Annotated in this window: 55 protein-coding genes, 4 tRNA genes and 1 pseudogene (1 of these 60 only partly in view); 31 read left to right on the plus strand and 29 right to left on the minus strand. The window is 41.5% G+C overall.

Annotated features, from left to right (window positions below; translation table 11 throughout):
- Positions 1 to 535: 535 nt before the first annotated feature.
- From FTV37_RS01510 to glyQ, 8 genes are all read right to left on the minus strand, one after another.
- Positions 536 to 1,045, minus strand: coding sequence for a hypothetical protein (locus FTV37_RS01510; protein WP_180002917.1), 510 nt, complete (start codon positions 1,043 to 1,045; stop codon positions 536 to 538).
- 111 nt (positions 1,046 to 1,156) lie between these two features.
- Positions 1,157 to 1,699 carry a hypothetical protein gene (locus FTV37_RS01515; RefSeq protein WP_180062893.1) on the minus strand — a complete coding sequence of 181 codons (543 nt, stop codon included), beginning with the start codon at positions 1,697 to 1,699 and terminating at the stop codon, positions 1,157 to 1,159.
- Positions 1,700 to 1,910: 211 nt separating this feature from the next.
- Positions 1,911 to 2,558, minus strand: coding sequence for a hypothetical protein (locus FTV37_RS01520; RefSeq protein ID WP_180002919.1), 648 nt, complete (start codon positions 2,556 to 2,558; stop codon positions 1,911 to 1,913).
- A gap of 352 nt (positions 2,559 to 2,910) precedes the next feature.
- Positions 2,911 to 3,300, minus strand: coding sequence for a hypothetical protein (locus FTV37_RS01525; RefSeq protein ID WP_078189759.1), 390 nt, complete (start codon positions 3,298 to 3,300; stop codon positions 2,911 to 2,913).
- Positions 3,301 to 3,406: 106 nt separating this feature from the next.
- On the minus strand, positions 3,407 to 3,763 hold the full coding sequence (locus FTV37_RS01530; RefSeq protein ID WP_180062894.1) for a DUF3060 domain-containing protein: 357 nt from the start codon (positions 3,761 to 3,763) through the stop codon (positions 3,407 to 3,409).
- 234 nt (positions 3,764 to 3,997) lie between these two features.
- Positions 3,998 to 4,471, minus strand: a complete 474-nt coding sequence (locus FTV37_RS01535) for a hypothetical protein (protein ID WP_180062895.1) — start codon at positions 4,469 to 4,471, stop codon at positions 3,998 to 4,000.
- A gap of 107 nt (positions 4,472 to 4,578) precedes the next feature.
- Entirely contained in the window at positions 4,579 to 6,648 is a 2,070-nt protein-coding gene (gene glyS, locus FTV37_RS01540; protein ID WP_180062896.1) for a glycine--tRNA ligase subunit beta, read from the minus strand.
- The gene (glyQ, locus tag FTV37_RS01545) at positions 6,648 to 7,631 is read right to left on the minus strand and encodes a glycine--tRNA ligase subunit alpha (RefSeq protein ID WP_067666981.1); all 984 of its coding nucleotides are present in this window, start codon (positions 7,629 to 7,631) and stop codon (positions 6,648 to 6,650) included. The genes glyS and glyQ overlap by 1 nt, the downstream gene beginning before the upstream one ends.
- 267 nt (positions 7,632 to 7,898) lie before the next feature.
- On the opposite strand from glyQ, the gene FTV37_RS01550 reads away from it, so the two are divergent.
- Positions 7,899 to 8,231: a 2OG-Fe(II) oxygenase gene (locus tag FTV37_RS01550; protein WP_180054314.1), complete on the plus strand. Its 333-nt coding sequence runs from the start codon at positions 7,899 to 7,901 to the stop codon at positions 8,229 to 8,231.
- A gap of 291 nt (positions 8,232 to 8,522) precedes the next feature.
- Here the strand turns inward: FTV37_RS01550 and FTV37_RS01555 are convergent, their stop codons facing one another.
- Complete coding sequence (locus tag FTV37_RS01555) at positions 8,523 to 9,125, minus strand: OmpA family protein (RefSeq protein ID WP_168377937.1); 603 nt, start codon at positions 9,123 to 9,125, stop codon at positions 8,523 to 8,525.
- Entirely contained in the window at positions 9,125 to 9,706 is a 582-nt protein-coding gene (locus FTV37_RS01560) for a hypothetical protein (RefSeq protein WP_168377936.1), read from the minus strand. The genes FTV37_RS01555 and FTV37_RS01560 overlap by 1 nt, the downstream gene beginning before the upstream one ends.
- Before the next feature lie 275 nt (positions 9,707 to 9,981).
- Here FTV37_RS01560 and FTV37_RS01565 point away from each other — a divergent pair, with 275 nt between their 5' ends.
- The gene (locus tag FTV37_RS01565; protein WP_168377935.1) at positions 9,982 to 11,088 is read left to right on the plus strand and encodes an HPP family protein; all 1,107 of its coding nucleotides are present in this window, start codon (positions 9,982 to 9,984) and stop codon (positions 11,086 to 11,088) included.
- A gap of 118 nt (positions 11,089 to 11,206) precedes the next feature.
- Here the strand turns inward: FTV37_RS01565 and FTV37_RS01570 are convergent, their stop codons facing one another.
- Positions 11,207 to 11,464, minus strand: a complete 258-nt coding sequence (locus FTV37_RS01570) for a PspC domain-containing protein (RefSeq protein WP_078189754.1) — start codon at positions 11,462 to 11,464, stop codon at positions 11,207 to 11,209.
- A 299-nt stretch (positions 11,465 to 11,763) separates the two neighbouring features.
- Here FTV37_RS01570 and FTV37_RS01575 point away from each other — a divergent pair, with 299 nt between their 5' ends.
- Complete coding sequence (locus FTV37_RS01575) at positions 11,764 to 12,417, plus strand: hypothetical protein (RefSeq protein ID WP_180010263.1); 654 nt, start codon at positions 11,764 to 11,766, stop codon at positions 12,415 to 12,417.
- Between the two features lie 122 nt (positions 12,418 to 12,539).
- Here the strand turns inward: FTV37_RS01575 and FTV37_RS01580 are convergent.
- From FTV37_RS01580 to FTV37_RS01605, 6 genes are all read right to left on the minus strand, one after another.
- Positions 12,540 to 12,615: transfer RNA gene (locus tag FTV37_RS01580), tRNA-Lys, on the minus strand.
- A 262-nt stretch (positions 12,616 to 12,877) separates the two neighbouring features.
- Positions 12,878 to 12,953 (minus strand) — tRNA-Lys (locus tag FTV37_RS01585).
- A gap of 49 nt (positions 12,954 to 13,002) precedes the next feature.
- Positions 13,003 to 13,078: transfer RNA gene (locus FTV37_RS01590), tRNA-Lys, on the minus strand.
- Between the two features lie 21 nt (positions 13,079 to 13,099).
- Positions 13,100 to 13,175: transfer RNA gene (locus FTV37_RS01595), tRNA-Lys, on the minus strand.
- A gap of 140 nt (positions 13,176 to 13,315) precedes the next feature.
- On the minus strand, positions 13,316 to 15,157 hold the full coding sequence (locus tag FTV37_RS01600) for a long-chain-acyl-CoA synthetase (protein ID WP_180062897.1): 1,842 nt from the start codon (positions 15,155 to 15,157) through the stop codon (positions 13,316 to 13,318).
- Between the two features lie 185 nt (positions 15,158 to 15,342).
- Positions 15,343 to 18,771 (minus strand): Rne/Rng family ribonuclease, encoded by a 3,429-nt coding sequence (locus FTV37_RS01605; RefSeq protein WP_180062898.1) that lies wholly within the window; start codon positions 18,769 to 18,771, stop codon positions 15,343 to 15,345.
- A 394-nt stretch (positions 18,772 to 19,165) separates the two neighbouring features.
- Here FTV37_RS01605 and FTV37_RS18130 point away from each other — a divergent pair.
- The 8 genes and pseudogenes from FTV37_RS18130 to FTV37_RS01640 all read left to right on the plus strand — a co-directional run bounded on the left by FTV37_RS18130 (position 19,166) and on the right by FTV37_RS01640 (position 27,733).
- Positions 19,166 to 19,474: pseudogene (locus FTV37_RS18130) on the plus strand (hypothetical protein).
- A gap of 55 nt (positions 19,475 to 19,529) precedes the next feature.
- Positions 19,530 to 20,501 carry an RluA family pseudouridine synthase gene (locus tag FTV37_RS01610; RefSeq protein ID WP_078189751.1) on the plus strand — a complete coding sequence of 324 codons (972 nt, stop codon included), beginning with the start codon at positions 19,530 to 19,532 and terminating at the stop codon, positions 20,499 to 20,501.
- A gap of 152 nt (positions 20,502 to 20,653) precedes the next feature.
- Positions 20,654 to 21,322, plus strand: a complete 669-nt coding sequence (locus FTV37_RS01615; RefSeq protein WP_180062899.1) for an HAD-IA family hydrolase — start codon at positions 20,654 to 20,656, stop codon at positions 21,320 to 21,322.
- Between the two features lie 682 nt (positions 21,323 to 22,004).
- Complete coding sequence (mhpD, locus tag FTV37_RS01620) at positions 22,005 to 22,802, plus strand: 2-keto-4-pentenoate hydratase (protein ID WP_078189749.1); 798 nt, start codon at positions 22,005 to 22,007, stop codon at positions 22,800 to 22,802.
- Between the two features lie 36 nt (positions 22,803 to 22,838).
- The gene (locus FTV37_RS01625) at positions 22,839 to 23,735 is read left to right on the plus strand and encodes an acetaldehyde dehydrogenase (acetylating) (protein WP_180062900.1); all 897 of its coding nucleotides are present in this window, start codon (positions 22,839 to 22,841) and stop codon (positions 23,733 to 23,735) included.
- 11 nt (positions 23,736 to 23,746) lie between these two features.
- Positions 23,747 to 24,766 carry a 4-hydroxy-2-oxovalerate aldolase gene (gene dmpG / locus FTV37_RS01630; protein WP_180062901.1) on the plus strand — a complete coding sequence of 340 codons (1,020 nt, stop codon included), beginning with the start codon at positions 23,747 to 23,749 and terminating at the stop codon, positions 24,764 to 24,766.
- A gap of 547 nt (positions 24,767 to 25,313) precedes the next feature.
- Positions 25,314 to 26,582 (plus strand): OprD family outer membrane porin, encoded by a 1,269-nt coding sequence (locus tag FTV37_RS01635; RefSeq protein ID WP_180062902.1) that lies wholly within the window; start codon positions 25,314 to 25,316, stop codon positions 26,580 to 26,582.
- 293 nt (positions 26,583 to 26,875) lie between these two features.
- A complete protein-coding gene (locus tag FTV37_RS01640; protein ID WP_168377928.1) occupies positions 26,876 to 27,733 on the plus strand; it encodes an alpha/beta fold hydrolase in 858 nt (285 codons plus the stop codon).
- A gap of 406 nt (positions 27,734 to 28,139) precedes the next feature.
- On the opposite strand, the gene hcaR is transcribed toward FTV37_RS01640, so the two are convergent.
- Positions 28,140 to 29,045, minus strand: coding sequence for a DNA-binding transcriptional regulator HcaR (gene hcaR / locus FTV37_RS01645; RefSeq protein WP_180002937.1), 906 nt, complete (start codon positions 29,043 to 29,045; stop codon positions 28,140 to 28,142).
- A gap of 278 nt (positions 29,046 to 29,323) precedes the next feature.
- Here hcaR and hcaE point away from each other — a divergent pair, with 278 nt between their 5' ends.
- The 9 genes from hcaE to FTV37_RS01690 all read left to right on the plus strand — a co-directional run bounded on the left by hcaE (position 29,324) and on the right by FTV37_RS01690 (position 38,253).
- Positions 29,324 to 30,691, plus strand: coding sequence for a 3-phenylpropionate/cinnamic acid dioxygenase subunit alpha (gene hcaE, locus FTV37_RS01650; protein WP_067763943.1), 1,368 nt, complete (start codon positions 29,324 to 29,326; stop codon positions 30,689 to 30,691).
- On the plus strand, positions 30,688 to 31,206 hold the full coding sequence (hcaF, locus tag FTV37_RS01655; protein WP_180062903.1) for a 3-phenylpropionate/cinnamic acid dioxygenase subunit beta: 519 nt from the start codon (positions 30,688 to 30,690) through the stop codon (positions 31,204 to 31,206). The genes hcaE and hcaF overlap by 4 nt, the downstream gene beginning before the upstream one ends.
- The gene (hcaC, locus tag FTV37_RS01660; protein ID WP_067763933.1) at positions 31,206 to 31,532 is read left to right on the plus strand and encodes a 3-phenylpropionate/cinnamic acid dioxygenase ferredoxin subunit; all 327 of its coding nucleotides are present in this window, start codon (positions 31,206 to 31,208) and stop codon (positions 31,530 to 31,532) included. Before hcaF ends, hcaC begins: the two co-directional genes overlap by 1 nt.
- Before the next feature lie 2 nt (positions 31,533 to 31,534).
- On the plus strand, positions 31,535 to 32,353 hold the full coding sequence (gene hcaB / locus FTV37_RS01665) for a 3-phenylpropionate-dihydrodiol/cinnamic acid-dihydrodiol dehydrogenase (RefSeq protein WP_067763930.1): 819 nt from the start codon (positions 31,535 to 31,537) through the stop codon (positions 32,351 to 32,353).
- A 65-nt stretch (positions 32,354 to 32,418) separates the two neighbouring features.
- A complete protein-coding gene (locus FTV37_RS01670) occupies positions 32,419 to 33,381 on the plus strand; it encodes a 3-carboxyethylcatechol 2,3-dioxygenase (protein ID WP_180007135.1) in 963 nt (320 codons plus the stop codon).
- A gap of 11 nt (positions 33,382 to 33,392) precedes the next feature.
- Positions 33,393 to 34,628 carry a 3-phenylpropionate/cinnamic acid dioxygenase ferredoxin--NAD(+) reductase subunit gene (hcaD, locus tag FTV37_RS01675; RefSeq protein WP_180062904.1) on the plus strand — a complete coding sequence of 412 codons (1,236 nt, stop codon included), beginning with the start codon at positions 33,393 to 33,395 and terminating at the stop codon, positions 34,626 to 34,628.
- Between the two features lie 434 nt (positions 34,629 to 35,062).
- Complete coding sequence (locus tag FTV37_RS01680; protein ID WP_180062905.1) at positions 35,063 to 35,965, plus strand: DMT family transporter; 903 nt, start codon at positions 35,063 to 35,065, stop codon at positions 35,963 to 35,965.
- 230 nt (positions 35,966 to 36,195) lie between these two features.
- Positions 36,196 to 37,137 carry a cation diffusion facilitator family transporter gene (locus FTV37_RS01685; RefSeq protein WP_180062906.1) on the plus strand — a complete coding sequence of 314 codons (942 nt, stop codon included), beginning with the start codon at positions 36,196 to 36,198 and terminating at the stop codon, positions 37,135 to 37,137.
- A 60-nt stretch (positions 37,138 to 37,197) separates the two neighbouring features.
- Entirely contained in the window at positions 37,198 to 38,253 is a 1,056-nt protein-coding gene (locus FTV37_RS01690) for an MBL fold metallo-hydrolase (protein ID WP_180062907.1), read from the plus strand.
- Between the two features lie 82 nt (positions 38,254 to 38,335).
- Here FTV37_RS01690 and FTV37_RS01695 read toward each other — a convergent pair whose 3' ends face one another.
- A complete protein-coding gene (locus tag FTV37_RS01695) occupies positions 38,336 to 39,856 on the minus strand; it encodes a catalase (protein WP_111884100.1) in 1,521 nt (506 codons plus the stop codon).
- Positions 39,857 to 40,898: 1,042 nt separating this feature from the next.
- Between FTV37_RS01695 and FTV37_RS01700 the strand changes: the two genes are divergently transcribed.
- On the plus strand, positions 40,899 to 41,147 hold the full coding sequence (locus FTV37_RS01700) for a hypothetical protein (protein WP_180062908.1): 249 nt from the start codon (positions 40,899 to 40,901) through the stop codon (positions 41,145 to 41,147).
- 624 nt (positions 41,148 to 41,771) lie between these two features.
- Here FTV37_RS01700 and FTV37_RS01705 read toward each other — a convergent pair.
- Positions 41,772 to 42,380 (minus strand): TetR/AcrR family transcriptional regulator, encoded by a 609-nt coding sequence (locus FTV37_RS01705; RefSeq protein ID WP_180062909.1) that lies wholly within the window; start codon positions 42,378 to 42,380, stop codon positions 41,772 to 41,774.
- A 91-nt stretch (positions 42,381 to 42,471) separates the two neighbouring features.
- On the opposite strand from FTV37_RS01705, the gene FTV37_RS01710 reads away from it, so the two are divergent.
- Together FTV37_RS01710 and FTV37_RS01715 are read left to right on the plus strand one after the other, a co-directional pair.
- Positions 42,472 to 44,133 carry an acyl-CoA dehydrogenase family protein gene (locus FTV37_RS01710; protein WP_180062910.1) on the plus strand — a complete coding sequence of 554 codons (1,662 nt, stop codon included), beginning with the start codon at positions 42,472 to 42,474 and terminating at the stop codon, positions 44,131 to 44,133.
- Between the two features lie 195 nt (positions 44,134 to 44,328).
- Complete coding sequence (locus tag FTV37_RS01715; protein WP_067764150.1) at positions 44,329 to 44,529, plus strand: hypothetical protein; 201 nt, start codon at positions 44,329 to 44,331, stop codon at positions 44,527 to 44,529.
- A gap of 22 nt (positions 44,530 to 44,551) precedes the next feature.
- Here FTV37_RS01715 and FTV37_RS01720 read toward each other — a convergent pair whose 3' ends face one another.
- The 4 genes from FTV37_RS01720 to FTV37_RS01735 form a co-directional block, all read right to left on the minus strand.
- Positions 44,552 to 44,713, minus strand: coding sequence for a hypothetical protein (locus FTV37_RS01720; protein WP_180010167.1), 162 nt, complete (start codon positions 44,711 to 44,713; stop codon positions 44,552 to 44,554).
- Between the two features lie 67 nt (positions 44,714 to 44,780).
- A complete protein-coding gene (locus FTV37_RS01725; RefSeq protein ID WP_180062892.1) occupies positions 44,781 to 45,254 on the minus strand; it encodes a hypothetical protein in 474 nt (157 codons plus the stop codon).
- 34 nt (positions 45,255 to 45,288) lie between these two features.
- Positions 45,289 to 47,586, minus strand: coding sequence for a phosphoenolpyruvate--protein phosphotransferase (gene ptsP / locus FTV37_RS01730; protein WP_180005299.1), 2,298 nt, complete (start codon positions 47,584 to 47,586; stop codon positions 45,289 to 45,291).
- 77 nt (positions 47,587 to 47,663) lie between these two features.
- Entirely contained in the window at positions 47,664 to 48,143 is a 480-nt protein-coding gene (locus FTV37_RS01735; protein ID WP_078189729.1) for an RNA pyrophosphohydrolase, read from the minus strand.
- A 181-nt stretch (positions 48,144 to 48,324) separates the two neighbouring features.
- On the opposite strand from FTV37_RS01735, the gene FTV37_RS01740 reads away from it, so the two are divergent.
- From FTV37_RS01740 to FTV37_RS01750, 3 genes are all read left to right on the plus strand, one after another.
- Entirely contained in the window at positions 48,325 to 48,981 is a 657-nt protein-coding gene (locus FTV37_RS01740) for an HAD family phosphatase (protein ID WP_180034967.1), read from the plus strand.
- A 92-nt stretch (positions 48,982 to 49,073) separates the two neighbouring features.
- A complete protein-coding gene (locus FTV37_RS01745; protein ID WP_180062911.1) occupies positions 49,074 to 49,547 on the plus strand; it encodes a DUF2628 domain-containing protein in 474 nt (157 codons plus the stop codon).
- 94 nt (positions 49,548 to 49,641) lie between these two features.
- Positions 49,642 to 49,884 (plus strand): DUF2789 family protein, encoded by a 243-nt coding sequence (locus tag FTV37_RS01750; RefSeq protein ID WP_078189726.1) that lies wholly within the window; start codon positions 49,642 to 49,644, stop codon positions 49,882 to 49,884.
- A gap of 198 nt (positions 49,885 to 50,082) precedes the next feature.
- Here the strand turns inward: FTV37_RS01750 and FTV37_RS01755 are convergent, their stop codons facing one another.
- Entirely contained in the window at positions 50,083 to 50,946 is an 864-nt protein-coding gene (locus FTV37_RS01755; RefSeq protein ID WP_078189725.1) for a LysR family transcriptional regulator, read from the minus strand.
- A 470-nt stretch (positions 50,947 to 51,416) separates the two neighbouring features.
- Between FTV37_RS01755 and FTV37_RS01760 the strand changes: the two genes are divergently transcribed.
- Positions 51,417 to 51,626, plus strand: coding sequence for a hypothetical protein (locus FTV37_RS01760; RefSeq protein ID WP_180062912.1), 210 nt, complete (start codon positions 51,417 to 51,419; stop codon positions 51,624 to 51,626).
- Positions 51,627 to 51,755: 129 nt separating this feature from the next.
- On the opposite strand, the gene FTV37_RS01765 is transcribed toward FTV37_RS01760, so the two are convergent.
- Entirely contained in the window at positions 51,756 to 51,992 is a 237-nt protein-coding gene (locus FTV37_RS01765; RefSeq protein ID WP_111884090.1) for a DUF2061 domain-containing protein, read from the minus strand.
- A gap of 358 nt (positions 51,993 to 52,350) precedes the next feature.
- On the opposite strand from FTV37_RS01765, the gene leuC reads away from it, so the two are divergent.
- From leuC to leuB, 4 genes are all read left to right on the plus strand, one after another.
- Complete coding sequence (gene leuC / locus FTV37_RS01770; protein ID WP_180055611.1) at positions 52,351 to 53,799, plus strand: 3-isopropylmalate dehydratase large subunit; 1,449 nt, start codon at positions 52,351 to 52,353, stop codon at positions 53,797 to 53,799.
- A gap of 99 nt (positions 53,800 to 53,898) precedes the next feature.
- Positions 53,899 to 54,549, plus strand: coding sequence for a 3-isopropylmalate dehydratase small subunit (gene leuD / locus FTV37_RS01775; RefSeq protein ID WP_180062913.1), 651 nt, complete (start codon positions 53,899 to 53,901; stop codon positions 54,547 to 54,549).
- 109 nt (positions 54,550 to 54,658) lie between these two features.
- Positions 54,659 to 55,222 carry a hypothetical protein gene (locus tag FTV37_RS01780; protein ID WP_078189720.1) on the plus strand — a complete coding sequence of 188 codons (564 nt, stop codon included), beginning with the start codon at positions 54,659 to 54,661 and terminating at the stop codon, positions 55,220 to 55,222.
- Positions 55,223 to 55,263: 41 nt separating this feature from the next.
- On the plus strand, positions 55,264 to 56,343 hold the full coding sequence (gene leuB / locus FTV37_RS01785; RefSeq protein ID WP_078189719.1) for a 3-isopropylmalate dehydrogenase: 1,080 nt from the start codon (positions 55,264 to 55,266) through the stop codon (positions 56,341 to 56,343).
- A gap of 74 nt (positions 56,344 to 56,417) precedes the next feature.
- On the opposite strand, the gene FTV37_RS01790 is transcribed toward leuB, so the two are convergent.
- The 3 genes from FTV37_RS01790 to infA all read right to left on the minus strand — a co-directional run.
- Positions 56,418 to 56,864: a hypothetical protein gene (locus FTV37_RS01790; RefSeq protein WP_373683552.1), complete on the minus strand. Its 447-nt coding sequence runs from the start codon at positions 56,862 to 56,864 to the stop codon at positions 56,418 to 56,420.
- Between the two features lie 114 nt (positions 56,865 to 56,978).
- Positions 56,979 to 57,353 (minus strand): hypothetical protein, encoded by a 375-nt coding sequence (locus tag FTV37_RS01795; protein ID WP_180062914.1) that lies wholly within the window; start codon positions 57,351 to 57,353, stop codon positions 56,979 to 56,981.
- 153 nt (positions 57,354 to 57,506) lie between these two features.
- Positions 57,507 to 57,540, minus strand: partial view of a translation initiation factor IF-1 gene (gene infA, locus FTV37_RS01800; protein WP_001284370.1) — the final stretch only. Its footprint extends 188 nt past the window's final position; only the last 34 of its 222 coding nucleotides appear in the window; the start codon falls outside the window, past its right edge; it ends in the stop codon at positions 57,507 to 57,509.

A 57,540-nucleotide genomic window follows, 5' to 3' on the forward strand; every position in this document is an offset into this window, starting at 1 on the left:
TTAGAGGAATTGCCACAAGATACGATAAGCTAAAACGTAACTATCAAAGCGCTGTTGCTTTAGCTTGTATATTTATATGGTTGCCTCTTTAGCTCAATTTATCGGCTGTAAATGTCAACACACCCTAAATATCAGTGAAAATTATTTATTCCAGAACCCTGATTTTGAAGTTCATAAATTCATGCCGACCTTACAAGTTGTGTTGGTTTCGGTATTTTTTATTGCGCATTGCGTCTTAGCGCTTATTGATTTTTTAAATCGCTATTGGTATTGGGACTATGGCTTGTTGTGGTGCCAATTATTGTGGGACAGGTCTATTTTTCTGTCTTTGGAGAGGTTGCTCATATTGATCATTTATCAGTCTGGGTTGACTATCCATTTTGCCTGTTGATGCTTATTCAAATCTGTACGGCATTGTTTGTACGTAGGCGATATCTTAAGCCAGCTGCTTAATGCTTTATTAAATAGCTAAATTTGAGTTGCTGAAATTCACGTATTCGCTAGGTAGGTCTTATCGAATACGTGAAGGTAGTTTCTAACAATTTTTCAACCATTTAGCATTGAAATGATTTTTGATCCGCTCAAATTCAAGTTCAGTCTTGATATTGTTTGGCATCATGATTTGTAAATAACTTTTTTCAAGTTTAAAAGGCTCTTTGGTATTGGGTTCAGCGTAAAAGCCACCGTTTGGATAGGTCAGATATGTTTCATAGGCACGTATAATCTGACCTTTGTGAAAATAATAACTTGTTAGGCTTTGATAGGATTCACCAAAAACATAGAGGTTTATTTTGCATTGATCATCGAGTTGATACAGTGTCGCTTCATTGCCTTCAGTCGATTTGTATTCTTCGTCATCTAACATCTCTAAGGTTTGTAATAATTTACCTTCGGCATCATGATTATATTGGTATGAATCGTACAATTGGGGAAAAATAGTTTGCAACTGTGGATAACTTTTCAACAATTGTGGAAAACGTTGTAAGCCAATCATAGAGCCAACACAGAGCAGAATGCCAAGCAAGATACCAAATAAAATTCGCATTTTTTTCTCATTAATTCATTGTTTTTATAGGCATAGGCCAAAGACCAAAAGTATTTAATTTTGGTTTTAAAAAAGCCCAACCAAAGTTGAGCTTTTAAATGTGGTGCTAAATTATAAATCAGTCACTGGATAGGTCGTAGACGTTGAACTCGATGGATAGCTACTTTGTGGATATTGATTGTTATTTTGCCCCGCATTGTTGCTCGGAGCCGTATTGATTGTATTGCCTGAAGACGGTTCACTCAACGACTGTTGGCTAATGGGCGCAGGTTGGCTGGTTTTGCCTGTGATATTTTCACGGGTTTGCTTCAATTTTTCATTGACGTTTTGAGTGGCTTGTTGTGCGCCCTGATCAACCTGTTGTACTGTATTTTGAGTAGCAGTTTTCGTATTGTCCCAAGCTTGGTCAACCGAAGGCTTAATTTTAGAAATCCCACGTTCAGTCATTTCACCAATATTTTTAGCTGCGCCAACCACACCTTCTTGGGCTTTATAAGCCCATACATGTAATAGGTTTGGGTTGTCACCATAAGGTGTGACCAATTTTTTAGTGTCGCTTTGCGTACCTTGTTGTGTATTTGCATCTACCTGAGCCCATAAACTGGGTGCAGCCAACGCTAGGCTAAGGCATAAAGTCGTTTTCAATAAATCCATTATGGCTTCACCTCTGAATTTTATAGATTTTCTATCTGATGAACGGTTTTAACGCATTATAGGAAAAATTGCAGCGAAAAAAACCTGCCGTAGCAAAATCAATACAGCAAATGACAGCTTTGTACACGTTTGTATTTTGCCTAGGGTAAAAAAAAGGCCCACTGAAGGGTGAGCCTACTCTCTGGAGGAGAGGGTATGAAAGCCAGTTTATTTATTTGTGAGCACCTAAGCTGGCTTCATGTGAGCTATGGACTTCAGCTTGTGCGACAGGCGTTTGCAACTGTACATTGCTACTGCCACTCACATTAGCTTCTTGACCTTTTTGGAAATTCGCTTTGGTTTGTTGCCATTTTTCACTGGCAAATTGGCGACCTTCCTGAGCTTTTTCACCTAAATAGCTCTTGGTTTGATCAACTTTGTTGTCGACATTGCTTTTACGTTCATCGAGTTTTGCTTTGTCTTTTGCAGCTTTTTCATCGAGCTGTGCTTTGCGCTCATCAAGCTTAGCTTTATTTTGCTCAGCCTTGGCATCGATCTTGGCTTTCGCTGCATCTGACTTTTCATCTTTAGACTGTTTTAGGTCAGCCCATTTATTTTTTGCATCTTGCTTTTTGTCAGCACTGAATTCTTTGGTGTCTTGCCACTTTTCTTGGGTGAATGTTTTGGTCTTATCGACGCCTTTTTCAATTTTGTCACCGGCTGTATGCGCAGACTGATTAATGTCTTGTTTTAGATTTTGCAGTACAGACGGTTGCTGTGTTTCAACTTTCGCATTGGCTTCTACTGCGGTGTTCGCAAATAGTGGGGTGCTTGCGAATAATGCTGCGGTGATCAGTGTTGTTTTAAATAAAGGTTTCATCTTTGCAATTGTCCTCTTTTATTGAACGCTGCTGTTGCACTCAGCATTTGCGCTTTTGGAGCAGAGGACATCTTAAGAGTAAAAAAAAGCAAAAAGTGGTTTTGTGCGATAAGTCACACAATGCAATAACAGCTCAGATACGCGGAAGTTTGAAGTGTGGAAACATGGTTAAGTTAATGCATTATTGTAATTTTATGAAAATACAGTGGCTTATATGTGTTTTGAGCGTTGCTGTGGTGTGGTTCTAGTTACGATTTTCATGATTAAAAATTATGGGTTTGAACTGATTATGATTCAAGATTAAACGAAAAATGAAACCATACCTCCATTTTGGAGATATGGTTTTTATTATTTATTCACATTGTGTAAGCGCATCTTTTGCAAAATGACCGCGTAATGCAAGGAAGTTTTTCTGTACATCCGCCGCATTTAAATCAAAATTGTGCGCTGAACTTGTACCATCTTTGGCAAAGGTTGCTGTACCACCTGAAATTAGGGTTAAGCCTTTAAATGACCATTGTTCAACAGATTTTGCTTCTTCTAAATTGCCTGTAAATTCAATCACGCATTTATCTACAAATTTAGTCAGTTTTGCTTTGTTATCTGTGGTATCTGGGTAGACATCAATGTTTTGAACCTCTTGTAATACACCTGTTTCAAGTTGTGGAATCGTTGGTGCAGATGTACATGCAGAAAGTGTTAGACCCGCAAGACCAGTCAAAAGGAATGCTTTCAATTTCATAAGTTTCATTCTTGTTGAGTGTTGTTGGATTGAGTATAGGGAATTGGTGAATTATTGGCTATAGATTTAAGTCTTAAGCCTAAATTCAACTTCATTCACTTAATATTTAACGTTTATAGGCTGCACTTCCTGGACCAACGGCATTGATGCTGACTTGGCGTGATGGATGGGTGCTTTTTTGATAATACACTTTCGAATTTGGTCCATAAATATTGATTTTATTGACTGATTCTACATAGACCGTTGTATTTGGACCTGCAACAGTAATCATCGGGCAACTGCCTTTTAGAGTAATACGGCTATCTGGAGCAGGAATATTCACTGAGCGTCCTGCGCAATCATAACTTGCAACGGTATCGGGTGAAGAAATGATGATTTGGGAATGAGTCATTTCCGTTCCAGCATTTGCAGAAGAAATAGATAGAATCAATAGTCCAAAGCTAACTAATTTTTTATTCATCATAGGTATTTCATTTTATTCAGGTTGAGTTATTTTTAGCATGCCGAGATTTATTTGCTCAAGTTTTATTCATCTTTATTTAAAACGAGATATTGAGTGCAATGCCAGATCTTTTTCACATTGATGTATTAAGAAGTGATTTCGCTTGGTGATTTAACTAATATTTCAAACGGTCTCATTGAGTATCAGCACGTTATCCTAAATATACAATGAAGCCTTAGCTGGTTTATTTAGCGATTAAAGTTTTGGCAAAAAGAACAACAGCATCAGTCCCCCCAATACTCCACCGATAATGAGCCAGTCTTTCTTACGCATATCAGCAACACGAATTATTGAAAAATACAGACTGCTAAAAAATAGAAAAACAAAGACAAATAGCACAAGGGGGTTATTGAATATAAATTTAGTACTGCCAAATAAAACGAAAATGGTTGTGCTCGACAACCAATACACCAAACTTAAAACAAATTTTGAAAGCGTTAAGTAACGCACAGTGCGGTCTAATCTGGGCAAAGTCACCGCAAGGATGATGATTCCAATAAATCCACCCAAAACAGAAATAATCAAAAAGAATAAAGCCCCCATATCTGGCTTGTTTTGAATATATGGATAAACCTTCCAAAGGTAAAAGCTGCATGCCATCAGTACTGCATGTAAGATAAAAAGATAGAGATCTGGGCGGTAAGGATGATTGACTGTAATACTTTTCATATATTGTTCTTATCAAAAAATCCCGCTATTTCTAACAGGATTCTACCTAGATTTCAAATGGCATAAAAAAACCCGCTTTAAAGCGGGTTTTTAATTAATGCTCAAACTTAGTGCTGTAACACCGAAATATCAGCCACTTTTGTGAACAAGTCACGAAGCTGTGCAAGCATACGTAAACGGTTCGCTTTTAGGTCAGCATCATCTGCCATCACCATTACACCGTCAAAGAACGCATCGACTGGCGCACGAAGTGCAGCAAGCGCAGAAAGGGCAGCAGTGTAGTCCTTCGCAGCAAATAACGGCTCAACCACAGGTGTGATTTTCGCAAGTTCAGCGAACAATGCTTTTTCAGCATCTTCAACCAAGTTGGCTTCAACCACAGCGCCTTCAGGTGCAGCTTCTTTCGCAAGAATGTTTGCAACACGTTTGTTTGCAGCAGCAAGCGCAGCAGCTTCAGGTAAGTCACGGAAATGATTTACCGCATTTACACGTTTGTCAAAATCAAGTGGTGATTTTGGAGAAAGTGCTTGAACCGCTTGAATCACATCTACAGCCACGCCTTGGTCTTCATATTTCGCACGGTAACGACCTTCAAGGAATGCAACAGCATCCGCTAAAGTCTTATCGTGATCTTTCAATACATCGCCATAGGCAGCAAGTGCAAGTTTGATTAGATCTTCAATCGAAACGTCTAAATCATTTTCAGTCACAAGACGCAAGATACCAATTGCAGAACGACGTAATGCAAACGGGTCTTTAGAACCTGTCGGCGCCTGACCAATACCAAAAATACCTGTCAATGTATCTAAACGGTCAGCAAGCGCAAGCGTAGTACCTGTTTTGGTTTTTGGTAAAACGTCACCTGCAAATTTAGGTAAGTATTGTTCACCTAAAGATTCAGCAACTTCATCATTTTCGCCTTCAATACGTGCGTAGTAAGTACCCGCAATACCTTGAAGCTCAGGGAATTCACCCACAAGTTCAGAGGTTAAGTCGCATTTTGCAAGGAGTGCAGCTTTTTCAGCATCTGCTGGGTTTGCACCAGTGATTGCAGAAAGTGCAACAGCCAAAGTCGCGATACGTTCAGACTTGTTCCAAAGGGTACCCAATTCAGCTTGGAATACCATATTTGCAAGTTTCTCTTTACGAGATGCAAGCGGTTGCTTTTGGTCTTGTAAGAAGAAGAATTCAGCATCTGACAAACGTGGACGAACAACTTTTTCGTTACCTTCAATAATTTGAGACGGATCTTTCGACTCAATGTTTGACACGGTAATGAAGTACGGTTGAAGTTTATTGTCGCTATTCACTAAGCAGAAGTACTTTTGGTTGTCCTGCATGGTGGTGATGAGTGCTTCTTGAGGCACTGCAAGGAAGCGTTCTTCAAAGCTAGCACGAAGCGCAACTGGCCATTCAACCAATGCTGTTACTTCGTCACGTAAGTCCGCAGGGACAATCGCAATGGCATTTACTTCATCAGCCAAAGTTTTGACTTGTTGGTCGATGATGGCTTGGCGCTCTTCAAAGTTTGCAATCACTTTTGCAGTACGAAGGGCATCAAGATAAGCATCAGCATTTGCAAGTGTAATTGCTTCAGGAGCATGGAAACGGTGACCATAAGTCACGTTACCTGCTTGGTGATCCTGAATGGTTGCTTCAATTACATCACTGTCTTTCAACAACACAACCCATTTTACAGGACGTACAAACTCAGTACGGCTTGCAGCAGAACGCATGCGTTTTGCGATAGGTAGGTTATCTAAAGCGTGTTGTAAAATTTGTGGAAGTAAAACATCAAGGCTTTGACCTTTCACGTCTTTTAAGTAGCACACTTTTTCAACTTTACCGGCTTGGAAAGTCGATACTTGATCAACAGTGATGCCTTGACCACGCATAAAGCCTTCAAGCGCTTTAGTTGGTTTGCCTTCGGCATCAAACGCTGCTTGTTTAGCAGGGCCATCAAAACGTTTTTGTGTGTCGGTTTGCGCTGCATCAACATTCACAATTTTAAGTGCAAGGCGGCGTGGTGCTGCATAAGCTTCAATCGCATCAAATGCAAGACCTGCGTCTTTTAAGCCTTTTAACGTTTCTGCATGTAGCGCATCACGTAATTTTTTTAAGCTTTTTGGTGGAAGTTCTTCGCAGCCTAATTCGAACAATACTGTATGTTTAGACATTATTTGCTCTCCTTAGATTCTACTTTTGCTTCCGCTTCAACTTGTGCTTTTAACTGAGCTAATACTTCGTCACGTAAAGCAGGTTCTGCCATTGGGAAGCCCAGCTTCGCACGTGCAGCAACATAACTTTGCGCAATCGCACGAGCCAATGTACGTACACGTAAAATATAACGTTGACGTTCAGTTACTGAAATTGCGCCACGTGCATCAAGCAAGTTAAAGCTATGCGATGCTTTAATCACTTGTTCGTATGCAGGAAGTGGAAGTTCCGCTTCCATTAAACGAGTCGCTTCCGCTTCATAGAAGTCGAAGAGTTCAAACATTTTTTCAACGTTGGCATATTCGAAGTTATAGGTTGATTGTTCCACTTCGTTTTGGTGGAACACGTCGCCATAGGTCACTGTACCAAACTGACCTTTAGTCCAAACCAAATCGTAAACAGAGTCTACACCTTGGAGGTACATCGCTAGACGTTCTAGACCGTAAGTGATTTCACCTGTCACAGGGTAGCACTCAACACCACCAACTTGTTGGAAGTAAGTGAACTGAGTTACTTCCATACCGTTTAACCAAACTTCCCAACCTAAGCCCCATGCGCCAAGTGTTGGAGATTCCCAGTTATCTTCCACGAAACGAATGTCGTGAACAAGGGTATCAATACCAATGGCTTTTAATGAATCTAAGTACAACTGTTGGATGTTGTCTGGGTTTGGTTTCAACACGACTTGGAACTGGTAGTAGTGTTGTAGGCGGTTTGGGTTCTCACCATAACGGCCATCTTTCGGACGGCGAGATGGCTGAACATAAGCAGCGTTCCAAGTTTCAGGGCCTAAGGCACGTAGGAAAGTTGCAGTGTGGAATGTACCCGCACCCATTTCCATATCGTAAGGTTGAAGAATTACACAGCCTTGTTCAGCCCAGTAGTTTTGTAAGGCAAGAATTAAGCCTTGGAAGGTATCAATATGCGATATGGCGCGACTCATGGTCATCCACTTAAAATTAGATAAAAATTGTGCTCAATTATAAGGATTTTGGGGGTGTGTGGCAAAGGTTTCGCGTGAACAAGTGGGCTTTTAATGCCAGATAGAATAAAGGCACTGAGGGTTTTAAATGAAGCTGAGTCTTTATTGGTGAAATATGGTGGCAATAAGACAACTTCATCAGTGATACTGTTGTTAACGATGATCATGCTATAAAAATACAATGAAATTTAGGAATAATAAAATTATTCAAAGACTTATGGGTTTTAAATGGTTGCATTGAAAAAAGGAAGACAGCATTCGGGTTCAGATAAAATGTTGTTATTACAAAACCATTTAGGACTTAAATGTGATGCCTATTTTCTTCGTTTTCCTGTGGGTTCAATGATTCCACCACGTCAAGACTCTGTACAATATGGGCAGCATTTTAGGTTGAATATCGTGATTAAAAAATCGAAAGCAGGTGGTGAATTTATATGTGAGCGAAGCATCATTGATTTACCAAGAGTTAAATTATTTAGACCGGATTTGTATCGGCATGAGGTTACAGAAGTGCAGGGCAGCTCACGCTATGTATTAAGTATCGGATGCGTAATCGATTAAATTTGATAGATAAAATCAATATCTTTTAAGAAAATTCAGCCTGTAATTTTCAAAAAAATCCCAAATAACCAACAGGGTAATCGGTCTTTTATAACGTCTTTTGCAACTTAGGTGGCTTGGTACAGCATACGAAAATCGAATAAAAAATATCGCCGCTCAATGAACGTTTGCTATATGACTTTGGCGCGTCTATCGTTTAGAGATATTCTCAAAAAAAGAATCAAAATTCACCACTAAAAATTTAGTCGTAAAATAAAAAATGAGTCGTTTAGACTCATTTTTATCAAGGCTTTATGACTCAGATAAGCTTTTGGTTTTATTAATTACAATTTCAACCCGTCGATTTTTCTGACGACCTTCAGGATTGTCCTCACCATTAGATAGGGTATTCGGTTTAAGCGGCTGACTTTCTCCCATCCCGCTGATTTGATAATTTAAATCAATACCTTGGGCTTTAAAATAATCACGCACCGCTTCAGCCCGTTGTAACGACAGTTTTTGGTTGGCGGCATCTGAACCAATATTATCGGTATGGCCGACAATGGCAATAATGCCTTTACCTTTGCTTTTTAAGGTCTGGGCTGCTTGCTGTAACTCAGGTTCAGCTTCGGGTTTTAAATTGGCTTTGCCAAAATCAAACAGCACATCCGAACTTAAATTCACCTGAATATTAAATTCATTATGATTGGCACTTAAATCTGAACCGACAGCCGATAAATTACTGGCTTCTGCCTGAGGTTGACTTGGTTCAGATGGCTTCGGCTGCTGTTCTGGCACAGTCTGAGTGTTGTCTATTTCTGCGACGTTCTGTTCAGTCTGCGGTGGATCAGTTTTGGAATCTACACATCCTGCAATCAATAAGCTCAAACTTGCGCTATACAGTAATGTTCTCATTAGCGTTCAACCGGTATGCCGTCAAAAGAACCTGCATTACCTAAATTGATGCTAATGGTCTTGGTGCTTTCAGGCGGCGCAGGGAATTTAAAGGTGAGTAAAATAGGTTCATAACTGGCTTTTTGGATAGCTTTATTTGTTGCATTTAAAGGTGCTGCCATCCAAATGCCAGCATCATCTTGCAGCAGTCCTACTTTTTTGGCTGTGTCATCATCAATATAATTGGTTTGTTCCAAATTGATGGATGTGCTCATAAATTCAGTGTTTCCATTTGGGGCAGGGTTAGGTTGAGCTATCACTTTTACGGTTAAAATTTTTCCAATCACCTTGACGCTTTGTAAACCTAAAGTGCCTTTACTCATGGGGATTTCAGCTAAAGTGGGTTGAGGCGCTGGTGCTTCAACTTGTGGTGCTGGTTCTCGAATAAGATCATCCCCATTTTTTGCAGTTTCAGCTGGGGCCATTTCTTGAGGTGTATTATCATTGGCTGGCGGATTGGCTTGTTGAGGTTCTTTGGAGCAGGCCGATAAACCCAAGCCAAGCATACAGAGGGCACACATTGCGAAGATATTTTTATTCATTCAGAACATCCTTTTTTCAAATATTTTTATAGGTCTTTTGACTATAGGGAATTTTAAACAGCTAGCCTGTCTAGGTTTTGTTGTAAAACGTTAATGAAATAAGAGAGATGAGCAGGTGATTGACTCGTGAGCATTATTCAGTTCTTTCGGCTTTAATTTGGATTAGATATTGTTCAGTAGAAAATTTTATAAGATAAAGGTATAAAATAAATACATCTTATAAGAGACTTCGTTTTATAATCGCCCATCTGTTCGAATAATCAATCAGGCATATCGTGTTTCACGCAAAATCAGCTTGGCTTAATACACTTAAACCCAACTTTAAAGTTTTACCATTAAAAGATCGCATCCTATGTGGGGTAGGTGCTTTGCTTGGCTTGAGTATTTCTTCGCTGATTAGTTGGTTAGCGCTAGGTGACTTAAATGCATGGTATATCGCCCCGATGGGCGCATCGTCTGTGCTGCTCTTTGCTGTACCTGCTAGTCCTTTGGCACAGCCGTGGAATATGGTGGTCGGTAATAGTCTTGCGGCTTTGATTGGCGTGACTTGTGCGATGTATATTCCTAATTTAACCGAAGCTTTTAGTATCGCAGTTGCATTAGCGATTATCTTAATGATGACCACGGACTCATTGCATCCACCGAGTGGGGCAGTAGCGATTACCGCGGTATTAGGCGGCGAGGCTGTCCATGATTTAGGCTACGCCTTTCTTTTTTATCCAGTCCTTTTAAATTCGGTCCTCTTGATGGTGGTTGCTATTATTTATAACCGATTACTAGGTAAGCAGTATCCACAAAAATCACAAGTTAATACACGGACGACAGATCCAACACCGACACAAAAAGTGTCGATTCAACCTGCGGATATTCAGCAAGTCTTAGAACAGCAAAGTCAGTTACTCGATATCAGTGAATACGACCTACAAAAAATCATTTTAGAAGCACAGCAGTTAGCTAGTCGTCGTGGTCTAAGCCAGTTTCATTGTCGTGATCTCATGAGCCAGCAAGTGATTAGCTTGCGTGCAGAAGATGATATTCAGTCAGCATTGGAAAAGTTTAAACAAGTCAATTTGATGAGTTTGCCAGTGGTGAGTGATTTGGATCGCTTGGTGGGAAATTTGGCTTTATATGATGTAGTGGAATGGTTTAAACGTGCCGCAGACCCCAAAGCCAGTTGGGAAAATCACGTTTATCAAATTATGAATCCCAAAGTGGTGACCGTGCAGCCAGATCAACCGATTGAAGATTTGGTGCCGTATTTTGTGGAAAGATCTTTTAATTATATTCCAGTCGTTGAGCAAAAACGGTTGGTGGGAATGATTAGCCGTGCTGATATGATCGCCGCGTTATATCAACAGCTAAATCAGCAAACAAAATCTTAAGCCTTAAACTTTGATTTAAATTCATCAGCCTTAAATATGGTTTTGCCAATATGTAGGCAAAAAAAAGCTACGGAATCTTGGGGGAGAAACCGTAGCGACCAAACTGGGTCAAAGGATTTTAACGTCTATCATCATTCACAGTACGAATAGGGTCTGAATAGCCATTGGTACGGAAAAAGTTATCTTGTGCTTTAGGCATGACTAACCATAAAACCAAGTACACCAAAATACCGGGAAAGGCTGCGCTTAAGCATGATACAAAGATAAAAATAATACGCAGTAAATTTGCGTTCCAACCAAAACGTTCAGCAATACCCCCCATCACACCAGCAATCATGTTAGAGCGGTTTGAGCGATATAAACCAACATTGGCCATTCAGGTCTCCTTCAAAAAAGAATAAATTTGAATATTTCCAAATTCATATTATAGAAATGGTGACAAGCTTTGCGATTTAAAGGGTGCAGAAAAAAATTAAGTAAAGTTATGTAATTTGAAGAATTGGTTTGATTAGTTTGCCTTTAAAATAGCTTGAGTATTAATTAAATATCAACGATAACAATGAGATATGATTAACATATATCGCAAATATATGTATACAGCGTTGATTATTTGATTACAATATTAAGTCAGCAAGAACTGAAAAAACCAATGAATGATTGGTCTTGGCACATTATATGAAAACATCGGCTTCACCTTTTTTGATGAAATTTGCATATCTTTCAGTGTTTGCAGGAGTGTTCAGCCTCTCTTTTATTGGTTGTAGTCCAACGCATCAACCCGCAGCGGATAAGGGTGAAAGTTCAGCATCAACTGTCGCATCGGAAGTTCAAGCGAAGCAAGATCATGGAAAAAAATTAACCCAAGTGGCAGGGCAGGCGACATTGCCGAATGATGATGAATTAAAGTCAGCTCCTGTTCCTGAACATGCCAAAATTTTTATTGGACGTTTTCATGCCAAAGTAAAATGCGATGACAGTTTTATTCCATGCCCAGAAGGCGATGCGGAGTTCATTCTTAACTTATTGCCAGATGGCACGGTACACCGCAGTATTATTCAAATTGGTAAAGTGTTTGCTGAAAAAACCAATACGCCAGGCATTAATGTGAAATACCGTAAGGATACGTGGAGTGTTAATGAAGCACATACCGAGCTGGTGGTTCATCGAAAAGAAGGCGTGAATTTCTATTATCATGTGATTAATGAAAATAAAATCACCATGGATTTAGACAAAATTCGTCAAGGTGAAGTCGACCGAAATCAGGAATTATTTTCTAAAGGCTATCCTCAGCCTCAACATGCCTATACCTTGGTGAAAGACCCAAATTAAATACTGCGAATGAAGTAAATAAAATTATAAATTGCGTTTGAGTGTCGGCGTGAAATTCGTAGTTCTTGGCTAATCGAATGGAATTAGCTAAAAAAAATTGAATTATTAATACGATATAGAATTGGTGGGTTGTGTGGGGTTCGAACCCACGACCAATAGATTAAGAGTCTACTGCTCTACCAACTGAGCTAACAACCCTGAGAAAATTTTAAAAGAGCATTTTAAAATTTTAGCAAGATAAACGAAGCGCGTAGTTTTGAATACTAGGGAATATTTGTTATCTAAAATTTTTCAGGTCAAATACTTCATCTAGCAAGACAAGAATGATACTTCGCAACATCGCTATAGCAAAATTTCGAGAATGGCGAATCAAAACCAGTAATGGTGATGGTTTGTCTTGGTCGGAACCTGCAGGTTTCTTTTTCTTCAACTGCCGGAAGAAAGAAGCCCTAAGAAAGAATGGTGGGTCGTCCGCGACTCGAACGCGGGACCAATAGATTAAAAGTCTACTGCTCTACCAACTGAGCTAACGACCCTTAGGGGGTATGCACAAGATTGTAATCTAAAACTGGCATTTTAGAAAGATGGTGGGTCGTCCGCGACTCGAACGCGGGACCAATAGATTAAAAGTCTACTGCTCTACCAACTGAGCTAACGACCCATCTTGTGGTATCGAAGGAAATGGTGGGTCGTCCGCGACTCGAACGCGGGACCAATAGATTAAAAGTCTACTGCTCTACCAACTGAGCTAACGACCCATTTCGCTTGATGGTGCGTATTGTAGCAAGATCTGCTTCAAGCGCAAGTAAAAAATCATAAACTTGCTTGTGTTTGATTATAAATACAACAAAGTAGCTCATTTTAGCGGATATCTGTCGCTAAAATGAGCGCTATTTGCTTAAAAACGGTATTTATATGCCTGAATATTGGCATAAATTTCAGGAGTTAAATCACAGTAAGCAGTTGCATTTGGCAGCAATACCAATAAACGTTCATCAGTTTGCTGAGGATCAAAAGCTTGTTCTTTCAGCTTGTTTTTTTGGTATTTAAATGTGCCTGTGGTTTCGACTTTTTTCTGTACACGTAAAAATACTGGCACGGCATAAGCTGGTAAGCATTTTTTAAATTGTAGAACCATTTCACTACAATCTTGTTCGTTGAGTTCGGCACCGTCGGTGAGCGTGATGGCAGCCATACCTGCACGGCCATTTGTATCTGGAATTTCTACGCCATAAACCACAGCTTCAGCAATTTTATCGTACTCACTCACCATATTTTCAACTTCAGTGGTTGAAACGTTTTCACCTTTCCAGCGGAAAGTATCACCTAGACGGTCGACAAATTGTGCATGGCGGAAGCCAATGTCACGAACCAAGTCGCCAGTGTTGAAGTATGAATCACCATGCTTGAATACATCTTTCATAATGACGGATTTGTTTTTTTCCGTGTCGGTATAGCCATCGAAAGGTGAGCGACGGGTAATTTTACCGATGAGTAAGCCAACTTCGCCTTTTTTAACTTTAATGCAGCGACCTTTAGCATCATGTACAGCTTCATTTTTTTCTTTATCAAACTGAATAATCGCATAAGGCGTTGGTGAAAAACCAACGGTATTGTCGAAGTTAAACACATTACTAAAGCCGACGTTGCCTTCACTTGAAGCATAGAGTTCAAGGACTTCTTCGACCCCAAAGCGTTCTTTAAACTTATCCCAAATGTTTGGTCGCATGCCGTTACCAATCATTTTTTTCACACGATGGCCTTTTTCAAGGTCTGAATGTGGAGCATCCATCAAATAGCGGCAAAGCTCGCCCACATAGCCAATGGCTGATGCATCAAATTTTTGTACATCTTTCCAAAATGAAGAGGTCGAGAACTTGCGACGCAGGGCAAGGGTGGCGCTACCGGCAATCACCCCACACCAACAAACTACAGTGCCTGTAGCGTGATAGAGCGGCAAAGTTACGTACATCACATCATCTTTATTCAGATTAAGGACGTGACCATATGTTCCATAAGCCAAAGTCCAACGGCTGTTGGTGAAAATCACCGCTTTAGGTAAGCCTGTTGTCCCAGAGGTGTAGATATAAAATAGGCCGTCTTTGCCTTTTACACTTGCAGTGGTGGGTGTGTTGAATTTTGGAAATTCATCAATCGCTTCTGCAAGGTTTAAGAAGCCTTTCGGTGCTTGACCAGCATCTACACGAGTGGCTTGATCTGCGAACCAATGTAAACGATCTGCAGCTACACTGAGATCATCACGAATCTCTTCTACAGCTTGACGGCATTCTTCGCCCACAATTACCGCAATTGGGTTCACTAAGTTGATGCTGTGTGTCAGGACTTTGCCGACTTGTGATGTATTGACCAAAGCACTGGTGACGCCAATTTTGGCTAAAGCCACGATGGTTGCCACGAGTTCAGATCGGTTTTCGATCATCACTGCAATCACATCACCTTTTTTTGCACCGAGTGCAAGGTAATAGTGACCAATTTGATTGGCCCATTCATTTAATTCGTTATAGGTATATTTTTGCTCTTCAAAATAAAGTGCATAACCCTTGGGATTACGCTTTACGGCTTTTTCAAATGCAATTCCCAAGCCTGCGGAAGTATTTGGGGTACGTAAATAGGCTTGCTTTAGACCACTCAACAGGTTGGGTACTTTGCTAATGAACGCGGGAATTTTTGCTGCAACATCAGCAATCCCAATAAGGTCGTGTTGTGTAGTTTGGCTCATGTGAATCCTATTTATTTTTCGTAATCCGATACGGTCTATTTCTTTGCAATGAAATTTGCAGCAAATTCTACAATTGTCTTTTAATCGTTTCGATCTAGTGCAATCAACCTAATTTGACAAAAGTATCAAAAAAAAACCAGTCACCGAAATGACTGGATTTTTTTATTCACCTGCAAAATAGCAAATTACTGCTCAGTTGCGGTGTTTGCTTTTTTCGGTGGACGACCGCGAGGACGACGAGGGCGTGCAGGTTTTTCACCTTCAGCGGCCGAGTTTTCGTCTACAGGAACCTCAACTTTCTTTTCCGCCTCAACGGCTTGAGCTTTTTCTTCTACTGGTTTAGTAGGAGCTTCAGACACTTCTTCCGTCTTTTCAGGCTGCGCACTCACATCCAGTTCAGCTTGAACGGGTGTCAGTACTTCAGCTTGAACGGGTTCAGGTGCTTCAGTTTGACTTGCAACGTCGGATACATTGGCTTCAACTGTAGCAGCTTTAGCTTCTGCAACTACAGGCGCCTCAATAGTAGTGTCTGCGACAGGCGTAGCTTCCACCTCAGCATGTGCTTTTGCTTGGTCTTGTTTCGCTTGTTCAGCGGCAAGTTTAGCAAGGCGACGACGCTCACGTGGGTCATTAGCAACACGTTTATCTGACACAGGCTTTGGTGGTGTCAAATCCAACATTGGCGCTGGTTCAGCTTCAGGTGCAGCTTTTGTAACTTGAACATCACGAGTGACAGGCTTTTTCTCTACAGCTGCTTCAGCTGCAGGTGCAGTCAAAGTCGCGGCATATTCTTCCGTGAATTTTTGCAATGCACGGTTGAATGTTGGAATTAAGCCAAATTGCTCAATCAGTACTGAGCAGTCTTCACCGTATACATGCTTAATCAAGCTGCTTACAGTGTATTGACCCAGTGTCGGCACTTGAGATGGCGAAATTTTCGGAGCCTGTGCTTGTTGAGCGCGAGCTGCACGTTGTTCGCGGCGGCGTTGACGTGGGTCATTGCTTGCACGAGACGGTTTTTGCTGAGCATGCTGTGGTTTATGTCCTACTTCTTTTGTTTCAGTCGCAGGTTTTTCCACTTTTTCTGCTTCAACGACAGCGGCTTTTTGGACTACTGGGGTTTCTACAGGTTTTTCAACTGCTGGGGCAGTATTTAGCGCTACGATTTCGCTTTGAGCTTGATCAACATTTACTACAAGTGCTGTTGGTATCACGTCTTGACGTGGTGCATCAACAACTTCAACTTTAGGTTGACGTTGATTGCGGTTTTCAGATTGTTGCTCAGTTGCAACTTCCTGAGCAATCACTTGCTCGTTCAATACGCTTTGATCGCGGTGGCGATTTGGGCGATTTGGACGTTGTTGGTTGTTGCGGTCACGACGTGGAACAGACTGCGGTTGTTCATTGTTTTGAACATCTTGCTGCACTTGTTCGTTGTTATGTTGACGGCGTGAGTTACGACGGTTTTCACGTTGGTCTTGACGGTTGTCTTGGCGCGGTTCTTGACGTTCAGAACGTTGCTCTTGGCGTTCGTTTTGACGTGCTTCGTTATTGCGCTGCTCTTGACGATCTTGACGTGAAGGTTGTAACACTTCTTCATGAACTTGATGCGGTTGAGCTTCTTGTTCACGTGGTTCTTTATGCTTAGTGCGCTTTTTGTTGTGACGTTTTTCTTCACGGTCAGCTTTTTCTGAATGGCTGTCACGTTCTTGTTTGTGCACAACAGAAGAAGGCGCAAGGTAAGCATTATTGTCTACGACAACAACAGGCGCTGCCGATGCAGGGGTAATTTGACCAAACTGGCCACGGCTTGCAGCACCGCCATTCACCATTTGTTCAATTGCAGCAGCAGCATTGTTTGCAGTACGCGACTGGTCAACGGTTGCAGCTTGTTTTTGAACAAATAAGTTTTCTAACCATGCACATGGACTAGATGATGCAGCAGGAGCTGCAACTTGTGCAGGTGCTTGTTGAGCAGCAACAGGTTGTTGCTTATTCTTTTTGTGGCCTTTTTCTTGTTGTTGTACAGGTGCTTGTTGCTGAGCAGCAGCGGCCTGTTCTTCACCTAAGTGCCACTCAGATGCTTCGTAACCCAATTCTTTTTCGCTAGAACGTGTTGCTTCAGTGCGTTCATAACTTGTCGGTGCAAAACCTTCAGGGTTATACGAAATTTCGTAATGTGGTGTTTCTAGGTGAGGGTGTGGAAGTACAGTCACACGAACATTTGAAGTTTGCTCAAGATATACAAGGCTGTGACGCTTTTCATTCAATAGGAATGCAGCAATTTCAACAGGCACTTCAACTTGAACTTCACCATGACGTTCGCGTAGCGCAATCTCTTCCACTTTACGCATAATCGAAAGTGATAAAGAGCGTAGGTCACGTACCATACCTGTACCATGACAGCGTGGGCATACATAACCAGTGGCTTCTTCAAGCGATGGACGTAAGCGTTGACGGCTCATTTCCATCAAACCAAAGCGTGACAATTGACCGAATTGGATACGCGCACGGTCACTTTGTGTTGCTTCACGAAGTTTAGCTTCAACCATACGTTGGTTACGGTCTTTGGTCATGTCGATGAAGTCGATCACAACCAAACCACCGATATCACGTAAACGTAATTGGCGAGCAATTTCTTCTGCTGCTTCAAGATTGGTATTTAGCGCTGTATCTTCTACGTCGCTACCACGTGTTGATTTTGCAGAGTTAATATCAATTGAAACCAATGCTTCAGTTTGGTCAATCACAATTGAACCACCAGAAGGAAGTTTTACTTCACGCTCATAGGCCGTTTGGATTTGACTTTCGATACCAAAATGAGCAAATAACGGTTCATTTAAAGTATAAGTTTTTAATTTGTCGATTTGACGTGGCATCACAGCTTTAACAAAGTTATATGCTTCGTTATACGCTTGCTCAGAGTCAATCAGAATTTCAGCAACATCATCACGTAAATAGTCACGAATCGCACGTGTAACCACACCGGCTTCTTGGTGAACCAACATTGGTGATGGACCTGAACTTGATGTGCTTTGGATTTGTGCCCAAAGGTCAAGCAAGTGTTGCAGGTCAAGTTGCAGTTCTTCTTGAGAACGACCAATACCTGCAGTACGTACAATTACGCTCATGCCACGAGGGACATTTAAAGACGCCAACATTTCTTTCAATTCTTCACGAACTGAACCTGAAATTTGACGGCTAATACCGCCACCTTTCGGGTTGTTTGGCATCAATACCAAATAACGACCAGCAAGTGAGATAAATGTAGAAAGGGCAGCACCTTTATTACCACGTTCTTCTTTTTCCACTTGAACCAAAAGTTCAGTGCCTTCAGTGATCAATTCGCGGATGTTTGAAGTTTGGCGAGGATCTGCTTTGTAATAAGAATTGGCAATTTCGCGCATCGACAAGAAGCCTTGACGACCTGCACCGTATTCAACAAATACAGCTTCTAATGAAGGTTCTACGCGGGTCACATGACCTTTATAGATATTCGATTTTTTTTGTTCACGGGTACGATTCTCTAAGTCAAAATCGTAAAGACGCTGACCAGTGACAAGTGCAACGCGAATTTCTTCGGCATGTGTTGCATTAATCAACATACGTTTCATGGGTGTAACACCTAATAGTGATACACAGAAGAACATCGCCTGACTCGTAGCGAGCATCAGATAGCATGGATCAAGTTGCACAGATCGAAAAACATCATCTGTGCATGTGTACCGACCTTCTTTGGGCGGGCAACGGTTTTTGATTCACGTATTGATGATGGCAATACGGCTTCAATCTTTTAAACGATTAAAGTCACCTGAACGCGTTTCACTGGCGGACAAACGGTGCATTGGATGTGAGTAACTTTCACTGTCACATTGCTCGAAGAGCATCCATTCATATCTGATAGAGCGTCTTGATACGGAATTATCATCGTACCTTTACAAACTGTGCAGATCCAATGCATCAAACGTTGTGGCCTGAACACGATTTCCAGGGAGCGACTGGTCTGATGTGTATCAGTTTACGTTTAAAAACCAACCTTGGTTGGCACATATTTTTTTGGGGCAAACTGTTTTATGTACCTACGGCACAATTAAACGCAACAGTTTGCAGTTTTGCCGATATAATAAGCCTTCGGCGTCGGCATAATTCTTTTGGGACCTTTCCGAGCTAAATGAGTAATTGCTTGAAAGTTCAATGACAGTAAATACTGAAATGAATCAACTTTTACTCAGTTACGGTGGTTTCCGTGCGCTGACTATATCAAACCTTGCATCATCTGCCTATGGGCTAAGCTTATGTTTCTTGCGAAAAGTATAGCTTGAATGATCAGTTTTTAATCAATTTTAGTATTTTTTTAGGTCACAGTAACTGTATGAATTCTACGCAAGAATGGCAAAGCGTCACCTGGTTTGAAGTGGACGAGCATCAGGCGGGTCAACGTATTGATAATTTCCTGTTTAGTCGTCTGAAAGGTGTGCCTAAAAGTCGCATTTATCGTCTGATTCGTGAAAGCCAAGTTCGCGTCAATAAAAAACGCGTCAAAGCGGAAACCAAACTCAATATTGGTGACCAAGTTCGAGTTGCTCCAATTCGTTATGAGCAAAAAGATGAGTCTGCGGTTCCCGTATCGGACAAAGTGGCACAAAGTTTACTGAGCCGTGTGGTGTACGAAGATGAAGGCTTAATGGTGGTAAACAAACCTTCTGGTATTGCTGTTCACGGCGGTAGTGGTGTGGCGTATGGTTTGATCGAAGGCTTACGTGCCGCAACAGGGAAGAAATACCTTGAGCTGATTCACCGAATTGACCGCGACACTTCTGGTTTGGTGATGATTTCGAAAAAACGTAGTGTGTTAAAAAGCCTGCAAGACATGTTACGTGAGCACAAAATCCAAAAAACTTATGCTGCTGTGGTGAAAGGCGTGGTGAGTTTGGATAAGCAGCTCATTGATCAGCCTTTGCATCGTTATGAACTGGCGAATGGCGAGCGTCGTGTACGTGTATCACCTAAAGAAGGTAAAGAGTCGAAGACGCTGTGGAACGTGAAAGAACGTTTTATGCATGCCACATTGGTGTATGCGTCTCCACTTTCGGGCCGTACCCATCAGATCCGTGTACATGGTTTAAGTATTGGTCATCCATTGGTGGGCGATGAAAAATATGGTCATGAAACTGAATACCGTGGTCCCAAGCCACGTCGTTTATGTCTGCATGCTATGCGTTTAGAAATTCCGGGTTACCAAACCATTGAAGCGCCATTGCCAGAAGATATGCAAAGCCTTGTGGCGCAGCTACGCGCGCAAAAAGCCGACAAAGTGGTGAAGTCTTCAGAAGATGACGAGTAAGTTTTAAATATTAGACTTCTCCCCCCTGAGCAGGACTGCTTCGTAAGTTTTCTTTCTCCCTCTCCTTTAAGGAGAGGGCCGGGGTGAGGTAAATAAATTGATGCACTCCAGAATCTGAATTACCAAACACTGAATCAAATCTAGGAAAACGTATGAACTCAGCTGTAAAACTAGTCATTTTCGATTGGGATGGCACTTTATTTGATTCTGTGGGTCAAATTGTAGCGAGTTTAAAATTTGCAGCAGATCAATATTCACAGCCGCTGACCGATGCTGATGCGAAAAGTATTATTGGTTTAGGTCTGCCGGAAGTCGCACAGCGGTTATTTCCGACGGTTCCTGAATTGCACAGCGAAATTTTGCAAAGTTATGCCGATCACTATGTGGCCCATTCCAAAGGGGATATGTGGTTTGATGGTGTCGCGGATATGTTGCAGGAATTACGCGATGCCGGTCTACAATTGGCTGTTGCAACAGGAAAAAGTCGTAAAGGTCTAGACCGTGTCTTGGCTCAAACGCAAAGTCATGAGTTGTTTCGTGCGACCCGTGCAGCCAGTGAAACCAAATCTAAGCCAGATCCGTTGATGTTGGCAGAAATTTTGGCGGAAACAGGACTACGTGCCGATCAAGCCATTATGGTCGGTGATACGTCGTATGACTTGGAAATGGCACTGAATATTCAGATGCCGCGTGTAGGCGTGAGCTATGGAGTGCATACTGTAGAAACACTCCAGTATTTTCAACCCTTACATATTGCACATAGCGTAGGTGATTTGACTGAATTTCTCCTAGAACACGTGAAATTACGTCTAGCTGTATAGTTTTAGATACAAACGAGTAAAAGGGTGAAATTTGTTTTCACCTTTTTTGTTACCAAATGAATAGTAATGCAAGCTCTACTTGTTGAAATCAGTAAATTCAATTATTTAAAAAAGTAATAACACTAGATTTTTCTACAATAACAAGCAGTCTTCTAGCAAATTTACCTTAAAAAGTTGAGCGCAACTATTTGGCCTTTTACCACAAGCTGGAATAGATTTTTTGTTTGAATTTTTGGTTTTATCTTATTGTTGTTTATTGATTTATTTTTAAATTTTCAATTTATTAAACTAAATCAGATGAAATTGAACACCTATGTGTAAAAGCTGGCCTGACGCTAAAATAACCTTTTAATCTTATCTTTTAGTCGTATAAGCCAAGTTTTTTAGTAGAGATTCAGATTTAAGGGCGAAAAAAATAGTGAATTTTATTTAATTATTTTGACTTAAGTTTTTGAATATTAATAATAAATAATGATTAATTTATAGCTAATAGCTATAGTCATAAATAAAATAAGTATTGGTATTCACTTTATAAAATCTCGATGCTAAATGCATCTAAACATAACGTGTAGTATGTCAAGTGAAATGCTTTAGGCGAATCCTGACATGACTTTCATCACTTTGATTTTGATGGTGATGAAACACGTTGTGCATCCAATTTTTGCAGTTTAAGGAAACATTGATGTCGAATTCTGCTGTTGTTGAATCAGTTGCGCAAGCATTACGCGATGCGGAAGTAAATCAGGCTGCGATTGCACCGATCCGTCCACAACTTGGTGGTGAAAGTGCTGATGTAGATATTGCTTATGCCGTTCAAGAAGTGAATACCAAACGTGCGGTGGCAGAAGGTCGTCGCCTTGTAGGTCGTAAAATTGGCTTAACTTCAAAAGTTGTACAAGCGCAGTTAGGTGTTGATCAACCTGACTTCGGTATGTTGTTTGCTGACATGGCGTATGGCGATGGTGAAGAAATCCCTGCTGGTTTATTGATTCAGCCAAAAGTTGAAGCAGAAATTGCTTTGGTGATTAACCAAGACTTGACCAAAGAAAAACACACCTATGCAGACATTATTAGTGCAACTGAATATGCACTGCCTGCTATTGAAGTGGTTGATAGCCGTATCGAAAACTGGAAAATCTCGTTGATTGATACTGTGGCAGATAACGCATCTTCAGCAGGTTTTGTACTGGGTTCTAAGCCTGTAAAACTTGCAGATCTTGACCTTGTAAATTGCAAAATGGTCATGACGCGTGGTGAAGAAGTGGTTTCACAAGGTGTGGGTAAAGCATGTCTTTCTAACCCATTAAATGCAGCAGTGTGGTTGGCTGATGAAATGGTTCGTCGTGGTCGTCCATTGCTTGCAGGTGACATCGTATTGACCGGTGCTTTAGGCCCAATGGTTGTGGCAAACCCTGGTGATGAATTCAAAGTTGAAATTGAAGGCTTTGGTTCTGTGACTGCAGCATTTGCAGCGAAATAAGCTTGGGTTTTACGGAATTTTTAAGAGTACACATTCATGAAAAAGATTAAATGTGCATTGATCGGTCCAGGGAACATTGGTACTGACTTGCTTTACAAACTTCAACGCAGCGAATTTTTAGAACCAGTATGGATGGTTGGTATTGACCCGACGTCTGAAGGTTTGGCTCGCGCTGCTAAAATGGGTTTAAAAACCACTGCTGAAGGCGTAGATGGTTTACTTCCACACGTAATTGAAGACGACATTAAAATCGCATTTGATGCAACTTCTGCTTATGTTCATGCTGAAAACAGCCGCAAATTAAATGAACTTGGCGTGTTAATGATTGACTTAACACCTGCTGCAATCGGTCCATTCTGCGTACCACCAGTAAACTTAGAAGCGTTATTGGACGCAGGTGAAGTTCCGAACGTCAACATGGTGACATGTGGTGGTCAGGCAACAATTCCTATGGTGGCTGCGATTTCACGAGTTCAGCCTGTTGAATATGGCGAAATCATTGCAACAGTATCAACAAAATCTGTGGGTCCAGGTACACGTAAAAACATTGATGAATTTACTCGTACGACTGCTGGCGCTATTGAAAAAGTGGGCGGTGCGAAACAAGGTAAAGCGATCATCATCATTAACCCTGCTGAGCCACCACTGATGATGCGTGATACTGTTCACTGTCTTGTTGAAGGTGAACCAGATCAAGCAGCAATCACTGAATCTGTACATGCGATGATTCTTGAAGTTCAAAAATATGTACCAGGTTACAAACTTGTAAATGGTCCTGTATTTGACGGTAACCGTGTTTCAATCTTCTTAGAAGTTGAAGGTTTAGGTGATTATCTTCCTAAATATGCAGGTAACCTCGACATTATGACTGCGGCAGCTGCACGTACTGCAGAAATGTTTGCAGAACGCGTTTTATCCACTGTTGAAGCTTAAGGAGTAGCCACATGTCTAAGGTTATTATTCACGATATGACTTTACGTGATGGTATGCACCCAATGCGCCATCAAACATCAATCGAGCAAATGATTGCTATTTCAACTGCGCTTGATGATGCCGGTGTACCGCTGATCGAAGTTACTCATGGTGACGGTCTTGGTGGTAACTCAGTGAACTACGGTTTTGCTGCAGCAACTGATGAAGAATACTTAAAAGCCGTTATTCCAAACCTAAAACAAGCGAAAGTGTCTGCACTTTTACTTCCGGGTATCGGTACGGTTGATCATTTGCATATGGCACATGATGTTGGAGTTTCTACTATTCGTGTGGCAACACATTCAACTGAAGCAGACGTTTCTGAACAGCATATTACGGCGGCGCGTAAACTCGGCATGGACACTGTGGGCTTCTTGATGATGGCGCACATGGCTACGCCAGAAAAATTGCTTGAAGAAGCACAAAAAATGGTGTCTTACGGAGCAAACTGTATTTATGTAACAGACTCTGCAGGTTACATGCTGCCTCAAGATGTGACTGACCGTGTAGGTATCTTACGTGCAAACTTGGGTTCAGAGATTGAACTCGGTTTCCATGGTCACCACAACTTGGGTATGGGCGTTGCAAACTCTGTCGCTGCTGTTGAAGCGGGTGCGATCCGTGTTGACTTGGCATCTGCTGGTCTAGGCGCAGGCGCAGGCAATACACCACTAGAACTATTTGTTGCAGTTGCCAACCGTATGGGTATGGACACTGGCGTAGACTTGTTCAAAGTTCAGGACGTTGCTGAAGAATTGGTTGTACCAATGATGCATCAACCGATCCGTGCTGACCGTGATGCAGCAACTCTAGGTTATGCAGGTGTGTATTCTTCATTCCTATTGTTCGCAAAACGTGCTGAAGCGAAATATGGCGTGTCTGCTCGTGAAATTCTTCTTGAGCTTGGTCGTCGTGGTACGGTTGGTGGTCAGGAAGATATGATTGAAGACTTGGCCTTGACCATGTCTAAAGCAAAAGAAGCCAATGCTTAATTTGCTTTAAATCAAAAAGCGCCCGAAATGGGCGCTTTTTTTATGTCTGAAGTGGCTGTGTTGGTTTGAGATGGGCTTGAGATTATGTTGAGATTGATTTGAGGCATGAAAAGTGGATTGAAATAAGAAATGTCTTACGAACCAATGGCTGATTTCGAGCAGCCATAGTAGTAAAATTTAACTTTAAGTTATTGATGATTATATAAATTAAATATCATGTCATAGCTAAATTTTATAACTCAAATAAGGATAAATCTCAGTAAAAAACTTTGTTTAAACTTAAAAGCAATTAATACAGCGCATGTAATTGCAAAAAATAAAAAACTTTAAATTTTATGTTAATAAAACATGGGGTTAATTTAATCAGCCGTTCTAAATGATAAAAGGGAGTTATTGTTTTAATCTCTAAGGAAAATAACCAGAAATAGCTTCCAAAGTTCAAGTCGTACAAAAGCCTGATAAACCTTAATACTGTAGTCGGATTTTTTTCCAAGGTATTGTTGAGCATGATGATGTCATAGCTTAATTTGATCACTGGGAATAAGCCATGCGTCGTCAAAATTTATGGATAGCAATTCTTGCTGCGACAGCAACATTAGGAACATCTGCAACTTATGCGGACTTTGTTGACGACAGCCAAGTACAATTGAAATTTAAAAACTTCTACTTAGACCGTCAAATTAAAGAAAATCCGGCGGGTAACTGGGGTTCATGGTCACAGGGTGTGACTTTGGATGCCAAGTCAGGGTATCAAGATATTGGTGCAGGTATTCAAGTGGGTGCTGACCTTTTGGTTCAACATGCATTTAAACTCAATGCACGTGATAAAAACCCAGACTGGATCTTGCCGCACGATGGTAAAGAATCAAAAGATAACTTTGGTAAAGTGGGCGTGACCCTTAAAGCCAAAGTATCTGAAACTGAGTTGAAAGTGGGTGAGTTATTACCGGTTTCTCCAGTGTTGGTTTTCGATCCATCACGTCAGTTAATGACAACCTATAGCGGTGCATGGTTAGAATCGAAAGAGATTAAAGATACTAAGTTAACTTTGGCATACATTGACGGGATCAATAACCGTTATGACAACCAATTCCGTGATTTATCAATGTTCGCTCCAGGTAAAAGATTACCAGATGGCACCGTGGGCCATTATGATCTTGGGCCAACTTCTGATGGTATGTATATTGCGGGTATTGACCATCAATTTACACCTGAGATTGGTGGTAGCTATTGGTACGCTGATGTTCAAGACATTTACACACAGCAATATGTCGGCGCGAACTATAAAACCAAGTTAGGTGACAAAGCCAAACTGGATAGCCATATCCGTTATTTTGACAACTCAGATTCGGGTGACAAACTGTATGGCGAAATTGATAACCAAGCGTTATCGGTTGGTGCGAAAGTGAATTACGGTTCGCATACCTTTGGTGTGGGCTATCAACAAATGTTTGGCGATAATGCCTTCCCAACACTAGGCGGATGGGTGCCACAACCGTACTTAGTCAACTGGGGTGTAGCAACCTTTACCAATGTGGATGAAAAGTCATGGGGCTTTACGTATGGTTATGACTTTGCAGAACTTGGTGCGAAAGGCTTAAATGCTACAGCGGTTTACTTTACCGGTTCTGATGCAGAAGTTGCGGGTAAGAAAGATCAAAAATCTGATGAGCTTAACTTAATCGTGAACTACACCGTACCTGAAGGAAAGTTGAAAGGTTTAGGTTTTCAAGCGATGTATATCGACGCCAACTATGATTGGAAATCTGATTTGCAAGAGTACCGTGTCGCGACAACTTATACCTATAAGTTCTAATTTCTCAGGATAAAAAAGAGGGAAGTGGATTCATTGCTTCCCTTTTTATTCGCTGGGTTATTTAAAAAAGAAATACCTCAAAGATTATATGGATATATTTTTGAGTTATGCATTTAAAAACAACAACTTAAATTATAGTCTATTTATTGTTTATGATCGTAAATATGTATCAGTTAGCAGTGGCTGAACAGGTAATATGAGACTGTAAAAACCACAAAATCCAAAAGAGTCCCCCTTGTGTTTAAATCCGTTATGGATTGAAACATAAGCTCTACGCAATACGAGGAGCATGTATGAGCACTGTTCAGATTCCTGACTATACAACTGATTCATTCTTTGGTTTAGAAGATAAATGGATTGAAACTGCTGAAGGCGAATTAACGCATTACCACGAAGTGGGTGAAGGTACCCCAATTCTATTTTTACACGGTTCAGGTACAGGTGTATCTGCTGCGGCAAACTGGTGGTTAAACCTTCCACAAATTGGTGAACAAGCTCGTTGTATCGCTATCGATACGATTGGCTATGGTCAAACTGTTGTTGCACCGAATACTGCTTATGGTATCCGTGCTTGGGTTGATCACGCTGTACGTACGTTAGATGCCCTAGGTATTGAAAAAACTTGGTTAGTGGGTAACTCACTCGGTGGCTGGTTAGCATTCCAAATGGCTTTGGACTATCCAGAACGTGTATTGGGTATCGTTTCTATGGGTACAGGCGGTGCTAAACAAACTGCAGCACTTAAAGCACATGCAAACCCTGTATTAACCGAAGAAGGCATCAAGAAAACCTTGTCTATGTTTGTTGTAAACAAAGACTTGATTACTGATGAATTAGTAAAAGTACGTTTCGCTTCTGCTGCAAATGACTATGCATCTAACCGTTTGATGGATGTTGTTGGCGCACGTGACCGTGACCGTTTCGAATTCCCATTAGATTTTGAAAAAATGAAAGACATTACTGTGCCAGTATTGTTGATTCACGGTGTACAAGACGTGGTGATTCCAGTATCTCGTACGTGGGATATTTTGAACACAGTTCCAAATGCGGATGCGCATATCTTTAGCCAATGTGGTCACTGGTCACAAGTTGAAAAAGCAGAAGAATTCAACACCGTGATTAAAGATTATTTAAAAGCGCGTGGTGTGTAATTTCTTGTCACTGACATGAAATTCAAAAAAAGGATGGTTTTGCCATCCTTTTTTTTATATAAATCTTTTGAAAGAAATACTTTAAATGAGTATTATTCTCATTAATGGGTCGACAGTGTACGGTCTAAATCAGTAAAAAGGCATAAAATAAGCTCATCTGAATGGTTGGGGAAGGGGAATTATTTATTAGACTTAAGTTGTAAATCGGCAATTTTTAGCAATTTTTATCAATGTCTAAACTAAAATTTATAAGTTATTTTCCATCAAGTCGATATGCATGATAGATAAAATGCGTCGATTAAAACATTTAAACGATTAAAAAAGCGACTTTTTAGCCATAAAAAAAGCACCATTATTCATTTTAAAAATAATGGTGCTATATCTATAAATTATGACTTGGCGAAAATTAACGCTGTTCGCGATTAATATCGAGATAAAAAACTTTGGTTAGCAGTTCAAGGAATTTATCTACAGCCACAGAACTCGCCGTTTTTCGGTAACTTACATACAAGTCTAGATACGGTAATTCGACATCTAAAGGACGAATCACCGTATTGTTCATGGTCAATGGCGCGATGTATCCCGGTAGGATCGTGCAGCCTAAGCCCATGCCGATGGAGTTAATGTTAAACAGGATATTGTCGGCTTTTTGCACGATATTAAATTGAATATCATGGGTCGAAGCAAAGTCCAAAATGGCTTCATGCAACGTGCCAGATTGTTCACGTGCAGGAATGATAAAATCAATCCCATTCAATGCTTTAACTGGAATGCGCTCGTACTTCGCTAAAGGGTGATCTTTGGGTAAAATAAAGATCAGCGGTTCACGCAGTACAAACTGACTTTCAATTTCGTCGCTGTGGAAGTTATTGCGGGTAAAAGTGATGTCCAGTTCACCTTTTTGCAGTAATTTCATCTGATCACGGTTATTTAAACTGAGTAATTCAATTTTGAGTTCTGGGTTCTGAACACGTAGATTAGGTAGTACATAAGGGAAGATTTTCATCTCTGCGACAGGGACAAAACCAATGCGCAGCATCTGTTGCTTGGCTTGTGAAACCTGACGTGCCATCGCCACGGCCTTGTCTGCTTGAGCTAGTGTCAAACGTGCTTGTTCTAGAAATACGGCACCTTCTTCTGTGAGCTCAACTTTACGTTTAGTCCGGTGCAACAATTTTACGCCGACATCTTCTTCAAGATCTTTAATTTGTTGGCTTAAAGAAGGTTGAGCAGTATAAAGTTTTAACGCAGCTTTACTGAAATTGAGTTCTTCAGCGACAGTAATAAAGTAGCGTAAGTGTCGTAATTCCATATAATCAACCCGTGGAGTAATCCAAAAAATGTCTTACTTAGAAGTCCGTTCAGTATAATCTATAAACAACTATTGCGTGAAGATTATTTTACCATTCACGAAATAAATGGTGTTCTCGGCAATTTAAAAAAAATGCTATAAAAAAAATCTACCGTAATAATCCATAAAATCTCTTAATTAAAACAAAATAAATATTTCCCGAATATCGCTCTAAAATCCATCATCGTTGAAAAGTTGAGTCTATTACTTTGTGCCTTATGGTCACAGGAGAGCTTTTCATGAGTGGAAAAATTGATGTGCGCGAAATCGATGCTTTAGTCGATGCACAAAATGGACGTATCACGCCATCTATCTATACCGATCCAGACATTTACGAACTTGAATTAGAACGTGTGTTTGGTCGTACATGGTTATTCCTATGCCATGAGAGCCAAATTCCTAAAGCCGGCGATTTCTTCAATACCTACATGGGTGAAGATCCAATCATCGTTGCACGCCAAAAAGACGGCTCAATCAAAGCATTCTTAAACCAATGTCGTCACCGCTCTATGCGTGTGAGCTTCGCAGACTGTGGTAATACACGTGCATTTACTTGCCCGTACCATGGCTGGTCTTACGGCATTGATGGTTCTTTAAAAGATATCCCACTTGAAGACCGCGCGTTCCCGCACGGTGCTTGCAAAGAGAAATGGGGTCTTGTTGAAGTTAACCGTGTTAAATCATACAAAGGCTTAGTATTCGCTTGTTGGGATGAAACTACACCTGACCTAGAAGAATACATGGGCGATATCGCTTGGTACTTAGATGGTGTTCTTGACCGTCGTCCAGGTGGTACAGAAATTATCGGTGGTGTACACAAGTGGGAAATCGAGTGTAACTGGAAATTTGCAGCTGAACAGTTTGCATCTGACCAATACCACGCATTGTTCTCTCACGCATCTGCGATCCAAGTATTGGGTGCAAAACCAGATGACGAATCATCTAAGAAATTAGGTGCTGCACAAACCGCTCGTCCTGTTTGGGAAACTGCGAAAGACGCGATTCAATATGGTTCACGCGGTCATGGTTCAGGCTTCTTCTTTACTGAAAAACCAGATGCAAACGTTTGGGTAGACGGTGAAGTGGCGAACTACTTCCGTGAAACATTTGATGAAGTGAAAGAGCGTCTTGGTGAAGTACGTGCACTTCGTCTTGCTGGTCACAACACCATGTTCCCAACATTGTCTTGGTTGAACGGTACTGCAACGCTTCGTGTATGGCACCCACGTGGTCCAAATAAAACTGAAGTGTGGGCATTCTGTATTGCAGACGCTGAAGCATCTCAAGAAGTAAAAGAAGCATTCGAACGTTCTGCAACACGTGCATTCGGTCCTGCTGGTTTCCTTGAGCAAGATGACTCTGAGAACTGGATTGAAATTCAAAAAGTTTTACGTGGTTATAAAGCCCGTCAAAACAAATTGATTATGGAAATGGGTAAAGGTAACGAGAAAGTACGTGAAGATGGTATCCCTGGTATCACCAACTACATTTTCTCAGAAACAGCTGCACGTGGTATGTACCGTCGTTGGGCTGACCTATTGATTCATGAAAAATGGGAAGACGTTGAAGCTGCGGCTGACGAATATGAGAAGGAGCTTATGAAATGAGTCAAATTAGTTTAGAACTCCATCACCAAATTAGTCAGTTTCTTTATCGTGAAGCAAAATTGCTTGACGATTGGAAGTTCCGCGATTGGTTAGCTGTATTAGCGGAAGATATTTCTTATACGTTACGCACAACACCAAACGCGCAAACACGTGACCGTCGTCGCTCGATTGAGCCGCCAACAACTTGGGTATTTAACGATACTAAAGATTTGTTGGAACGCCGTGTAGCTCGTTTAGAGACAGGTATGGCTTGGGCTGAAGAACCTCCTTCACGTACAACACACATGGTGTCTAATGTGATTGTTGAAGCGACTGAAGTTGAAGGCGAATTCGACGTTTACGTAACGTACTTGTTGTACCGTACCCAGAAAGAGAAAGATGTAACAATCTACTGTGGTAAGCGTCACGACAAGATCCGCAAAGTCGACACTGAGCAAGGTTTCGAAATCTTCAACCGTAAGATTACCCTTGATCAGGTGACTTACAACTCACATAACCTGAGCGTGTTCTTCTAATGAATAAGATTTTTGTTTGCCAAGTTGACGAATTAGACGAAGGCGAAGCATTGAAAGTAGATTGCGGCGTTAACGGTATCGATGCGCTTGCAGTATTCAACAACAATGGCGAATTTTTCGCGATGAACGACCGTTGTTCACATGGTAATGCTTCAATGTCTGAAGGTTACCTTGAAGATGATGGCACTGTTGAATGTCCACTTCATTCGGCTCGATTCTGTTTGAAAACTGGTCAAGCATTATGCTTACCAGCAACAGATCCTATCAAAACATTCCCTGTGATTGTTGAAGATGGTGCTTTATACGTAGAGATGGCAGGAGAGTAATCATGGGTTGGCTACAAGGCGAAGTTGCACTTATTACCGGTGGTGGTTCAGGCTTAGGCTGGGCATTGGTTGAACGTTTCTTAGAAGAAGGTGCAAAAGTTGCTGTTCTTCAACGTTCTCAATCGAAAGTTGATGCATTGAAAGAACATTTTGGTGACCGCGTGCTTGCGATCGCAGGTGATGTAGCCAGCTATGAGGATAATGTTCGTGCAGTTCAAGCAACTGTAGAACATTATGGCAAACTTGACTGTTTCGTCGGAAACGCAGGTATCTGGGATCATTACGCAGATATCGTCAATACATCGGGTGAACAGCTGGAAAAAGCTTTTGATGAGATTATGGGTATTAACACCAAATCTCTCATCTTAGGTGCCAAAGCTGCACTTGATGCATTGATAGCTTCGGAAGGTTCTATCATATTTACTTTGTCTAACTCAGCACTGTATTCGGCAGGCGGAGGCCCTGTATACACAGCGTCTAAGCATGCTGGCGTTGGGATTATGAAAGAATTAGCCTATGAGCTTGCGCCTAAAGTACGAGTGAACGCTGTTGCTCCGTCGGGTATGAATGTAAACATCAAAGGTGCTGCTTCTTTAGGCCAAGAAAACCTCGGTCTACTCGATGCACGTGATCCTGAGAAGATTGCACGCGGCATGCCGCTCAATTTCTTACCCGAACCTGAAGATATGACTGGTTCATACGTGTTATTGGCTTCTCGTCAAAACAACCGCCCATTAACTGGTGTTTTAATTAATGCTGAATGTGGTCTGGGTATCCGTGGTTTACGTCAACCACGTGCTGGCTTCTTTGACGAGATTTAATTCGCCAAATACGTAAAGGACTTACTCGGCAGCCGTCTTGGCTGCCTTCCGTTTAGGAGTCACCCATGGCCGTTAAACTTATTTGTGCATCGCACAGTCCCCTAATGGAATTTGCTTCTCCGCAAGAGAAATACAAAGAGGAAAAAGTTCGCGAAACTTTTGCCAAACTTGCTAAAGAAGTCGAAGACTATAATCCAACATTGATCATTACTTTTGGTCCAGACCATTTCAATGGTTTCTTCTATGACCTCATGCCATCTTTCTGCGTCGGTATTCGTGCTAAAGCAGCAGGTGATTGGGATTATGGTAAAGACAATGACCACATCAATGTGCCTGAAGAAACAGCAATCAGTCTGGTTCGTCGCGTATTGGATGAAGGTGTCGATGTTGCATACTCTTATCGTATGCAGGCAGACCACGGTGTGACTCAACCATTACATTTCCTTTGTGGTGGCAAGCTTGATCGTTATCCAACGATTCCAATTTTTATCAATGGTGCAGCTGCGCCGATGCCAACAACCAAGCGTACAGTCGCTTTGGGTCGTGCAGTCGGTCAGTTCATTAAATCATTGAACTTAGAGAATGAACGTGTACTTGTTTTGGGTACAGGTGGTTTGTCTCATGATCCACCAACGCCGCAAATGGGTTCAGTTCCACCAGAAGTGGAAGAGTTCCTGATTGCAGGTCGTAATCCAACTGAAGAGGCACGTAATACACGTCAAGGCAAAATCATTGCTGTCGGTCAAAAACTCGCAGCGGGTGATACTTCTGTCGCAGTGCCTTTAAACCCAGAATGGGATCGTGCATTGCTTGATACTTTCGCCAAAGCTGACTTTGCTGCCATTGAAGCGATGACTGAAGCTGAAATTCGTGTTGAAGGCGGTCGTGGCGGTCAAGAAGTTCGTTCTTGGATGGCTGCTTTTGCTGCACTACATGAAGTGGGCGAATACGACATGACAACACATTGCTACGAAGATATTAGTGAGTGGATTGCGGGCTTCGGCATCGTATCTGCAGAATTGAAATAAGGAACAAACCCATGAGCCAAAATGGTATCGAAACCATCGTTATTGTTGGAGCTGGTCAAGCTGGTGCTAGCGCCATTTTAGAACTCCGTGCGAACAAGTATGAAGGCAAAATCATTTTGGTGGGTGATGAAACACATCTTCCTTATGAACGTCCGCCTTTGTCTAAAGACGTAATTCTAAAACCTGAAGAGACCAAAATCGAAATTCTGTCAGAAGAAAAATTGGCAGAACTCGGTGTTGAACATATTCGTGGCAATGGCGTTGTGAAAATCCATAGCGATGCGAAAACAGTTGAACTGAAAAATGGCGAAATTGTTGCATTTGACAAGTTGCTTCTAGCAACCGGTGGTGCAGCACGCCGTTTACCGAATTTCGATGCTTTGGGTAAACACGTTTATACCTTACGTAACCTTGAAGATTCACAAGCATTGGTGCCTGTATTACAAGCGGGTCGCCGTATTGTATTGATCGGCGGTGGTGTGATTGGTCTTGAGCTTGCTTCTTCAGCACGTTCTAAAGACTGTATCGTGACCGTGATTGAAATGGGTCCGATGGTCATGGGTCGTTCATCTCCACGTGTTTTAAGTGAATTCTTATTGGCACAGCAACGTCTTGCAGGTGTAGATGTTCGTCTTTCGACTTCTATTGCTAACTGTAAGCTTGATGGCGAAGAAGTGTTGATCACGCTTGAAGGCGGTGAAGAACTTCGTGCCGATGCAGTGATCTATGGTATTGGTATTGTGCCAAATGCTCAACTTGCGGTTGATGCAGGTTTAGACGTTGATTTTGCCATTAAAGTGAATGATAACTGCCAAACTTCGCATCCAGATATTTATGCAGCGGGTGACGTTGCGACTCAGCTTCGTGACTGTGGTAACCACCGTCGTGTCGAAACTTGGGAAAATGCGAACTTGCAAGCAGGTATCTTTGCTCGTCATGTAATGGGTGTTGAACATCCAACCCCAAATCCAGCGTGGTTCTGGACAGATCAATTGAATATCAACTATCAATTTGTAGGTGATATGGCTGCAAGCGAATGGATCGTTCGTGGTGAAATTAAACCTGAATTGGCGGCTGAGTCTTCATTTGTATTGTTTGGTGTAACTGACGGTGTCATTGTTGGTGGTATTACGGTGAATGCTGCAAAAGAGATGCGTCATTTGAAAAAATTGATTAGCAAGAATGCAGCGTTTGAAGCGGATAAATATTTAGATTTAAGCCAAGATTTACGTAAACTTGTAAAGTAAGCTGAATGTCTAAGATGAGCAGACTTACGGTAACGTAGGTCTGTTTTTTTATGTCTTTAGTTTTAGCATCGCACTTATAAAGCTATTTTTGTAGTCCATGTATACAGTTTTAGCTTATATAGATCTATTCAACGGTTTTAATCCTCCCAGCCCTCCTTTTTCAAAGGAGGGAGTAGTCTTTGTGAAGAATGGATTTCGTTTGGATGGTTCCCCCTCTTTTTTAAAGAGGGGCTAGGGGAGATTATTGATCGTTTGAAGAGAAGTCCTTATACCCCAAACGATCGGGTGGCATTCATACCGCCTCCAATTTAGTTGATAAAGGGGAGAACAATAATTGGTCTTAAACTTTATTAGTTAATGGTCTTACGAGTAGTTCCAGATCTGAATAGTGGGTTTCAGGTTAAGTCGTTAGAACAATCAAATTTGAGAATGAAATGAAATCTTCACTGCCGCTGACGGCAAGTATATATGCTCTTTTGGTACTGATTTGGGCGACGACGCCGCTCGCGATTGTGTGGAGTGTACAGGAAATACATCCGATGTGGGTGTTGATTATCCGTTACTTCGGTGCATCTATTATTGCGCTGTTTTTGTTGAAATTGATGCGTGATCCTTTGCCGTTTGATGAAACCTCATTAAAAAGTTATGTGGCAGGGAGTTTGAATTTGATTGGCGCACAGTTATTTATTTATCTGGCAGCCAATTATCTCACCTCTGGTTTAATGGCACTGATTTTTGGTTTTTCACCCTTAATTGCCGGTTTGATTGGCCATGTAATTTTAAAAACACATAAATTGGTCGCTTTGCAGTGGTTGGGCATGGCGGTTGCAGTGGGTGGTTTAACTTTTGTCTTTGCAGATTCTGCTGATAGCAAAGTCAATCCAATTGGCGTTGTACTGATGCTAATCAGTATGGTGTCATATATCAGTTCGATTTTTTGGGTGAAGCAGATTAATGCACCGTTAAAGCCGATGTCACAGGCAACCGGTTCCCTGATTGTTTCTGCTTTAGGATCGATGCTCATTATTCCTTTTATCTGGCAGCATTTTCCAACCGAATTGCCAAGCGGCCGTGCAATGATTGGATTTGTCTTTACCATGATCATGTCATCCATTGTGGCAATGCTGTGTTACTTCTGGCTTATAAGACGTTTGGCCGCATCAACGGTGTCACTCAGTAATGTGATGACACCTGTCATAGCATTGGTTTTGGGAGCGACGTTGAACAGTGAATATATTAGCTCCAATGCCTTTGTTGGAATCGTGGTCGTGATGTTTGGTATTGTGATGTACTTTTGGAAAGAGTGGCGCGAGCAATATTTTAATAAAGTACGTTGAACCGTGTACATCTACAGAATTATAAGGAAGCTGCGGCTTCCTTTTTTTTCTATACCTTTGCGCTAAAGAGCGTGTTTCACATGGAACATGATGGCATTGTCGAAACAATCGACAGTTGGTGTAAAAACAACAAAATAACAAACAACAGCTACAGTCAGTTTGAGTACTATGGAATGAGCTATAAAATCAAATAGATCTGTTTGATAAAAATAAATTTAGGACAATTTTAAATGTCTGAATCTAACAAAATCGTGGTATATGCAGCGCTCTTCGGCAATTTAGCGATTGCACTGGTGAAGTTTGCCGCTGCCTATATCACGAATAGTTCGGCCATGTTGAGTGAAGCAATTCACTCTGTGGTTGATACTTTAAATGAAATCTTACTGCTCTACGGTATGAAAAAATCGCAGCAGCCAGCAAATGCACGCCATCCGTTTGGCTATGGGCGAGAGCTGTATTTTTGGGCTTTTATTGTGGCGTTGATGGTCTTTGCTTTGGGTGCGATCGTGTCGATTTATCAAGGGATTAGTCATATTTATCACCCCGAAGAAATGCAAAATCCGATGATTAACTATATCGTATTAGGTATTGCGATTTTGTGTGAAGGGACCTCTTGGTTTGTGGCATTGAAAGCATTTCGTAAAATCAAAGGGAAACAGGGCTATTTTGAAGCATTTCGACGCAGTAAAGATCCGACGACATTTACCGTGTTATTTGAAGATTCAGCAGCGCTGATTGGTCTGTTTATTGCCCTGATCGGTATCTATTTATCACACGCGCTGAATATGCCAATGCTTGATGGTCTGGCATCAATTCTAATTGGGGTTGTACTCGCTATTTCAGCAATTTTACTTGCACGTGAGACTAAAGGATTGCTCATGGGAGAAACTGCTGACCCACAATTGAGGCATAATGTCTTGATGGTTGCAGAGCAAGATCCAGCAGTGCATTCTGCCAATGGGGTGTTAACAGAGCAGATGGGTGCACATCAAGTTTTGGCATCTTTGAGTCTTGAATTTAAAGATAATTTAACGTCAGATGATATAGAAGCTTGTGTCAACAGAATTGAAGCACAAATTAAACAGCTTCATCCTGAAATTGTGGCACTCTTTGTCAAGCCTCAATCTCGGAAGGTTTGGCTTGAGCGCATGAAAGGTCGTCTTGATCAATAGGTCTGCGAGGTTAAATACTTTGCAAGGTTTGTCAGCATAGTGAATGAATTTTAAATACACATGAATCAAAAAACTCAATCAGCACAGTTTCAAATCAGTACTAAAAGCTATATGAAACATACGTGGACGAAGCCTGTATTTGATTATCTGGCAACTGACCATTTTAATGGGGAAAAATTCTTTAATACCCTTCGAAATCCAGATGCGTTTACGCGTAAAGATATGCTGAAATGGATCATGACGCGTAAAAGCGATACATGGAAAGTAGATCGTGAGCAAGAATACCAACAGTTTTTTGCTTCTTCGCGTAGCATTCCGCACAATCGGCCATCGGCTAAAATGGATGATTGGTTGGTTTGGTTTGTCGGACATGCGACGGTTTTGATTCAAATTGGGCCATATAATTTTTTGACCGATCCTGTATGGGGGGAGTATGCAGGCCCACGTCAAGGGACTGGACCACGACGTGCTTGTCCTGCAGGAATTGCCTTAGAAGAATTACCTACAATTCATGGGGTTTTACTGAGCCATAATCATTATGATCATATGGATTTAGCAACCTTGAATTGGTTACATGAACAATTTGCTATGCCGATTTATACTGGTTTAGGCAATGCTTATTATTTACCCACACATTTCAATGTCATTGAACTTGATTGGTGGCAATCGGAAATGTTTGAAGATTTGCGTATCGTTTATACGCCTGCACAGCATGGTTCAGGTCGTGGTTGGCGAGATCAAAATCATGCCTTATGGGGAGGTTTTTCCATCGTGCATAGTACAGGACATTTCTTCTTTGCTGGAGATACGGGCTATGCCGCGCATTTCAAACAAATCCATACACGCTTAGGTGCACCCCGAGTAGCGTTATTACCGATTGGAGCTTATGAGCCACGTCGTTTAATGAAATATTTGCACATGAATCCCGAAGAAGCTTTTCAGGCGCATAAAGATTTACAGTCAAAATGTTCATTGGCAATGCATTATCGGACTTTTCAGTTGACTGATGAAGCGAGAGACCAACCTGAACATGACTTACATCATGCAATGCGAAAAACATCAAAGTTAATGAATCCATTTTTAACCATGCATGAAGGCAAAAAATTGATTGTTTAAGGATTAATTAGAAGGTAATTGGAATATTTAATGCCAAGAAAAAACCACCTTAAAAGGTGGTTTTTTTATTCAAAGATAAAACTTAAAGCAAGCCTGGATTACCTTGAGCTGGATCAGTTGCACGAGCAGCTTGCGCATCCGCTACAGTTAAGCCTAATGCTTTTGCAACACCTTCACCATAAGCTGGATCACATGCGTAACAGTTACGGATATGACGATATTTGATGAAGTCGAGTGCATCGCCCATTGCGCCAGCAGTGTTATTAAACAATGCTTGTTTTTGTTCATCATTCATTAAGTTGAATAATGCACGTGGTTGACTGAAATAGTCGCTGTCATCTTCACGATAATCCCACAAGTCAGCATCACCAGTAATTTTCAATGGTGGTTCTTTGTATTGTGGTTGCTCTTGCCATTGGCTGAAGCTGTTTGGTTCATAATGCGGTGTTGCACCATAGTTACCATCCATACGGCCTTGTCCATCACGACGGTTCGAATGAACAGGGCAACGTGGTGCATTTACAGGAATTTGGTAATGGTTTACACCCACGCGATAACGTGCAGCATCAGCATAGTTGAATAAACGCGCTTGCAGCATACGGTCAGGTGAGAAGCTAATACCCGGCACCAAGTTACTTGGTGCGAAAGCGGCTTGTTCAACATCTTGGAAATAGTTTTCAGGGTTACGATTGAGTTCGAATTCACCCACTTCAATCAACGGATAGTCGCCTTTAGGCCATACTTTGGTTAAATCAAATGGGTGATAAGGTACTTTTTCTGCATCAAGTTCAGGCATGATTTGAACGTACATTTTCCATTTTGGAAAATCGCCGCGTTCAATTGCATTGAACAGATCGGTTTGTGAGCTTTCACGGTCTTTGGCAATAATCGCTTCAGCTTCAGCATCGGTTAAGTTTTTAATGCCTTGTTGAGTGCGCATGTGGAATTTAACCCAGAAGCGTTCATTATTGGCATTAATAAAACTGAAAGTATGACTGCCAAAACCATGCATATGACGGTAACCATCTGGAATACCGCGGTCAGACATCACAATCGTAACTTGGTGTAGAGCTTCAGGTAGTAAAGTCCAAAAATCCCAGTTATTAGTTGCACTACGCTTATTGGTTTTAGGATCGCGTTTTACTGCTTTGTTTAAGTCAGGGAATTTACGAGCATCACGTAGGAAGAAGACAGGGGTGTTATTACCAACTAAATCCCAGTTACCTTCTTCAGTATAGAATTTAAGGGCAAAACCACGAATATCGCGTTCTGCATCTGCAGCACCACGCTCACCCGCTACGGTAGAGAAACGAGCAAAAAGTTCAGTTTTTTTACCAACTTCTGAGAAAATTTTAGCGCGGGTATATTGGGTAATATCGTTAGTCACGGTAAACGTACCGAAAGCACCAGAACCTTTGGCATGCATACGACGCTCTGGAATTACTTCACGAACGAAATTACCGAGTTTTTCATTAAGCCATAGGTCTTGGGCAAGCAAAGGACCACGTGCACCTGCCGTCATACTGTTCTGGTTGTCTACAACAGGAGCACCAGCATCAGTTGTTAGGTGGGTGACAGGACATTTTTTAACGTCGTCGCTCATTGAGTATCTCCATTATTATAATCATGTATTAAAGTTGGGAGTTATAACCCTTCAATTGATAACACGCTCAACAGCACATGACATTAACCGTTTTGTTAATTCATTTTAAAGTGACAATGTGACAACAGTTTTTCTCTCATTCTAAAATTTTTCAAGCAGCAATCAATCGAAGAGAAGTCATAAAACTGTAGCCGTTAAAAGCTTAAAAATCTTTATATACTTATTGACTCTAAAGCTTTCTGTGGCTTTTGACAAATGGAAAAATAGTTTTGAATAAATGGTTAATTCGATGAATCAAGTTATTGAATTTATATTATTTATTTATATATTTTGTTTTAATATTTTATCGATGAATTAAACTCAAATATATCGCTATGATAGGTAGAATAGGACGAAATATCTAAATCCATATTTCTATTATGGATTTTGGCCTTAATATAGGTTTTTTAGCTGATTCTAGTTAATGAAAGACATTTTTATGTTGTTAATATTGGAGAGCTTTTTTAACATTAAAGACATTATTTAATACTTAAAATAAGCTAAAAATACAGCTGAAGAAATATTGGCAAGTGGTCTAAGTTGTTTTAGAAAATTGTAAATAAATTTTTTATGGGGTGATGCTAGTTGGCACACCTATCTTTATTGTTGTCAGGTCAGGTGTTGTCACTCCAGCTTGAATCGATTCCTACATCATATCAACATACTAGGCAACCTTACGTGATCGCATATCGTAGTTGAGGGGGTTAATGGCGAACCCATTTTGACCTCGGGATATATTTTACGCCTAAAAGGATAAGCACTTAAACAAGACTGGACCGTATTGGCATGAGCACATGGCACGACTGTGTGGCTGATACAAGTGCTCCTTCAAGTGATTATACAATGGGCCTGTATATAGTTTGCAACTAGTCATAGATAGTGCAATCGACAGTTGTTTGAGGCATGGCTATGTAGTGGTTGCAACAGATTATAAGGACTGGGTAAGCCAAAACTGCGCCCTCATATGAATGTAGTCAGTTAAGTTTATAACTTGGTGGATTCTGTGCGTGCATTGCATTCTTGGAAGCCGAGGCAATTTAGTAAAGACTGGATGGTGATGGGGCGTAGTCAAGGTGGTGCAGCTGCTATTGCGGTTGCAGCTCAGGGGCAAAAAGATGCGCTTGAATTAAATTTTAAAGCTGCAATACCCTTGGCACCGGGTGGTTATCAATATGAATGTATTGCTGAATACGTAGAAACCAATCCAAATCCAGATACCAATGTAGCGGCATTTTTCCCCAGCGTGTTGTAGGGAGCAGCCGCAGCAGATCGATCAATGTAGATCAACAGGTTAGTCCAGATATGCAGTCTTTACTAAATCAGGCCCGTAAACGCTGTTTATCAGAACTAAAAAATTAGTTAAAACAAGCACCTCAGCCAATCTTTTAAAAAATTCAGACTTAAGGCCATCCCTAAGCTATTTAAAACGGTAGTCGATTGAATATATGACCCTAACCGTAACACTGATGTTTGTTTAAGGCGCCGCAGACCATTTGTAGATCACCTTGGTACTCAAAGTTATTACCAGCAAGTGTGCAAACAAAAATTGCCAGCGGTCTATCATGCGATCCCAAATGGCGATCATCGAGATGCATTACGCCATAGCCCGAAATATACGGCTGAGTTTTTAAAGAGCTTACAACTGGCCAGCATTGCAAAGGCGTATAAATGAGATAAGTAAGCTAGCAATATAAGCTTAACTTCTAAAACACTTTTATTGAAGGATGAACCAAGTGAGGAATGATTTTCTTCTACCGTAAAAATGAATTTCCTAAATATTTAAAATAACTGGTTTAAGAGCCGTTTTTTTGTAAATAACATGACTTTATTTTATTCACCAATGCATTTGAAACGTCATTAGACTTGTCCGCGAAGTCTAATCGCGCAACATATGAATTATATCTCGCTTTAATTCATCCCATTCAGTAAAGTTTGGTACGATCAACAAGCTTTGCGAAACAAAGCCATAACACACCCGTTGCATATTTAAAGCCATCGACTTGAGCTGTTCATTATCCTGTATAAATGGCTCAAGAATGCGCTGCCACATCTGTACCATCATGGCATAACTTTTACGGTAACTTTCAATATCTGAAATTTGCCGTTCCAACAAAAACACCTGTGACCATAAAAACTGCTGCGCTTGAATTTGCTCAATTTGAAAGTGAATAATTTGCTCTAAATATGCTTGAAACTCCAAATCTGTGGATAACTTGATCAAGCTTTGTGCATAACTTTTTAAGCTTTCCGCATTGTGTTTCACATGCAAATGAATGGTTAGCGCAATCAAATCTTCCTTTTTAGAAAAATATTCATAAAAGGTTCCCAAGCCCACGCCTGCAAGGTCGGTAATCTCCCGAATGGTAATTTGACTGGCAGGGCGCTCATGCAAAATCCGAACAAAACTGTCCTGTAAGGCTTCTTGGGTTAGTTTGGCCCGTGATTGACGCGGCTTACGCCGTATTTGAATGGCTGAATGCTTCATATTTTTAAGCGCGGAAAACCGAACGTCTATGCTTTAAATTTTCTCTATACTGAAATGAAACGCCAACAAGAACAAGCGGAAAATATAGACGATGAATACATTAGAACAGACATGGATGACACATCAAATCAGCAACCAATTTGATGAACTAGACAGCTACAATCTATTTTCAAGCGATACGGTTTTGCATGAAATCTTAAAGCGCTATGGCAGCCATGATCAGCCGACCCTATGCGAAATGGGCAAAGTCGCAGGTTCGAGTGAATACTTTCAGCATGGGGCTTTAGCCAACAAACACACGCCAATCTTATATGCCTTCGATGCTCGTGGTCGCCGTACCGACTTTGTTGAGTTTCATCCTTCATGGCATAAATGGATGGGACTCAACCGTCAGTTTGATACCCATGCGCATCCTTTTAATCAGCCTAACTCCAAGACCAAATGGGTGGAATGGGCAGCACGTTTTTATCTTGCAGGTCAGGTCGAATGCGGTAACTTATGTCCAAATTCGATGACGCTCGGCAGTATTCCGCTCATTCAACGTGAGCCTGAACTGTGGGCGAAAATTGGCGAGAAACTATTATCGACTGAATACGATGAACGTGATGTGCCGATTGCACAAAAAAAGTCGATTTGGCTCGGTATGGGCATGACTGAAAAGCAGGGCGGTTCAGATGTACGTGCCAATGAAACCATTGCTGTGCCTGTAGCAGAAAGAGGGCGAGGTAAAGCCTATTTACTCACGGGGCATAAATGGTTCTTCTCTGCGCCAATGTGCGATGCGCATTTGGTGGTGGCAAAAACCGAACAAGATGGCTTGGCCTGTTTCTTTGTGCCGCGTTGGCTGGAAGATGGTACGAAGAATAATATTCAGGTACAGCGTCTGAAAGAAAAAGTCGGTAATCGCAGTAATTCAAGTTCGGAAGTCGAATTCAAAAATGCATGGGGCATCATGATTGGTGAGGCAGGGCGAGGTATTCCAACCATTATTGAAATGGCGAACTACACTCGTCTGACCTGTTCGGTTGGTTCGAGCGCCATGCTGCGTCAAGCTTTGGTGCAATGCATTGCTTATACCCGTCAGCGTCAGGCTTTTGGTAAACATTTGATTGATCAACCGCTGATGCGTGCAGTCTTGGTAGATTTAGCTTTAGAAAGTGAAGCAGCGACGCAGCTCAGTTTCCATTTGGCGCAGTGTTATGAATCGGATGATGCTTTGTCTGTGGCATGGAAGCGCATCATGACGCCAGCAGCCAAATTTTGGATTTGTAAGCGTGCGGTAGAGCTAACAGGGGAGATGATGGAAGTTTTTGGCGGCAATGGTTATGTCGATAACGGCATCATGGCACGCATCTTTAAAGAAGCACCGGTAAATACCATTTGGGAAGGTTCAGGCAATGTCATGTGCTTGGATGTACTGCGTGCGATTGGACGTGATCCTGAATCTATTGAAGTGCTGTTTAAGGATCTCGCTTCTACTGCAAGTACTAACGAAACCTTGCAAACAGAATTACAGGACTTATTCAGGTTGTTCCATCAATCGCCTGAAGATTTACAATTTATGGGGCGTAGCCTAGTCAGCCGTTTAACGGTCTTGGCACAAGCGGTATTACTGAAACGCTATGCGCCTGACTATGTAGCAAATGGTTTTATTCAAAGCCGTTATAGCGCTAAACACGGGCAAGTGGTGGGCATGCTGGATGCTAAAAAGGTCGATGTAGAGCGAGTATTAGAACGGGCTTTTGCTAGCTAAATACAACGTATTTCCCTCTCTCAATGGGAGAGGGTTAGGGAGAGGGAAATAATGTGGCAAAGCAATTTTTTTATGGCCTTGGGGCTAACTACGCTGTATCAAAAAGCCATAGGAAAGTGCTTGAAAAAATCTAAAAATAGATCAATATATGCACTACAGTACGAGGGTGCTGTATAGGCAAAAAGGTGAATGCAAATGGCAAAGAAAAAAGTCCTGCCTGAAGTTGAAGTTCGCAACTTTGTGGCAAAACACATGAACGATTTTAACAAAAGCCAAACTTTTGTAGATCGAAAGAAAAATGCAAAACGCGGCTATGCAAAGCACAAAAAAGGGGGATATTCGAATGATTATCTCCCTTTTTATTTCAGTGTATTTTCTCAGTTTTTAGTCTACTAAATGATTCGGCTTCAACATCTGCTTAAACAAATTCCACATCATATTCCATACGTTTTGCTGTTTGCTTCGCAATCTCTAAGCCATGCAATTTGGCCACAATATAAAGCGATGCATGGATCCCCGAAGAAATCCCCGCAGCATCTAAGACTTCAACTTCGTTGAATAATAAGATACCAACGTTCATTTAGGTGGTTCCATGCAGGATTTAAAGCATTGGTTTTGAGTTGAAATATTGAACATTAAAACACCGCTTATTTTGAAAATAAGTCTTCAAACATTTTGTTGAATGTGGATTTTTGTTGTGGTCTAGACGCTGTGCTTTGATGTTTTACGGCGTTATTAGGTTGCTGAAGTATGTGTTCCACCTGACTGGTCAATTGCTCAAACCATGTTGCGTCGCTGTGCTGCGTCTGATTTAGCTGTTTGGCGCGCTGTGCAGCCAGCACCGATGGATCATTTTTACCTAAGCGGCGCTGCTGTGACGCAGTAATTTCTATACCGAGTAAGGGGGGAATACGAGAGCGGCTGACCGGAGCTTTGGATTTTGTTGGCTTGGTTGGGCGTATATTGACTTGTTGTGCTTGGGACGGTCTAGGTCGAGTTGAGGATACTTTTTCAATCGGTGTATCGTGTTGCAGCTCTAACATTTTTTGTTTGAGTTGCGGATGGATCTTTGTCATATAAAAGGCAATGGCGACAAAAGCCAAAAAAAATAAAAAATCCATCATCACCTCATTTTATTATTTTACATGAGTGTTCTTAAGCACTCACGATTCGGGTTGCCGATTTCACCATATCACCAAGACCATGAGTCTTGAAGTAGTACTCCATCATGCTTTTCACCATCAGTGGATTATTCATGCTCAAAGCACGATCCAAGAGCTCTTTTGCATCTGGCATCGGCACATGGCAGATGGCTTTACGGACTTTGAGGATATTACTCGAACTCATCGATAGGGTATTAAAGCCCATCGCCATCAGTAAAATAGCTGTGAGTGGATCACCGGCCATTTCTCCACAAATACTAATCGGCTTGTCGTATTTATGACATTCTTGCACCAAGCGAGTCAGCGCACGAAGTACGGCTGGGTGTGAGTGTGAATAGACATTGGCAACTCGTGGGTTATTTCGGTCAACCGCAAGTAAGTATTGGGTTAAATCGTTAGATCCGACCGAGAAGAAGTCAACCAATTCAGCAAACTCATCGATCTGTAACAGCACACTCGGCACTTCGACCATGATGCCGATTTTGGGTTTGGTAATTTTCACCTGTTCTTCTTCTTGCACCGCTTGCCAGTCACGATCGAGCAAATACAACGCTTCTTCGACTTCGCTGACACTGGTCACCATCGGCAGCAATATATGCAAGTTGTTCAGGCCAATACTGGCTTTGAGCATGGCACGAATTTGGGCTGAAAAAATCTCAGGATGATCGAGGGTAAAGCGAATTCCACGCCAACCCAGTGCTGAGTTTTCTTCTTCAATCGAGAAATAAGGAAGGTCTTTATCTGCACCAATATCGAGGGTACGCATCACCACTGGTTTATTGGCAAAATGACTGAGCTGTTGACGATAAATAGCGCGCTGTTCTTCTTCACCGGGGAAGCGATCACGCAGCATAAATGGAATTTCAGAACGGTATAGACCGACACCTTTGGCGCCACGTTGTACACCGCGAACCACATCGATCATCAAGCCAGTATTTACAAACAATCGAACCGCAACACCGTCAGGGGTGATGGCATCTTTGGTTTCGTATTGCTTCAGATCTTTAGCAATTTGCTCTTCTTCTTTTTGAATCTCTTTATAACGTGTGCGTAAACGACGAGGTGGATTGATGAATACACGACCTTGATGTGCATCGACAATCATTTCGACATCATCGAGGGTATTAATTGGTAGTTCAGTCACACCGACTACGGTTGGAATACCGAGGGCACGTGCCACAATCACCATGTGTGAGTTCATGGCACCTTCAGTGGTTACAATCGCCGCTATTTTATCGACAGGGAGTTCAACCAAGGCAGCCGTAGAAATTTCCTCACCAATTAAAATGCTTTCATCGGTGATTTCACGGTGACTGGCATCTGCTTCTTGCAAAAAGGCCAAGATACGACGCCCTAGATCTTTTAAGTCTGAAACACGTTCGCGGAGATAGTCATCTTCCATCTGTGCAAAGAGCGCAATATGTTTATCAATAACAATGCGTACCGAACCTTGTGCCCAGTTACCGTCACGAATTTCACTTTTGATTTCCGCGGGGAGGGCATTGGCATCGAGCATCCGCAAGAACACGCTAAATAATGCCCGCTCTTCGGCCATGAGGGCATCTTGCATCTTTTCATCGAGAGACAAAATTTCTTGACGAACTGCGTCTATGGCATTGTCGAGTAATTCGAGTTCTTCACTGATGTCATCGGCTTCACGATCGGGGACTGAAGCCAAATCAGCAGGTGGATACAGGATGACTGCACGACCTAGCGCAATACCGCCTGAACCTGAAATACCTTGGAAAGTTTTATAGGCAGGGAGGTTGTTTGGTTTACGAAAGACTTCAATATTCCCGACGGCATGTGCATGGGCAATCACCCCTGAAAGTTGAGCGCACAGGGTCACGAGGAAAGATTCGGCAGCTTCGCTAAAGTCTTGAGGCTCTTTGTTTTGAACCACCAAGACGCCCATAACTTTACGGCGATACATCACCGGAACACCGAGGAAGGAATTGTAAATTTCTTCCCCCGTTTCTGGCAGATACATAAAGCGTTCGTGTTTGGGTGCATTGTCTAAGTTGACGATTTCTTCACGTTGTCCAACTAAGCCGACCAAACCCTCACTGGTATGCAAAGAGACATGCCCAACGGCTTCAGGGTTTAAACCCTTAGAAGCCATTAGTAAATAACGATGATTTCGTTCATCAAGCAAGTAGATTGAGCAGACATCCACATGCATGGCTTCGGCCACTTGATTGACCATAATGTCTAAAGATTCATGCAAACTGGCCGACGCATTAATCTCTTGGACTATGCGTCTTAAGGTATCCAGTTGCATGTTCGACATCGTGTCTGCTCCAAAATTTATTCTGCTTTATTTATAACAACACTCATCCTAAAAATCTGCATCCATTCTGCAAATTTTTACGGTTTTTGCGGAAGCTGATTGCACAGCTCCACCATGGCTTTACGATATACATCGCGTTTAAAATTCACCACTTGACCCAAAGGGTACCAATAGCTGACCCATTGCCATTGATCAAACTCTGGTGGGTCTGACAAATCCAGCTGAATATGCTGTGCCGAAGCCGTCAGTTTTAATAAAAACCACTTTTGTTTTTGACCAATACAAACGGGGTCTGAATCCGTACGTATATACCGATGTGGCAAACGATAGCGCAACCACCCTTGGGTTTGTGCTATCACCTGGACGTGTTCGGGCAGTAAGCCAACTTCTTCTCTCAGCTCACGGTAAAGTGCCTGTTCGGGGGTTTCTCCATGTTGGATACCTCCTTGTGGAAATTGCCAGGCATTGTGACCAATGCGCTTTGCCCATAAAACTTGTCCAATGTCGTTTGCCAAAATGATCCCGACGTTGGGTCGGAAACCTTCTGAATCGATCATTTGGCTACCTAAATATTGTGTAATTTATGACTTTGCTCACGGGGACGTTTATTTCTGTGTCCATCTCGAAAAAGCAAAGTGTAAAAATGTTAAAATTGTTATGATCTTAACGAATTTCTATCGACTAGCGGAGATAGATTTACAATTTTTTTCTTAAATTTCAGCTTTTACGAGTATTTTCATGAAATTGGCACTGTTTGACCTTGATCACACCTTATTAAATACCGACTCAGACCATTCTTGGGGGGAGTTTTTGGTCAATGAAGGCTTGGTTGATCCAATTCGTCATCGTGCCATGAATGACAAATTTTATGATGATTATAAAAAAGGCCAGCTCGACCCGATTGCCTATAACGAATTTGTATTTGAGTTTTTAACCCAACATGACAATGCCTACTTAACTGAGTTACATCAGTTGTTTATGAAAAAAGTTATTCGTGCGCAAATGCGTCCAGAGGGCTATGCTGCCATTCAGCGCCATCAAGATGCAGGGCATCAATTGGTCGGGATCACCGCAACGTCTGATTTTATTACCGCACCGATTTTTCGTGAATTCGGCATTACTGAAATCATTGCGACCAATGCCGAAGTTGTAAATGGTAAATATACAGGTAAAGTAATTAATACTCCGTGCTATCAAAAGGGCAAATTAGTCCGTTTGAATCAATGGTTAGAAGGTCGTGATGTGACAGAGTCTTGGGCCTATTCAGATTCAATCAATGATCGATTCTTATTGGAATATGCGGATCATGCAATTGCAGTCAATCCAGATGATCGTTTAGAGGTCCTAGCAAAAGAACAAGGTTGGGACATTCAAGACTGGTCAATTCAAGCCTAAAGATGAATAGGAAAAAAAGCATCTTGAGATGCTTTTTTATTTGACGTCCTTTTGATTAAACTTCAGCTCACTAATTTGAACTATCGCTCTATATGCAGACAGAAGCTTCTTTTAAACATTTAATTCAAATCTTTATAGGGCCACGTGCTCAATCTTATTTAAATTTCATTGAACAACAAGTTGGACAGAACAATGGTCTGAGTTGGGCAGGGCTAATTTTTGGACCCTATTGGTTACTCTATCGAAAGATGTACCGCTATTTCTTCTTATTCTTTGCGGTTGGTTTTTTGATTAGCATGTTGGCACTCATCATCGGTGTGCCTGAACAAGTCTTGATGGGGCTGTCATTGATTCCTAACCTCATACTCGCTGGGATCGGAAAGCGGCTTTATAGCGATTTTGCTGTGCAAAAGACCAAAGCCTATATGCAGCAGCCGAAATATAGTGAACAGGTGTTTGCTGAAGAAGGCGGAGTGAACTGGGGGCTGCCTTTATTGTTGGTATTTATTCAATCTGTCGTGATGATTATGCTCAGTTTGCCTTTTATTCAATTTTCACCGCTATAGAATTCTGTAATTGAGTGCGTGTTCGTTCCGTGTTATATCCTTAAAACAGAAATTTTGTATCCATAAACAATAAGTTTTAACACGGAGAATGACAATGAGTGTACGTCCACGCATGACTCATCTATTTGAACAACTGGGTTTAGATTCGAGTGAAGACGCGATTGCTTTATTTATCGTGACGCATCAACTCAGTGCCCAAACTAAAATTACCGAAGCAGATTATTGGACAGATGCTCAGCGCCAGTTTTTGGCCGAAAAAATTAAGTCAGATGGTGAATGGGCGATTATTGTCGATCAATTGAATGAATCATTACATGAAGATTCATTGACGAAGTAAAACTGACAGGTCTTCCTTGGTTTTTTTAATGGGATCGGCTGAAATAGGCGATCCCATTTTTAATGCAAAAGAAATTTAAGCGACCACTCAACACATAGAAAATTATTCGCTTTTTCTAAATGCTTAAACAGATCACTAAAAAAAGCCACCATAGCGGTGGCTTGATTAATAATTGAATTTTGTAGGCAAAAAAATGAATTAGATGTGTTTCATCAATTCAACCAGCTTTTGTGCAGCAAGTGACTGAGTACGGCCTGGGTGCCATACCATGCCCAATTGACGATTCATGTTTGAAGGTAAATTCAGTTGTTTTAAATCTTGGTTCAATAAGGTTTTAGGAAGGACTGACCAACCGAGACCAATGGAAACCAACATACGAATCGACTCAAGTGAGTTATTGCTCATGGTGACTTTTGGTTTTAGTCCATACTTTTCAAATTCAGCCAAAGTAATTTGACTGGTATAGGTTTGCGCCGCAGGCAAAAGACTTGGGTATTGGATCAAATCTTCTAAGGTTAAATGCTCAACTTGCGCCAAAGGATGGAAAGGCGCAACCACGAATACCAGTGGATCATTCCATGTCGTGATGTATTTTAAACGGCTGTCACCTTGTGGCGGTAAAGTCAAAAATGCCAATTCTAAGTCACCTGCCAAAACTTGCTCATGGGCCTGTTCAGAATCAACAAAGTGTACATCTAAGGTTACTTCCGGAAACTGTTGCACATATTGACGCAAATGCGCTGGTAAATGGTGTAAGCCGATATGATGACTGGTACCAATTTTCAGTTTACCTTGAACCTGACCTTGCTCATGGCTGAGCGTATGGTGAATATCGCCCAACTCATTCAGCCAGCTTTTTACTTTTGGCAAGAGAGAGTTTGCTGCATGCGTCGCTTGAACACCACGACCCGCGGATTCAAAAAGTTTGACACCGAAGTATTCTTCTAAACTGTGAATACGCTTGGTTACAGCAGGTTGCGTAATGAAGAGCTGATCTGCTGCCAAAGAGATCGAACCAGTTTCCATAACTTTTACAAAGGCTTCAAAGGCTGCGAGATTCATCTTCATTCCTATAAAGAATTTTTATGCGTAGTCTCATTGTTATAATATTTTAAGAATAAATCAAAGGAAAAGTTGTATCTTTTGATTTAAAACTAGGCGTTCAAGCCAGATGACGCGTTAAATCTGAGGGGATTTTCCGGGTTCCATAGTGTTATTCGAGTGCCTGATCGTTGCATGATTAGAGATTGGGCTGTGACGTTTTCAGCTCAAATGCGCTGTTACAATGTTGTTTTTTAAACAGAAACCGTAGTTATGCATAATATAAAAAATATAGGGCTGAAAAGTATTTTTAACCGTTTGAATTAAAGAGGAGAGATGGCTTTTCTTTTTAACTCAGCTTTAAACTAGAACAAAAAAATGAGTTCAAGTTTTGATGGCTTGGGGAACATAGTTTTCAGTGAATAATTAAAGCAACAGGTACAGTCAGGGCGGCATCGATTAGCGATGTTTTATCTCACAGGGAGAAGGTGATGGATATTAAACACATTAAAAATTTATTGGATGTTTTTGAAGTGACAGTCGAAAAGCGCTGTGCGATATATGAAATCGCAGACGATGAAGACGAAGAAAACCGTGCAGCTGCCGAGTGTAATGCGGCAAAAAACAAACTGATTCTTGCGATAGAACAATTGATCGAGGCGCATGGTCAGCTGGTCTTACAACAAAAAACCAAGCTTTGATGATCTGTCTACAATTGAATCTATAGGATGAAATGAATAGAAAGTTAAAGTGGATAGAGTAAAAGAACGTTTTGAGGTCATTAAAAAAACCACCGTGATGGTGGTTTTTTTACAAGGAGCAGGGTTGGATTAAGCGGGGATATTTTCCTCTACAGCTTTATCTTTCTTTTCCCAGACTTTTTCGTGGAAGAAAAAGGCAACCGCTTGAACAGTTGGTTCAAGTAAACTTAATGTAATGGCCATTGCAATACTGCCTGTCACGTAATAACCAACCAACATCGCAACCGTGATATGCATGATGTAATAACTCAAGGTTTTTTTGAACATGCGCTGATTATTTTCGACGAACTTGTTAATGTGTGCCATGAAAAAGCTCCTTGTTAAATTGATAAATCTTGGCAATGATTTAATAATAATGATTCTTATTTGCAATGTAAAAGAGAAAATTCGATTTATGACCATTGAATTTTTAAATTACTGTTTAAATAATGGCAGACAGTGAACAAAAAAGTCGGAGAAAATTCTAAAGTTTCATCTGCTGAAAGTATTGAAGTGAGCGTGTTTTAAACGCATTAATGGTCTTTAAAATGTAGCGGAAATCAGCAGTTAAATATCATTCCTATAAGTTTTTAAACTAATAAAAATGATAAATTAGATTTATGTGAATACGTGGTTATAATCGATTTGACGAAAGAATTTACCCAGTCCAGTGGAGCAAATCGACATGGCAGGCGAAACCCAAAAAGCGGAAACCCAAATAAAAAAAACCTTGTATGACAAATTGTGGGATGACCATCTAGTAAAACAGCGAGATGATGGCTCTTCATTATTGTATATCGACCGTCATTTATTGCATGAAGTGACTTCTCCACAAGCCTTTGAAGGGCTACAACTTGCAGGTCGTAAACCGTGGCGTTTAAGCGCTAATGTTGCAACGCCAGACCATAACGTACCTACGTCTACTAAGGAGCGTGCTGAAGGTATTGCGGGTATTGAAGATGATACTTCACGTATCCAAGTGCAAACTTTAGATGACAACTGTAAAACCTTTAATGTTGCCCAGTTTGACATCAACGATGTGCGTCAAGGGATCGCGCATGTGGTTGGGCCTGAACAAGGTTTAACGTTGCCGGGTATGACCGTGGTGTGTGGTGATTCACATACTGCAACGCATGGTGCATTTGGCTGCTTGGCACATGGTATCGGCACATCTGAAGTTGAACATGTGTTGGCGACTCAATGCTTAGTTCAAAAGAAAATGAAGAACATGTTGGTGCGTGTTGACGGTCAATTGGGTCAAGGCGTAACTCCTAAAGACGTGGTTTTAGCAATTATCGGTAAAATTGGTACTGCAGGCGGTACAGGTCACGCAATTGAATTTGGTGGTCAAGTGTTCCGCGATATGTCGATTGAAGGTCGTATGACCGTATGCAACATGGCGATCGAAGGTGGCGCGCGCGTGGGTATGGTGGCTGTCGATGACAAAACCATTGCCTATGTAAAAGACCGTCCATATGCACCGAAGGGCGAACAGTGGGATGCTGCAGTAGAATATTGGAAGACTTTAGTGTCTGATGAAGGCGCGCATTTTGATACTGTTGTGGTGTTGCAAGGTGAAGAGATTGAGCCACAAGTGTCTTGGGGGACTTCTCCTGAGATGGTGATTCCTGTATCTCAAGCAGTGCCAACTTTAGAACAAGCCAAAGATGATGTACAGCGTAATGACTGGACACGTGCATACAACTACATGGGCTTAGAAGCGGGTCAGGCATTGGCTGATATTCAATTAGACCGTGTATTTATTGGTTCATGTACCAACTCACGCATCGAAGATATTCGTGCAGCGGCTGAAGTGGCCAAAGGCAAAAAAGTGGCGGCATCGATTAAGCAAGCCATGGTGGTGCCGGGTTCAGGTTTAGTCAAAGCACAAGCAGAAGCAGAAGGCTTAGATAAAATCTTAATTGAAGCAGGCTTTGAATGGCGTGAGCCGGGTTGCTCAATGTGTTTGGCAATGAATGCCGACAAATTGCAACCAGGTGAGCACTGTGCATCGACGTCTAACCGTAATTTTGAAGGTCGTCAAGGCAATGGCGGTCGTACACACTTGGTGAGTCCAGCAATGGCAGCAGCTGCGGCAATTGCAGGTCACTTTGTGGATGTGCGTACATTCTAGTTTAAGCCCTCATCTCAACCTTCTCCCTGAGGGAGAAGGAGTTCCCTCTCCTTTTAGGAGAGGGTTAGGGAGAGGTCACGGATTCAGTGAGAAATAAACATGAAAAAATATACCGTTGAACAAGGTATCGTTGCACCATTAGACCGTGCCAATGTGGATACAGATTTAATTATTCCAAAACAGTTTTTGAAATCTATTAAGCGTACTGGCTTTGGTGCCAACTTATTTGATGAGTTGCGCTATTTGGATGAAGGCTATTTAGGTCAAGACATTTCAAAACGTCCAATTAACCCAGATTTCGAATTGAATAAACCGCGTTATCAAGGTGCGTCGATTTTGATCTCTCGTGCAAACTTTGGTTGTGGTTCGAGCCGTGAGCATGCGCCTTGGGCATTAGAAGAATATGGTTTCCGTACCGTCATTGCACCAAGCTATGCGGACATTTTCTTTAATAACAGCTTTAAAAATGGCATGTTGCCAGTGATCTTGTCTGAAGAGATCGTCGATCAGTTATTTAAAGAATGTGCTGCATCTGAAGGCTATCAATTAACCATTGATTTGGCTGCGCAAGAAGTGCGTACACCGAGTGGTGAAGCATTTACATTTGAAGTCGATCCATTCCGTAAACACTGCCTATTGAATGGCTTGGATGATATCGGTTTAACTTTACAAGCAGCCGATGATATCCGTGCTTATGAAGAAAAAACCAAAGCATCTCGCCCTTGGGTATTTGCAGACATTAAAGCTTAAGTCAGTGTCACTGTAGAACTTCTTAGTAGTCAGTCGGCTTAAGTCTTGCTAATATCAGGCGAAACAAAATTTATACGTTAGCCAGAATTTATCAGGTTGGGTTCGAAAAATGAAAAAGTTCTTCGGTCAGCTGGTTGTAACGGGAGCGCTGTTCGCAACGCTCTCTGCCTGTCAAAGCTTTGACACGGCACGCATTAAAAATGTGAAAGAAACTGAAAGTACAAAAAATAATGCTCTGATTTACTGTGCAGGTACAGCGCATTGTGAATTTGAGCGTTTTGATCAAATACAGGTGGTTGATCCAAATAATCAACATGTACAACGTGCTGCGATTAAAGCAGGTATTGTACGGTTGAATGGTCGTTCATTGTCTGAGCCTAATCCTTTGTATTTGTCCGTACCTTCAGGTCAGCATGAAGTCGTGATTCGCTATTATCCTATTTCTCAGGAAAAAGCAGAGCGCTTGCATGTCATTCACAACTTTAGGTCCAAACACGAGTACACCTTTAAAATGTACCGTGAGCGTTCAAAAAACAGAGGCAGTTTACTAGATAAATCTGCGCCTGATCCGCTCTGTGTAGACTTAAAGCAAGGTGCAAAAACGATTCGACGTTTCTGCCGACCGTACAATGTCCTCACAGGACTTGGTGAGTTTGTAGAAAAGAAACTTTAAATCTGACTGGTAATCAAGCCAGCGTATAAATGGAAAGACTCATGTCAAAACATATTTTGATTTTACCAGGTGATGGTATTGGTCCTGAAATCGTGAAAGCGGCTGAACAAGTGCTGACACGTGTAAACGAGAAATTCAACTTAGGTTTGACTTGGGAACAAGGTCTTTTAGGTGGTGCAGCGATCGACGCGCACGGTTCACCTTATCCAGATGTAACAGCAGCACAAGCGAAGACTGCTGATGCGATTTTATTGGGTGCAGTGGGTGGTCCTAAGTGGGATACCATTGAGCGTTCAATTCGTCCAGAACGTGGCCTATTAAAAATTCGTTCAGAATTAAATTTATTTGCCAATTTACGTCCAGCAATTCTTTATCCGCAGCTTGCAGATGCGTCGAGCTTAAAACCTGAAATCGTAGCAGGTTTGGATATCTTGATCGTACGTGAGTTAACTGGCGGTATCTATTTCGGTCAACCACGTGGTATTCGTGAACTCGAAAACGGTGAAAAACAAGGTTTCAATACTGACGTATATGCAGAATCTGAAATCAAGCGTATTGCCAAAGTTGCTTTTGAAATGGCGAACTTACGTGGTGGTAAAGTGTGTTCAGTGGATAAAGCCAACGTGCTAGAAGTGACTGAGCTTTGGAAACAAACCGTAACTGCGTTAAAAGAAGAGCAGTATCCTGAAATTAACTTGTCTCATATGTACGTTGACAATGCTGCCATGCAATTGGTCCGTGCGCCAAAACAGTTTGATGTAATCGTGACAGGTAACTTGTTCGGCGATATCTTGTCTGATGAAGCGGCGATGTTAACCGGTTCTATCGGCATGTTGCCATCGGCTTCTTTAGATGAAAATGGTAAAGGTATGTATGAGCCTTGCCACGGTTCAGCGCCAGACATCGCAGGTCAAAACATTGCGAACCCATTAGCTACAATTCTGTCTGTTGCTATGATGCTACGTTATACCTTCCGTGAAGAGGCGGCGGCAAAAGCAATTGAAGATGCTGTAGGTAATGTCTTAGATCAAGGTTTACGTACAGGTGACATCATGTCAGAAGGCAGTACTCAAGTCGGTACTGTTGAAATGGGTCAAGCTGTAGTTTCTGCATTGAACTAATGGCGAATCAAAAAACGCAGCGTTTATGCTGCGTTTTTTTGTGCCTAGAAATTATCAATCCTAGAATTGATGCGCTAACAGGTGCGACCAGTTAATCGGACATCAGTTGCAATATTATGCTTTAAGCGAAATTGAATAAGGCAGTTTAACTCAACCTCATAGCGTGTATTTCCACTGGGAATCGGCACAGCAGCGCCGCTGCCCATGCCCATCGTAGGATTTTCCGCCATCGGTAAAGGAATACTGATCGGGCGTGCGACACGATAACGAAGGTAGTCTGAACTGACCTCCACGGGAGAGGTTCTTTGATAGCCGAGTTTGCTGAGGTCGAGTTCTGCTTGAATCGTTTGGCTCGATTGACCAATAAATGAGGTTAAATAGCGTTCACGTTCAACGGAGGATATCGTTGATGTCGTGCTACAGCCAGCCAAGCATACAATTCTTAGAACGCATCCCATGCTCAATATCGGACGAATAAAACGCTGATCTTTGTAAACCTGATGTTCTAAAATAAATTCCATGGGTCAGTTTCTCACGAAATAAATTCAGTTTAGTCAGATCGGTCTGTATAACACTGTAGTCATTTGATACACGGTCAGCTGAGCAAGATTAGCCTCTAGTATTCTCATGCAGGATCAACAAGCTCTGCCAACATAGTCAATGGATTCAACTATTTGATTGCGTAATTTGAACTCGATTTTACATTGCATATCGACAGTGACACCACCTTTAGACGGCGTTGGGATAGGGGCGCCCATGGCTATACTGGTGCCGATATTTGGTGTACCAATCGGGATTGGCATCGAGCGTAAAATGGTATAGCTAAGTTTTTCATTGCTTTGTACGGGTGCTCCCATCACTTTATAGCCCAATTGACTCAAGTTGAGCTCTTTATGAACTTGATCAGCTGGCTGTCCAATATAGTGTTGTAGGGATTGATTGAGTTGTTTTTGGCCTGTCGTGGCGCAAGCCACACAAAAGATAGCACCGACTAATCCTAGATGTTTCATATGATTTTATGTCCTTATATTTTGAATTTTATAATCGAATTTTTATGTTTTTAGACTGTAAAGGAAAGCAAATTTGCAGTCAATTTTTATCATTGTATTGAAATAAATACAAAAAAAGCCACTTATAAAGTGGCTTTTTCGCTTCGCTAAAACTTAGCGCGCACGGTAAGTGATACGACCCTTAGTC

Origin of the sequence: Acinetobacter sp. YH16042, assembly GCF_013417245.1 — a bacterium.
Lineage (GTDB): Bacteria > Pseudomonadota > Gammaproteobacteria > Pseudomonadales > Moraxellaceae > Acinetobacter > Acinetobacter amyesii.

Excerpts from the sequence above, each read along its gene's own strand:
- FTV37_RS01510 (WP_180002917.1), bottom strand. The coding sequence starts at position 1,045 with ATGCGAATTTTATTTGGTATCTTGCTTGGCATTCTGCTCTGTGTTGGC.
- FTV37_RS01515 (WP_180062893.1), bottom strand. The coding sequence starts at position 1,699 with ATGGATTTATTGAAAACGACTTTATGCCTTAGCCTAGCGTTGGCTGCA.
- FTV37_RS01520 (WP_180002919.1), bottom strand. The coding sequence starts at position 2,558 with ATGAAACCTTTATTTAAAACAACACTGATCACCGCAGCATTATTCGCA.
- FTV37_RS01525 (WP_078189759.1), bottom strand. The coding sequence starts at position 3,300 with ATGAAATTGAAAGCATTCCTTTTGACTGGTCTTGCGGGTCTAACACTT.
- FTV37_RS01530 (WP_180062894.1), bottom strand. The coding sequence starts at position 3,763 with ATGATGAATAAAAAATTAGTTAGCTTTGGACTATTGATTCTATCTATT.
- FTV37_RS01535 (WP_180062895.1), bottom strand. The coding sequence starts at position 4,471 with ATGAAAAGTATTACAGTCAATCATCCTTACCGCCCAGATCTCTATCTT.
- glyS (WP_180062896.1), bottom strand. The coding sequence starts at position 6,648 with ATGTCTAAACATACAGTATTGTTCGAATTAGGCTGCGAAGAACTTCCA.
- glyQ (WP_067666981.1), bottom strand. The coding sequence starts at position 7,631 with ATGAGTCGCGCCATATCGCATATTGATACCTTCCAAGGCTTAATTCTT.
- FTV37_RS01550 (WP_180054314.1), top strand. The coding sequence starts at position 7,899 with ATGGTTGCATTGAAAAAAGGAAGACAGCATTCGGGTTCAGATAAAATG.
- FTV37_RS01555 (WP_168377937.1), bottom strand. The coding sequence starts at position 9,125 with ATGAGAACATTACTGTATAGCGCAAGTTTGAGCTTATTGATTGCAGGA.
- FTV37_RS01560 (WP_168377936.1), bottom strand. The coding sequence starts at position 9,706 with ATGAATAAAAATATCTTCGCAATGTGTGCCCTCTGTATGCTTGGCTTG.
- FTV37_RS01570 (WP_078189754.1), bottom strand. The coding sequence starts at position 11,464 with ATGGCCAATGTTGGTTTATATCGCTCAAACCGCTCTAACATGATTGCT.
- FTV37_RS01575 (WP_180010263.1), top strand. The coding sequence starts at position 11,764 with ATGAAAACATCGGCTTCACCTTTTTTGATGAAATTTGCATATCTTTCA.
- FTV37_RS01600 (WP_180062897.1), bottom strand. The coding sequence starts at position 15,157 with ATGAGCCAAACTACACAACACGACCTTATTGGGATTGCTGATGTTGCA.
- FTV37_RS01605 (WP_180062898.1), bottom strand. The coding sequence starts at position 18,771 with ATGAAACGTATGTTGATTAATGCAACACATGCCGAAGAAATTCGCGTT.
- FTV37_RS01610 (WP_078189751.1), top strand. The coding sequence starts at position 19,530 with ATGAATTCTACGCAAGAATGGCAAAGCGTCACCTGGTTTGAAGTGGAC.
- FTV37_RS01615 (WP_180062899.1), top strand. The coding sequence starts at position 20,654 with ATGAACTCAGCTGTAAAACTAGTCATTTTCGATTGGGATGGCACTTTA.
- mhpD (WP_078189749.1), top strand. The coding sequence starts at position 22,005 with ATGTCGAATTCTGCTGTTGTTGAATCAGTTGCGCAAGCATTACGCGAT.
- FTV37_RS01625 (WP_180062900.1), top strand. The coding sequence starts at position 22,839 with ATGAAAAAGATTAAATGTGCATTGATCGGTCCAGGGAACATTGGTACT.
- dmpG (WP_180062901.1), top strand. The coding sequence starts at position 23,747 with ATGTCTAAGGTTATTATTCACGATATGACTTTACGTGATGGTATGCAC.
- FTV37_RS01635 (WP_180062902.1), top strand. The coding sequence starts at position 25,314 with ATGCGTCGTCAAAATTTATGGATAGCAATTCTTGCTGCGACAGCAACA.
- FTV37_RS01640 (WP_168377928.1), top strand. The coding sequence starts at position 26,876 with ATGAGCACTGTTCAGATTCCTGACTATACAACTGATTCATTCTTTGGT.
- hcaR (WP_180002937.1), bottom strand. The coding sequence starts at position 29,045 with ATGGAATTACGACACTTACGCTACTTTATTACTGTCGCTGAAGAACTC.
- hcaE (WP_067763943.1), top strand. The coding sequence starts at position 29,324 with ATGAGTGGAAAAATTGATGTGCGCGAAATCGATGCTTTAGTCGATGCA.
- hcaF (WP_180062903.1), top strand. The coding sequence starts at position 30,688 with ATGAGTCAAATTAGTTTAGAACTCCATCACCAAATTAGTCAGTTTCTT.
- hcaC (WP_067763933.1), top strand. The coding sequence starts at position 31,206 with ATGAATAAGATTTTTGTTTGCCAAGTTGACGAATTAGACGAAGGCGAA.
- hcaB (WP_067763930.1), top strand. The coding sequence starts at position 31,535 with ATGGGTTGGCTACAAGGCGAAGTTGCACTTATTACCGGTGGTGGTTCA.
- FTV37_RS01670 (WP_180007135.1), top strand. The coding sequence starts at position 32,419 with ATGGCCGTTAAACTTATTTGTGCATCGCACAGTCCCCTAATGGAATTT.
- hcaD (WP_180062904.1), top strand. The coding sequence starts at position 33,393 with ATGAGCCAAAATGGTATCGAAACCATCGTTATTGTTGGAGCTGGTCAA.
- FTV37_RS01680 (WP_180062905.1), top strand. The coding sequence starts at position 35,063 with ATGAAATCTTCACTGCCGCTGACGGCAAGTATATATGCTCTTTTGGTA.
- FTV37_RS01685 (WP_180062906.1), top strand. The coding sequence starts at position 36,196 with ATGTCTGAATCTAACAAAATCGTGGTATATGCAGCGCTCTTCGGCAAT.
- FTV37_RS01690 (WP_180062907.1), top strand. The coding sequence starts at position 37,198 with ATGAATCAAAAAACTCAATCAGCACAGTTTCAAATCAGTACTAAAAGC.
- FTV37_RS01695 (WP_111884100.1), bottom strand. The coding sequence starts at position 39,856 with ATGAGCGACGACGTTAAAAAATGTCCTGTCACCCACCTAACAACTGAT.
- FTV37_RS01705 (WP_180062909.1), bottom strand. The coding sequence starts at position 42,380 with ATGAAGCATTCAGCCATTCAAATACGGCGTAAGCCGCGTCAATCACGG.
- FTV37_RS01710 (WP_180062910.1), top strand. The coding sequence starts at position 42,472 with ATGAATACATTAGAACAGACATGGATGACACATCAAATCAGCAACCAA.
- FTV37_RS01715 (WP_067764150.1), top strand. The coding sequence starts at position 44,329 with ATGGCAAAGAAAAAAGTCCTGCCTGAAGTTGAAGTTCGCAACTTTGTG.
- FTV37_RS01720 (WP_180010167.1), bottom strand. The coding sequence starts at position 44,713 with ATGAACGTTGGTATCTTATTATTCAACGAAGTTGAAGTCTTAGATGCT.
- FTV37_RS01725 (WP_180062892.1), bottom strand. The coding sequence starts at position 45,254 with ATGGATTTTTTATTTTTTTTGGCTTTTGTCGCCATTGCCTTTTATATG.
- ptsP (WP_180005299.1), bottom strand. The coding sequence starts at position 47,586 with ATGTCGAACATGCAACTGGATACCTTAAGACGCATAGTCCAAGAGATT.
- FTV37_RS01735 (WP_078189729.1), bottom strand. The coding sequence starts at position 48,143 with ATGATCGATTCAGAAGGTTTCCGACCCAACGTCGGGATCATTTTGGCA.
- FTV37_RS01740 (WP_180034967.1), top strand. The coding sequence starts at position 48,325 with ATGAAATTGGCACTGTTTGACCTTGATCACACCTTATTAAATACCGAC.
- FTV37_RS01745 (WP_180062911.1), top strand. The coding sequence starts at position 49,074 with ATGCAGACAGAAGCTTCTTTTAAACATTTAATTCAAATCTTTATAGGG.
- FTV37_RS01750 (WP_078189726.1), top strand. The coding sequence starts at position 49,642 with ATGAGTGTACGTCCACGCATGACTCATCTATTTGAACAACTGGGTTTA.
- FTV37_RS01755 (WP_078189725.1), bottom strand. The coding sequence starts at position 50,946 with ATGAATCTCGCAGCCTTTGAAGCCTTTGTAAAAGTTATGGAAACTGGT.
- FTV37_RS01760 (WP_180062912.1), top strand. The coding sequence starts at position 51,417 with ATGGATATTAAACACATTAAAAATTTATTGGATGTTTTTGAAGTGACA.
- FTV37_RS01765 (WP_111884090.1), bottom strand. The coding sequence starts at position 51,992 with ATGGCACACATTAACAAGTTCGTCGAAAATAATCAGCGCATGTTCAAA.
- leuC (WP_180055611.1), top strand. The coding sequence starts at position 52,351 with ATGGCAGGCGAAACCCAAAAAGCGGAAACCCAAATAAAAAAAACCTTG.
- leuD (WP_180062913.1), top strand. The coding sequence starts at position 53,899 with ATGAAAAAATATACCGTTGAACAAGGTATCGTTGCACCATTAGACCGT.
- FTV37_RS01780 (WP_078189720.1), top strand. The coding sequence starts at position 54,659 with ATGAAAAAGTTCTTCGGTCAGCTGGTTGTAACGGGAGCGCTGTTCGCA.
- leuB (WP_078189719.1), top strand. The coding sequence starts at position 55,264 with ATGTCAAAACATATTTTGATTTTACCAGGTGATGGTATTGGTCCTGAA.
- FTV37_RS01790 (WP_373683552.1), bottom strand. The coding sequence starts at position 56,864 with ATGGAATTTATTTTAGAACATCAGGTTTACAAAGATCAGCGTTTTATT.
- FTV37_RS01795 (WP_180062914.1), bottom strand. The coding sequence starts at position 57,353 with ATGAAACATCTAGGATTAGTCGGTGCTATCTTTTGTGTGGCTTGCGCC.